Source organism: Verrucomicrobiota bacterium (assembly GCA_038744685.1).
Taxonomy (GTDB): Bacteria; Verrucomicrobiota; Verrucomicrobiia; order Opitutales; family Puniceicoccaceae; genus Puniceicoccus.
Genome location: JBCDMB010000002.1, coordinates 54,244 through 111,914, shown reverse-complemented (window position 1 = coordinate 111,914; position 57,671 = coordinate 54,244). Strand labels below are relative to the sequence as shown.

The following is a 57,671-nucleotide window of genomic DNA, read 5'->3' as shown; positions in this document are numbered from 1 at the left end:
AAAAAGGACGGTCTCAAACCTGATTGCGCACAGAGGGTAGCATCACCTGTAGGGAGCTACAAAAATCCTACCGAACACGACCTGAAGCTCCATGCGGGAAATCCCAGTAACTTCTTTTCCCGGACAAAGGCTATTCAAGTCTCGTTGGCACCACCAAAACCGGACGATTTGGGCGGCTGCTCTGTTTTGTCTGGGCAGCCCTCGCGTGGGAAAATGCTCTTATCTATCTGTTCTCCGCCCGACGGCGGCGAGAGAGAGCGAAAACCAACGCACACAACCCGCCGATGGCAGCATACGAAGATGGCTCTGGAACGAGGTTTAGCGAAAAGGAGTCCACTCGAAATCCTCCTGAGCCGGATGATGCCAGTCTGCCAATTGCGAAGCGGTCACCATCATTGATCACGACCGGAGTGGAAAGAATGCCGTCCACGTAGGTTGCTACCTGAGTTCCTGTTGTTCCGGTCCCATACGAGTAGAGAACGCCGGAGGAATCTCCATCAATGTCAATGCCTGTGAGGACAAAAGTGTTGCCGTTTGAATTCAAACTACCCGTGTCAAACTCAAAGAGAATCGCTTGGCCCGAATTGATTGCGTTGTTCGTCGAGCCGTTGACACCAGCACCATCGTTGTTCGCGACTATACGACGAATTCCTCCAGCGTCGGCGCTATTGTAATCCACAAAGTTGTAGAAGTTATCGGTGTCACCACGGCCCAAAAGGCTGAGGGTAAAGGTGCCGGTAGATCCTGAGTTAGTAAAATCCCCTACTACATCGGGAGTGCCACCACCGACTACAGTGATGCCTAGCGTGGCGACATCAATCGTCCAATCCCAAGGTGCCGTGGGGGCGGAGTCTTGGTCAATGCCGTCAAAATCGACCATGATCTGCGCACTCGAGATAGACGCCGCAGACAAAAAGCCAAGAGAACGGAGGGAGATGAGTTTACAAGAATTCATTGGAGGCTCCTTTTCATTTTGAAGTAAAAGTTGAACCAGACAAAACCGTGAACCATTTGGTAGTGAAGACAAGCAGAATCACACGTTTGAAGCAGGGAAGGTGAACGGCCAGTTTGCGGATGGAAGAAATAAAAAGACGGGTGAGTCTTTCTAGTAGTAGCCAACAAGTGACAAACGGAATTAATCGGCAGGAAGGGGACAGGCCAAAAAGCACTTTTCCTTTAATTTTCGAGACGTTGTAGTCGTTGGCCAGAGAGTTCTTTGAATGGAATCGATATTGGTTCGAAACCAGCTGCCCTTTGCTTCGAGAAGCGGTTTGGATGGTAGATCGGGCAGAGTCGGTTCTGCGATAGGAGGAAGCTCGTTCAGATCGTTTAAAATGTCTACCACTGTTGGAGTCCTATCCGCCGGCAATTGATCGGTTTCGTGAACACCAAGAGGAGTTGGGCAAGCCGAACAAAAGAAAGGACAGTCGATTGGTTCAGGAATATTCTTGGCTCGTATTTCTCGATTCTTACTTGGGAATTTGAATAAACGATTCACCCTTGCAGCTCACCCGGGACTAAACAACGATACGGACAGTGAAACCCCATCTATTTGTCTTCCTATTTGCGCTTCTGCTGCTTCGAAGCGTTGTCTCCTTGTCGGCGAGCGAAAAGCCGATGAACGTTCTTTTTCTGGCAGTTGATGACCTGAATACCTGGCTGCTTGGAGATGAGAATCGCTACACCGGTAAGGTTGTGGCGCCGAACATTCGTCAGTTGGCAGAGAGCGGGGTTCTCTTTGAACATGCCTACACTTCCAGCCCCTACTGTTCACCTTCCCGCACGGCTTTCCTGTCTGGGGTGAGCCCTTGGAATTCGGGAGTTTACGACAATGCGGTTTTGACGGATCAAAGTGTTCCGCTGCAGGAGGCGACCTCGCTTTCGATGCTCTTCAAGCAATCCGGCTACTACACTGCATCCTACGGAAAGATTGAGCACGGGTGGAAGATGCGGAGTTCGTGGGATGATGAGATGCCGCACCGGCGAAATCCGATTCCTCCCAACGCTCCTTACTCTCCGGCAGCTCAGGGAGAGCACGATTGGGGACCGACCCACCTCGATGAAAGCGAGATGCGGGATACGCAGTATGCGGATCGGACAATCGCCCAGCTTCAAAGAGAGCATGAGAAACCCTTCTTTATCGCATGTGGGCTCTTTCATCCGCACATGCCGTGGTATGTACCGCAGAAGTATTTCGACTTGTTTCCACTCGACGAGGTCGTCCTTCCCGAATTGAAAGACGGCGATCTTGACGATTTACCACCTTTGGCGACGCGGGTCCTTACAAAACAGAGGACCGTTGATCGAACGATCAAAACAGGGGAGCACGCGAAAGCGGTTCAGGGATATCTCGCAACGACTGCCTACGCAGATGCACAGATTGGACGCGTCCTTGATGCTCTCGATAACAGTGCTTATCGCGACAATACCATCGTGATTTTGATCAGTGATCATGGCTTTCACTTGGGGGAAAAGAATCACTGGCAAAAGGCAACTCTCTGGGAGGAGGCGACCCACTGCCTGATGATGATCCGCGTCCCCGGTCTGACGCGGCCTGGGCAGGTCAGCGCACGTTTTGTCTCGTTGCAGGATATTTATCCCACCCTGGCTGAGCTTTGTGGAATTCCCGTGCCGGAGTGTGTGGATGGACGCTCACTGGTGCCACTCCTGAAAAACCCTGACGCTCCCTGGGAGAGCACCGCAATCAGTGCGCTTTATGAACGATTCATTTCCATTCGGACGGATGGTTATCGCTACATCCGCTACGGCGAGAGGCAGGAAGAGTTTTACGATATGAAGAGAGATCCGCACCAATGGAACAATCTCGTCCAAAACCCGGAATACGCTGCAATCATCGAATCCCACCGGGACGCGGTTCCGGCATTTGATGAGATGGCGGTTCCTCTTCCGACGAAGAAAAGGAGTAAAAAGTAATGAGAAAACGATCGCTGTTCCTTCTCGGTATCATTTCCGCCTTTGCCTGCGCCCCCTTAGCCAAGGCCGTAGCGGATAAGCGACCCAATGTCTTATTTATCGCTATCGATGATCTCCGGTCGCAGCTCGGATGTTATGGATACGAGGATATGGTCACCCCTCACATTGACCAACTGGCTCGCGAGGGAATTCTTTTCGAACAGCACTATGTTTCGCAGCCGATTTGCATCCCGTCGCGGGCGGCACTGCTGACCAGTCTCCGATCCGAGCGTACGAAGAGTAACGGTGGTTGGGCCAGAGTTCCCGGTGTTCAGACGATCGGCAGGACGTTTGGAGATGCGGGGTATTTTACGGCATCGCTCGGGAAGATCTGGCATCTCTCGGGTGGGAGATTCAAGGAAAGCGTTCTGGATCGCTTCGATTACGAGTGGGGACGATCACTGGATTCGCGCTATGCGACTCCAGAGTTATCGGCAATTTGGGAGAGAGAAAACGAAAACTCGAAAAAGAAGAAAGGTCAGCTCCCCGCCGCTGAGAGCCCCATCGATGTTCCGGATGAAGCTTATGGGGATGGCTTGTTGGCCCAAGAGGCCATTCGGGTCTTGGATGAAGCGGCACAGTCGGGACAGCCATTCTTCATCATGGTTGGATTCTACAAACCGCATTTACCCTTCAATGCACCGAAAAAATACTGGGATCTCTACGACCCCGATAATCTGCCGGGAACCCCGGAACTGGAAAGCCTGCCTGAGGGCGCTTCGCAGTTCGAACTTCGAAAGAGACATGATCTGTGGGGATACCAGGAAGGATTTACCTTCAACAACCCTCCCGAGGGAGAAGAAGCCCGTCACCTGCGGCATGCCTATGCTGCCTGCGTCAGCTTTGTTGATGCTCAAGTCGGGAAAGTTCTCGCTGAATTGGACCGCTTGGGTCTGAGAGATGACACGATTGTCGTCTTGTGGTCAGACCATGGCTACCAGCTGGGGCATTTGGGAAGCTGGACGAAGCTGACCAACTTTGAAATGACGGCCGGTTCGCCACTGATCATCTCTGCGCCTGGGTATGAGCGCGGGCTAAAAACCAAGAAGATCGTCGAGTCCGTCGACCTTTTTCCAACCTTACTTGATCTCTGCGGAATAGCGGAGCTGCAGGTGACGGATGGTGTGACCCTGCGCCCGCTTCTTGAGGACCCCTCTTCGAGTGAATGGAATGAGCCGGCCTTTCACAGCGTGAATCGTGGTGGCAAAGTGGGCCGGGCAGTTCGTGATGCTCGCTTCCGGTATATCGAGTGGCGCGACGGCTGGGAGGACTCTGATCAAGTCCTTGATGTCGAACTGTACGACTACGCAAAACACCCCGAAGAGCGGATCAATGTGGCCGACAATCCCGAATACCGTGGAGAACGGGATCGGTTGGCAGAGCTTCTCTGGACTTGGCAGTAGGAAAAAGGAAATTCGAAAGGCTGTAGAAATGATGAAGAATTATTGGAAAATTGGAATCTTCCTCGGGCTGGTCAGTGGCTCCGGTCTGGCTTTGGCAGTTGATGAGAGTCGCCCGAACGTGCTCTTTATAGCGGTGGACGACCTCCGCTCCCAACTGGGGTGCTACGGTTACGAAGACATGGTTACGCCGAATATTGATTCGCTGGCAGCCGACGGTGTTCTATTTGAACACCACTACGTTTCACACCCAATCTGTATTCCGTCGAGGGCCGCTTTGCTGACCAGTTTACGGTCCGAACGCACTCAACAGGTCTACGGTCCTGCGAAGTGGGTGGATGTCGAGGGCGTGCAAACAGTTGGTCGGACCTTTGGAGATGCAGGTTATTCTACCGCGTCCTTCGGGAAAGTCTGGCACACTACGGGCCGGGTCGACCCTGAACTTGCGGATCGCTTCGATGTCGTTTGGAAACGTTCCGACGACAGCATCTACGCCGACCCTGAACTTTCGAAACTTCGTCAAGAGCTGGACTACAGCGACAGAGAAGGGGTGCGACGAATCAAGGCGCAACTGCCTGCAGCTGAAGGACCGTTTGACGTTCCCGATGAAGCATATGGTGACGGTCAGATGGTAGGAGAGGTCATGCAGTTCATTGAGAATTCAGTGGAGGCGGGAGAGCCATTTCTGGCTATTGTTGGATTTCAAAAGCCGCATCTCCCGTTCAATGCACCCAAGAAATACTGGGATTTGTACGATCCACAAAACCCTCCCGGAACACCCAGGCTTGAGGAACTCCCTGAAGGGGGATCTAAATATGAAATCCGCACAAACCATGAGCTGTGGCGCTACGCGGAGGGCTTCCGATTGAATAAACCGCCTTCCGGAGAAGCTGCCAACCGTCTTCGTCATGCGTATGCTGCGTGTATCAGTTTTGTGGATGCACAGATCGGCAAAATTTTGGCCGAGGTCGATCGGCTTGGTATCCGCGACAACACAATTATAGTATTTTGGAGCGACCATGGCTTTCAGCTTGGACACTTGGGAAGTTGGACAAAGGGCACGAACCTTGAGATGACCGCCGGTTCACCGCTCATCATTTCCGCGCCTAATTTTGCCGAAGGGGCGAAGACGACCCGGGTGGTCGAATCCGTGGATCTCTTTCCGACGCTGGTGGATCTGTGTGGCCTCGCACCTCTCGAAATCACTGACGGGAAGAGTCTTCGGCCACTGCTGGAAGAGCCGATGAGCGAAGAATGGACCTACCCCGGCTACCACCTCGTTCGAAGAGGGGGGCCTCCTCTCGGTCGGGCAGTCCGGGATGAGCGATTCCGCTACGTTGAATGGCGCAAGAGTTGGGAGCGTGATAGCAAGATCATGGATGTTGAACTCTACGATTATCTAAAGCATCCGGAGGAGCGCATCAACGTTGCAGACAATCCGGAGTATGCCAAAGAACGTGAAAGACTGGCCAAGTTGCTTTGGGAATGGGATGCCAAGGCAAAAGCCTCCTCTTCTCTTTGAAGCTTTCTTTTTTCTGCAGATTCAAATGATGCTAATTCGCTGCTGTTGTAGTTTTTTTGCCACACTGGTCCTGTTCTCGGCGACGGTTCTGGCTCAGACTTCGTCTTCGCCGCTTTCGGATCCGGAGGCTACTCCCGAGACCATTCGTCTCTACGAAAATCTTAAGTTAGCGGCAAAACATCGATTGCTTTATGGACAGATGCGGGCGTTTAGCCGGGGGAAGCACGCCCCGAATGCGAAGGAGAGGGAGGCGAATCCGTTGGATTTGAAGTCAGACACACTGGCTTTAGTTGGAAAGAACCCTGCGGTCGTCGAATTTGGCCTTCATCTCTACGATGATTACGAGTTCTGGCAGACCATCGCTCCGGAACTGCATCGTCGCGGCATTTTGATTAGCCTTAGTGCTCACTCGAAGAACCCGGATCTTGAGGTGCCCCATAACAATTCGCACAAAAGCAACGAAGGGGACCCAGTGACCAAAGTGCTCGATCGAGACAGTGCGGACCATCGGGAATACATGAAGGTCTTGCGTCGTTATGGTGAGTTTATTCGAGGTCTCAAGGATGATCAGGGTCGTCCGATCCCTGTGCTTTTCAGGCCGTATCACGAACACACCGGCGGATGGTTCTGGTGGGGCACAAGGACCTGCACCCCGGAGCAATATAATGAGCTCTGGAAGATGACGATCGACTTCCTGCGTGATGAGATGGATCTTCATAACCTCATCCTGGTGATTTCGCCGAGTAAGCCGACGACGCGGGAAAGATTCCTGAGCCGTTTCCCGGGTGAAGACTATGTCGATGTGTACGCTTTCGATAGCTACGCCTACGACGATGGGCCTGAGGTGCTTCTCGAGTGCTCCCGAGTAGTCGTTGAACTGGCGAGGGAGGACGGTAAAGTCGCGGCGATCACGGAGTTTGGATACAAGAACGGGCTCACGAACGAAACGGCTGCCGATCACTACAGCCGGATGTTCCTCGACAACATTAAGAACGATCCTGTAGCCCATGAGGTTGCCTACGCGCTAACGTGGTTTGGAAACGATAGCGATGACGGAGGAAGCAATTGGAGCCCCTACAAGGACGAGCCGATGACAAAGCATATCTATCCAGACTTTGTTGAGTTTTCTGAGGATCCTTGGACGGTTTTTGAGGGTGATCTGCCAAACCTGTACACGTTTGAAGCGAACCGCTAAAAGAAGCTATCCGCTGAACTTTCCGAAGGGAAGTTACCCGTGCTTAAACCATTTACCGGCTGCTGGTCCAACCCGGTGGATTGTTGGAAAAGTAGAGTCTTTCCCTTTGGATCTCAAAGGCTCTTTAAACCCGCTTCTTATTGCTGCGCAGCTGTCGAATAGACGGTTGAAGGGCTGAGATCTTCCGGGTACTTTGGTTTATGCTTAGAAAAATCCCAGTCTGTATTTCCCTAGCTGTCCTGTGCACCGTTGTTTCAGCAGAACGCCCAAACTTTCTCTTTATCTTAACCGATGATCACGGGTATGGGGATACCTCAGTCTACGGAGCTCCTGATTTGGAAACCCCTCACATCGATCGACTGGCGAGCGAAGGAATGCTCTTCAATTCGATGCGGGCGAACTGCACGGTTTGCTCGCCAACGCGCGCTGCGATCCTGACTGGTCGTTACGCGGATCAAGTTGGGGTTCCTGGGGTGATTCGCACCCGGGCCGAAAATTCATGGGGCTACTTCGATCCTTCGGTCCCGACGTTGGCCGACAAACTCAGTGACGCTGGCTACCACACGGCGATTATTGGCAAATGGCATCTCGGTTTGGAGTCTCCGAATACGCCGAACGAGAGGGGCTTCGACTTCTTCCACGGCTTTCTCGGGGATATGATGGACAGCTACACGACTCACCTTCGGCGTGGATTTAACTACATGCGATTGAACGATATTGTGATCGAACCGCGGGGTCATGCCACCGAACTGTTTTCAGACTGGGCAGTCGATTATATTGAAGAGCGGTCTGAGATTCAGGATGAGCCCTTCTTTCTCTATCTCGCCTACAACGCACCGCATTTCCCGATTGAGCCGCCCGATGAATGGCTGAAAAGGGTGCAAAATCGCTCGCCCGAGATGGAGGAAAAGCGTGCACTCAACGTGGCTTTCGTCGAGCACACGGACGATTGCATTGGGCGCGTCTTGAAAGCACTTGACGACACAGGCCTAGCCGAAAACACGGTAGTGGTGTTTACCTCGGATAATGGTGGTGCTCTTTGGTATGCCCAGCGAAACCTGCCGTGGCGGGACGGTAAGCAAAGTCATTTTGATGGAGGTTTGAAAGTGCCCTTTATCGTCAGGTGGCCCGGCGAGGTCCCAGCCGGATCCGAATCCGACTACGAGGGTCTGACTTTTGACGTGTTCCCGACTTTTCTTGAGCTCGCGGGCGCGCCGCGCGCAGGTGGTATTGATGCGGTTGATCTTTCTCCGCTGTTTCGGGGAGAAGACATGCCGGAGGGTCGCAGTCTCTACTTCGTCCGTCGGGAAGGCGGAGTAGCCTTCGGGGGAAACGCTTATCACGCGATTATCCAGGACGGTTGGAAATTGATGCGAAACAATCCTTACTCCGCCCTGGAGTTATACAATCTCGTAGAGGACCCTTTTGAGGAGAGAAACCTGGCATCTGAGGAGCCAGAGCGGCTCAGACAACTTCAAGGAGAAATGAGGCGGTATATTCAAAAAGCCGGATCGGTGCCTTGGCAGCCACCGGCCCAAAAGTGAACGGGGCTTCCTATGGTGGTAATACAGACGCGACGATGAACGCTTTCCTCAATTTTTTGAACAGTTTCGACTGTGGTCAAAAACACTCGTTTGGAGTGCGGGCGGTGCTAAACGATGGTAGGGAGTTTTCCGGTCAGGGACTTAGCAGCGACAATCAGGAATGGCTCTTACCTCTCTGGCACTTAGATAGGGTCTTTTCGGGTCGGTCTCCCGTACCATCGGTCGTGAGACCGATGACTAGGAAAGGCTTAAGGAACATTACCTCAGTTTTCATCCACCTCACGGACTTCGGCCCTGCTCAGTCGATTCGCTGGATGCTACGAAATGAGCCGCTCGGATCCCTCAATAGAGAACCAGTAGAGTCACACTCCTCCTGATGACTATTTCTGTTTCCCCTTTACCGCGGGTCAAAAGATCCAGCAACTTGGAGATTTATGCAGTAAAATCAAAGGACTAAAATAGGAATTGGAGACTCTAAAAGAAGAGGCAGAGCATCCATTTTGGGAAAACGAAAGATGAAAAGGAAAATAGCCCACGCTAGTCTTCGAAAGGCTTTACTCTGTGCCTTCTTTTTTTTGGGAGGCTCCCATTATGCGTTTGCAGGCGAAACGAACGGTCAAATAGATGACCATGAGACCGGGGCGCTGAGGCCTAATATCGTTTTCATTCTGACAGATGACCAAGGATACGGTGATCTCGGGTCGTATGGCTCGGTTGATATTGCCACTCCAGCGATTGATCGACTCAGAGAGGAGGGCATGAAATTTACAGACTTTTACGTCCACAATCGGTGCTCGCCTACTCGTTTGGCCTTTATGACCGGATCACATGCCGATCGGGCAGGGTATTCAAAAGTGATCTACCGTCGGAGTCTGGTCGGAATCCATCCGGACGAAATTGCTGTTGCCGAACAACTGAAGGAAGCAGGCTACGCCACTGGCATAATTGGAAAGTGGCATTTGGGTGAATGGCCTGAAAGTAATCCGGTTCACCATGGCTTTGATTTCTTTTACGGATTCATGGAAACCGAGTCGGGTACCGGCATCTTTCGAAATGAGACTTTTGAGGAGACTGCTGGAAGTAAAACAGACGGCATCCATTCGCCGAAGCTATTGGAGGAGGGAATCCGATTCATCAGAGAGAATAAGGATCATCCCTTTTTTCTCTACTACGCTTCACCACTACCTCACGTAAAATGGCTTCCGAGTGAGCGCTTCAAAGGCTCATCGAAACAGGGAACCTACGGAGATGTGGTGCAGGAGATCGATTGGCAGGTGGGTGAAATCTTGAAGATCCTCGACGAGCTGGATCTTACTGAAAATACCTTGGTAGTGTATGCCTCTGACAACGGTCCCCAGTTGAATATCGATGGGTATGGAAGTGCCGGTCCTTTGCGTGACGGCAAGTGGACGAATTTTGAGGGTGGCATTCGCGTTCCGTGCATCATGCGATGGCCTAGGGTGATACCGTCCGGTTCAGAGAATGGTGAAATTGTCGGAATCATCGATATGTTACCCACCTTTTCGGCACTGGCTGGGGTAGAGTTGCCGACTGATCGGGTGCTGGACGGACGCAACATTACGCCCTATCTGCAAGGGGGTGAGGTCTCTTCGCCAATCCATGAAACCTTTATTGTTCCGGGTTCAACGATCCGGCACAATGAGTGGAAGTTACTCGTCGCGCGACAAAAGCCTGGAGGCGGGGTGAGGCCAGGACGCGGAAAGCAGGATAGGGTCGCTGCTCCTGCGGGAAGTTTGTTCAACCTGGCTGATGATCCGGGAGAAACCACTGATCTGTCCAAAGAGTATCCTGAGAAGGTGCAGGAATTGTCGAAGATTATGGAGTCGTTTATGGCTGAGCTGGAGAGTAGCCAGCGGGAGATCGGATCTATAAAGCCTCCATTAGGTTCGGTAATTTCCACGCCTAGGGACAAGAGATAGACGGCTTAGGGCGAAGAATATTCGTTTCCTCTCAAGAGTCTCATTTGCGGGAAAATAAGGTTCTCCTCAAACCGTTTGGTTGCTTTCAAAAAAAGAGGTAAGCTGATTCGGTTTGCGCAATTTTGCACGGGGTAATTCAGAAGGTAACTTGATTTTCGGCTACGCTCCCTACCGAAATTCGCAGTGCGACCTTTGGAGTTCAGGGTTTTTTAGGGACAAATCCACGACTTGACAGTTTGTGATAAAACGTTTAGCCAATTCCTCGTTCGTCAATCATCAGAAATCTTTTTTGTGGAATTTAGTGTATGTGATTGGAGTGGAGTTAGGTGAGTGATCGATCATCTGCCCCCGAAATTCTCACTCGTCCTTGTACGCATTTACCACGCAATTTGATTTGTTCTCTTTCCAGTTGATTGGGAATACCTACCTCGCTCAGCTCCGGGACTATCCCTTGCACCCCAAAAAATCATGACACCCCTAAAGTTCTTCAAAAAGTATTGTCTTACATTCACTCAAATCGCCAGTTCAAGTCTCTCGTTAGTCTTCCTAGCGCATCAATCCTTCGGCCTACAATTCCCCGTCCGCGTGACCAGCTGGGATATTACACCCCAAATCGAAACGGTGACGGTAAATCTGACTTCGGCGGTAACAGCGGAAGACCTTTATTTGCGAGTCCATAATCTCCGTTTTGGAGGACAGGTCTCTGTGCAAGTCAACAGTGGCGATTGGATCACGATTTATAACAATTCTCCTGAGGTCTCGTTTCCTGATTTCGAACTGAAACAGGACGGGATTGGCGGTATCAACTCAACAATTCGCTTTTATGTGGATATTGATCCAGCTGATATTGTGCAGGGTGGTGAGAATTACGTGCGTATTCGAGTCAACGGCACGGATGGACGCAGTACAACGATTCGTGTCTTGGACCTTGATTTTGTTGATGCCAGCAACGTTTCGGCGGTTTCCACCAGCTTTTCGGATGAAGATCCTTCGACTTGGACTGCGCCGGTAGGATACCAAGATGCAGCTAGTATAGACGCAGGTAGGATACTCTGGGATTCGGATGGAATTCTTCTTGATAACATCGTCGCCCAGCGTTCGATCAAAGCTTCCTGTGCAGCCTGTCACTTTGACGACGGTAGCGATCTGAGGTATTTCAATTTTTCCAATGAATCGATAGTCAGCCGTTCACAATTTCACGGTTTGAGTGAACATCAGGGGAATCAGATAGCAGCGTATATTCGTTCGCTCAACTTGAACCTGCCTGGTGGGATGAATGCCCCTGGTCGTCCTTGGGATCCACCCTTTCAGCCTGGTCCGGACACCGACCCTCAGCAGGGCGATTCTCAACTCACAAAAGACCAAAAGGCGGCCTCATGGTTGGCTGGCCAGGGGCTTGATGCTGTCGCGGAAACGGACGGAGAGATCATTAGCGAACTTCTCCCCGAGGGCACTGACTTTGGTTCGGTAGCAGAGATCATGGACTACACAAAAAATCTCAGCATGCGCGACATCCGTATGACGATTCAGCTACCCGACTGGAATGCCTGGCTACCTGACCACGCGCCAGTGGATATATGGCCGGACGACCTTATGATCGATGCGATCCAGCCAGAACGTCCAGACTATCTTGCGGGAACGAAAGTCAATGAAGGGCCCCAAATCATCTATGAGCGGCTACTTACCGACCTGATTACCAATGGAGTCGCATCCTATGTTTCAGATGGCACACTCTGGTCGAGATTCAGTGCATACATGTCTGATATCGAAGACAAATGGTATGGCGACATGAGGATGAGCCAAGCTGAGTTCAATAATGGCGACGATGAACTCTATGGAACCACCTCGGCTCCGATTATTTTCCCACACATCAGTAGGGACGAGATGCGCAAATCAATCGTTAAGTGGCGTGCCGTAAAAGGCCTTTACCTGGTCCGCCGATTTGAGCTGGAGGATGTGCAACCCGATGCAGCCGGAGTTTTTGCGCCGGATTACACACCCGAATACGATCCGGATCCCTTGTCACTACCCGCACAGGGCACACGTCAGTGGGTCTGGGCTCATGCTGCCCACATCATTAGTAAAAACTGGAGTAATTTCGAGGAACAACTCTACCGGACGGGTAAACAGGAATCCAATCAATGGTATCTTCTCGAAGTACTCCTCAATTCGGGTCCCCGGCGACCAGCAGGAATGAATAGCTATGTGGATTGGGGCTACGTCAAGAACCACATGATTGATGCCTACAATGTGACTAAGCATGACTTCTTTATCACGCGAGCAGCCTACCAAATCAATATGATGCAATCGCGTTATACCGGGAAACCGGCCTTGCCCTGGGTTCCCGGAAATCCCTCAGGCACCGAAAGCCTTTTTAGTAAACTGGGCTTTTCTCAACGCACCCTCGCGCCGAATTTCTTTTACTCTGACGAAACCGCCAACCGCGGACTCTTTTTGTCTGCTGACAAATACGCCCCTGATTTGTGGCGTAGACTCTTCGAGGAATACTTGCACGAGTGGCTCTACATCTACGAGTCCGAGGATGTAAATACGATCCCCCGTGACCCACCTCCGAAAAACGGCGTCTATAAAAATGACCGTAACATCATTGAACACATGGACTACATCCCGGCACCCTGGGACAAGCCATCCGATGTGCAAAGCACCGCGAAGATCTTCCTGTTACCGGATGAGATTTTCTCTGAGGCGACCTATCGTCTTCTGCAGAAGAATCTTCTTCAAGATGCCGGAGTCAATGAAGCTCTGCTGCTAGATTTCGCTCGCTGGCTGGGTAGGGCTTTTCCGAAGGTTCAAGACAACCCGAATGGTGCAGACTGGGATGCTGCTGGTGTTCCACATTGGGATGACCTAATTGTGCCTCGAAATCTCTATCTGCAGAATTTCGAGACGAGCAGTGACTTTAGCGGACTCAGTCGGGAGATGATTAAGGATTCAAACTACGTTAACTTGGTCAGCAGCACGATTCCCCGTAACGGAGGAGGAGCATATGTCGCAAGCCGCAGATTGAACCCAGGGCAGAGTCGGGATACGCAGGCAGGTGTGACGATTCCTTTAAATGGAAAAACTCGTCTGAAAACATCCATTCGGACCGGCTTCAGCGATCAGGACAACACCGGGCACGGAACGATCTCCGGGCGAATCATCCTGACCTTTGATTCAACTACCCAAATCTGGGGACCTTTCATCACGATGAACCCGGATCTCTACAACTATAAGTTCCAAAGTCTAGAGACTGAGTTCAATGTTCCTGCTGGTTCAACCAATCTGACTCAGGTTCGAGTGAGATGGAGTCGCGGAGGAGGAAGCGGAAATGGGGATATCTATCTCGATAATGTATTGGTCGAAGATGCTAGCCCCGTTGTGGACAGTATTGCTCCTTTTGCTCCTACTAACATCAAGGCGACCATTGCGAATGGTGATTTCGGCATCAAGATCCGCTTTCAGCCAAACGCAGCGGACAATGAACCGTTTATTGGTTACAATATCTATCGATGGGCATCTGCAGTTGAAACAAGGTTGGATGCGGTGAAGTTGAATAAAGATCTTCATACGCGGCTCTATGGCCAGTATTTTGACGATACCGCGTGGCCTGGCGTTGAATACAGCTACGTCGTAACAGCCGTCGATGCCGCGGGCAATGAGTCAGTCGATTCTTCGACCAAGAATCAGACACTTCCGAGTGCGCTTGGAGCCGTGCTGCCTGACTGGACTTTCCTGACAAACTACTCGAGTGGCGTTGACTTGTTGCAATGGTTTGGAACACCCAACATTGATTTATTTGGGTTCAAAGTCTACCGTCGTGCCGCAAACGAGAGCGGCTTTACGGAGCTTACGAGTGGCGCAACCATGCTACCCCTCGGTTTTGATGACACTGGATTCATTGATGGGGCATTATACGAATACTATGTCAACCCAGTTACCTCGCTTGAAGAGGGAGACAACTCGGCTTCAGTTCTAAAGGTTGGTGCCCATTACAGCTACGACGCGAGTGTAGCGGTTAATGTACTGGTCGATTCAAACGATCGGGTCACTCAGTGGAACGATGTTTCTGGCTTTGGATTTGATGCGGTCCCGCAATCGTCTGAGACGCAAACCTATCCTTCGGTGATCCAATCTCCGACTAGCCTAGACATGATCGAATTCGATGGATCGAATCGCTTCCGTTTGATCAGTGTTTCCGAGGCAGGCAACATCCTAAATTTCTCAGCTGGTGGTGGAGCAGAGAACAATTCTGGGTTTACCACTTTATGTGCCATCCGCTTCGACAATATCACGAGTGCGAAAAATCCTGTAGTAGCCACGTCGGGTAGCACAAGCAGTGGCTTTGGGATTCGTATCAGTAGCGGCGGAAACCCGGAAGTCTACATCGGAGGAGCTCTCTATCAGAACACCGGAGTGACGATCACGGGGGGCGATACGATTATACTTGGCTTTAGTTACGACAAATCAACGGGCGATTGGACCCTTTTTGAAAGCAAAGCCGGGACAACGATATCTGGTAATACTCCGGCCGCAGATTTTACAGGGTCGAAAGAAATCTACGCGGGTGGAAGTGGAAACGGAGGTCAACGCATTGACGGACAGATTGGTGAAGTCCGTATCCTTAAGGAAGGAATGTCGATTGAGAGCCTGATTTCTGAATGCCTGTACTTAGAGAGTAAGTGGATTGGCGGAATTTAATGTTCTTGAGGATATGAGAAATCAGTGACTCTTGGTTTTCTTGTATTTTCGGGTTTGCTCATACTTCTTCCCTTAAAAAAACCCTGAGCTATTAAGCGTTGTTTGTTGATTAAACGTTTATACTCTTTCCTTTGATTCTCTCTGTTTTTCTCGATTGGTTATGAAAATGTTACCATTTCTGCTCTTTCTAGGGATATTCCTCACTTCAACGGCTTCCAGTGCGGATCGCCCGAATATTGTCCTGATCTATCTGGATGATTGGGCTTGGAACGGGACGCCTGTGAAAATGAATGATTCCATGGAAAACTCTGCCATGCCCATTTTGGAAATGCCGAACCTTGAAAGGCTTGCAGAGGACGGAATGAAATTTACCAACGCTTACGGTTCACACCAGTGTGCTCCGGCACGGGTGTCGGTGCAGACTGGGCAGTCTGTTCCACGGCATGGCTTAACGCTGGTTCTAGGAAGGACTAAGCATGATTATTACGATATGCGGCCACAATATCTTCGGATGCCAGTGATTCCTACAGTCGCAGAGCCATCGCTGAAGGCCGATGCAGTCACCATTCCGAAAGCACTCGCTCCCCTTGGGTATGTAAGTGCCCATGTGGGAAAGTGGCACATGTATAGCGATCCCGGTGATGCGGGTTATGTGTTGCATGACGGAGATACGACCAACACACCCGGAAATACTGTCGGCAAGGCCAGAACTATGCCTGACGATTTAACGGATCCAAAGTTAATGTTCAGTATGACTGATAAGGCTATCGGCTTCATGGAAGAGCAGGTAGAAGCTGGGAATCCGTTTTATTTGCAGATCTCTCACTACGCGATGCATGAGGGGAGGGAATCCACCCAGCAGGCCCGGGAGAAATACGTGAACCATCCGACCGTCTTAGAATTCTATGAGGAGAAGGGAACTTCGCCCGACGAACTGAGCCGAAAAAGTGATCCGGCCAATTGGTTTGCTATGGGAGATGATCTCGACCGTGCAATTGGCATGGTATTGGAGGCGATTTCCGACCTCGGGATCGAAGAGAATACCTATGTGATCCTCGTCTCTGATAATGGCTATCGCCACAAGGAGTTACTTTTGACTGAGGGGAAAGTTCAACCCCTGCACGGGAGTAAGTGGTGGCTCTGGGAAGGAGGTATTCGGGTGCCGATGATTGTCAAAGGACCTGGGATCGAGCCGGGTTCGGTCTTCTCTGCTAATGTGATCAACTACGATTTTCTTCCGACTTTTTTTGAATGGGCTGGTGGCGATCCTGATGAGCTTGAAGACATTGATGGAGTCAGCTTGGCTCGGTTTTTGGCTGGGGAGAAACCCGACGCTGCTTTTTATAACCGTCCACTTTTCTTCCATCTTCCTCACTATCGGTCGGAGATTCCTCATTCTGCAATCATCGCTGGGAACGCAAAGGTCATGCATTTCTACGAACGCCCCGATGTTCCAATGCTCTTCAATCTGAGAGAGGATCCAGGAGAATCCGTCAACGTCGCGAGGAAATATCCTGAAACACATCAAAGGCTTTTTGACCAGATGATGGTGTACCTTGAAGAGGTGGGCGCTCGGTTTCCGAAGGAGAATCCCAATTACGATCCGCAAGAGTACCAGCAGATGGACAAATACGATACGTTTATGGCGTGGGGGCCTTTTGTGGAGGAGCGCCCTCCGGCTTACGATGAGAAATAGGGGAATAGTAAGATTCTGCTACCTAGTGTGGTGTCTGCGAAGTTCGTTTCTAAAAAGATCTCTTGGTAGCCAATTCGCTGTTTCAGGCAAAGAGTCGCTGGAGGGTCCGCGTCTCGCGGACCGTTCGATTATCTGGATTGCCAAGCGTTGTGGACACCGACCGGTCACGAGCTCAGCCGAGTCGAGACGGCGTCCCTCCATGGTTGGGGGATGTTAGTCTGCAGGTTAATTCCCTGACACCACACTAGAGCCTTTTCATAGTCCTAAAACCAAGAGAAAGGAGATCTGTTCGCCCAGTAAACTACGCACCGACACCCAATCATTTACGAAAGAAGAGTTTTCCAATGGATCTGAATAGAAACGGACAAGACGTTGCTATGGAGATTTGTATAGGACCTCTATTCGAGTAGCACGTGCAGAGGGTCGTAAGCGAATTCAATGAACAGTAGTGCTCGTGAGTTTTCTTCGTTTTTGGAGCTGTTCCCAGTTTCTAACTTCGTCTTCAGAGCTCCGTTTTATCTGTGATGGTTAATACCAGATTAAAGACCTATCTCGGTCTAGCATTGGCTTTTGGCAGTCTCTTTGCTCCCACAACTGCGCAAGCAGAGGAATCCTATGCATGGATCGCCGATCTGACCTATCCGAGCGAAGATTTGGTGCCTGTAGTTTCCTTCGACGTAACAGCTGCTCCCTACCACGCGGATCGATTGGGCAAAAAGGACTCCACGGCTGCCTTTCAGGAGGCTTTGTCGGACGCGAATCAACGGGGTGGAACGGTTTTCGCACCGGCTGGCCGGTACCGAATTGATGGAAACCTTGAAATACCGGCTGGAGTCACTCTTCGGGGGGACTTTCGGAAGCCAACTTCGGACAACATTGCTGTTTTCGGAACGGTTCTGTTGGCTTTTGCCGGCCGGGGAGATGCCGATGGAAAGGCATTTATTAGCGTGAAGGAAGGTGGACTCCGTGATCTGAGTATTCTCTACCCGGAGCAGACGATCACCAACATTGTTCCGTATCCGACCACAGTTGACTTGGGCGGTAATTCCGCGATCAAGAATGTCAACCTTTTGAACGCTTACCGCGGTATTGTGACGGGTTCCTTTTCGACCGTAATCAATGTTTATGGTTCACCATTGGATGTCGGGATCGTTATGCTGCGGGCTGCCGCGGTTCCCCGGTGCAATGGTGTAAGGTTTGCACCCCATTACTGGGCTTCCTCGGGACTTCCAGGAGCGCCGGAATTGGAGGCACTGACAAGAGCTTTGGCAGACCGTGACGCGCATGCGATTCAGTTGAACCGACAGGATGCAGGAATCTTTATCGATATAAACATCGCCAACTACCCAACTGCAGTCAAAGTCATGCCCCCGCACGGATGGACCTACTGGCACGACGTCTATATTCTCAACGCAGACGTTGGCTTTCATTTCACTGGTGGCTCCAATCATCGAGTGAATATTACAGGGAGCCGGATTTTTGCCCGACGCGCCGGTATTTTGATGTCGATGGACAAGTCGGATTGGGATCCTCGATGGGCCCGATACAGCAAGAGCGGAAAAGAGTATGGACTGGCAAGAGACTCAGCCGAACTACGTCTTTTTGATTGTGAGTTTAGAGGCAGCGGGAACAGCATTCGCCTAGATGGAACCTTTCGACAAAAAGTCGACGTGCAGAATTGCCTCTTTGAATCGTGGGGGAGCGGGCAGTATGCGATCGATGCGATTGATGCAAATGTAGACGTTTTTGACTCGGTTTTCAGTCAAAGTAGACAGCAGGTCCGCGTAGACGGAAGGGCGAGTCAGCTGAATCTATTCGGCAATCAATTTGCCGGAAAGCCTGATCTAGACGTGAGCTCGGGTGTGACCGCACAGATCGATCATGAGAGCAAATCAGATCGCGGCCAGGAGTTGATTCCTCTGCAGCCGGTGCCAAACACGCTGCCCTCGCGAGTCGGAACCGATTCCCTTTACATCGTGACAGAGCAGCCGTTCAACGCTCCCAACGATGGGAAATCCGATGCTGCTGCCGCGATTCAGAAGGCACTTGATACAGCGGGCCGGGATGGCGGCGGAACGGTATATCTTCCGCAGGGTCATTACCTAATAACCAGCCATCTAAGAGTTCCTTCAGGTGTTGAATTGAGGGGTGTCAATGACTTCATGCCTCGCGGGAAACAGGTTCGGACTATGCTGGTTGCCGATATACCCGGTGATGTAGGTAAACCGGATAATCCTCCTTTGATAAGTCTTGAGTCATCGGAGATCCGCGGCGGATCGGGAGTCAGCGGGGTAACCTTCTGGTATCCGAACCAAGACTACAGGGAGATTAGACCTTATCCGTGGACCGTCCGGAGTTTAGGACCTCAATGCTGGGTTCGCCGGATTTACATGGGAAACTGCTACAACGGAATTGATTTTGCCTCCCACAACAGTGACCGACATGTGCTTTCGAGAGTGAATGGATCCGCTCTTAATATTGGGATAATGGTGGGGCAAACTCCAACGATCGGTTGGATCGACAACTGCCACATCCGCCCGCAGGACTGGGCTCTGAGCACGCAGAAAGGACTGACCTTGGAGTTCCCCGGGGAGAACAAACCGGACAAGAAAGCGATCTTTCGCGGGACGCCTTACAGTTTGATCCCGAACATGCGCGGAAACGGTGCAATCACGATAGGGAGTGGGGCCAACGAACAGATCACGGGTTATTTCACCAATGGAAGCACGCGCGCCTTCGATTTTGTCGACCACAAGGGAACCGGCGGTGGTAATGCCAACATTCTGATTGGCGGAAGTGAAGCTGGATGGGGTGCTTGGATTCAATCCTTGGGTGATCGAGGCGTGACTTTTGTGAACTTCAGCATCAATCCCATGACTCGGCTTCCCTACGTTTCTCCCGAAGACATACCTGAGGGCAATTTACCGAAGGGTATGGTGATGCGGATCGATCCATCGGTTCCTCAATCGACACCCATCAATATGACTATCTCAAAGTTTTACGGACGCGATGAGGTCGAACTGGGCTTTGATGTGAGCGGCGGCACCCTTGCCTTTAAGCAGATGGAGCAGGTGCATGATTACGGTCGGGCGGCGGTTGAGATCAATGGAGGGATTTTTACCAAACGCAACATCAGCATCGGCGAGGAGCTCAATGAATCTTCGGAATTCAATGACTAGCCCAGGCCGTCGGCTTGATCTTGAATAGATCTTTCGCATCAGCGGGGAGATAAGGCGGAGCCTCTAACTTTTCGTTCGGCTAGTTTGTCGTTTGTGAAGTTTGTTTCTAAAAAGATCTTTGAGTAGCGAATTCGCTTTTTCAGCCAAAGAGTCGCTGGAGGGTCCGCGTCTCGCGGACCGTTTGATTATCTGAATTGCCAAGCGTTGCGAACGCCGAGACGGCGTCCCTCCACAGTTCAGGGTTTCACTGACTTTTCTGACTCACGCAGCTGGAATTCGACTCCAACCGTTACGCGTTTTCCCAATCGCGATCTTCTCGCGTGTAAACTTTGCTCGCCTCGTTTGAGGTCCGGTCGGTCGTAAACGATTCTTCCCGAGGGTCCCATCCGACACGATGCCCTTCCCGCAGTGCAATGTGGCCCACATGCAAAGCGGTGCACAGGCGGTGGCCGGCTTCCGGGTCGTAAGCGGTTTCACGATGACCGGCTACAATCGCGTCGATAAAGTCTTCGTGTTCAACTTTCGGTTTGGGCCAATAATTTGCCTCTGGACCGAAGTTTCGTGTTCGAAGGATTGTTGGATCGCTGGCTTCAAGCTTTCCATCCCAACCGGTGCAGCGGACCCAGCCATTTGAGCCTTTGAATTCAAGAAGAAGAGTCTTGTAGGTAGCGTTGTCAGCAACGTGGAGCTCGGCACCGTTTTCATACTTGAGGGTGAGTTCAAAATCGATGGGAGTATCCGTGTTCCAAGCGGAAGAATCCAGTTCACGGCTGGTTCCGAAGGCTTCAACCGGTCCTGTTTCATCGACTCCAAGACCGACCTGAGCCGTGTCGCAAAGGTGAGTACCCCAATCCGAAAGCATCCCTCCACCGTAATCGCTGTTCAAACGCCAGTGAAACATGTCCAACGCGCTGGGCGTGTATTCGACAAATGGTGCCGGTCCAAGCCAGAGGTTCCAGTCAAGCTCCTTGGGCGGAGCTACAGGTTCTTCGCGGGAGAAAGGATCGTGCTTTGGCAGAGTGCAGTTGACTTCGTGTATGTCCCCGATGAGTCCACTTCGGGCCCAGCCGGCAAGAAGGTAGTATTTGGTCATCGTGCGGTCTTCTATTCCCCATTGGAAAACTCGGTCACTTGCAGCAAAGGCGCCAACAAGATCCCGACCCTCAACAATGGTAAGAGTTGGCTTTTCGCAAAATACATGCTTTCCGGCTTCAAGGGCCATCAGCGACATCGGGACATGCCACTGGTCAGGGGTCGAAATCACAACGGCATCGATATCCTCTCTGGCAAGCAAATCCCGAAAATCCTGATACAGGGCACACTCTTTGTTTTGATAAGTCTTATCGACCGCACGTTTTGCCTGTCTCGCGCGTTTCAGATGGCAGTCGCAGACCGCGATAACCCGGACGTTCTCGTTGCTGATAAATCCGCGGAGGTTTCGGCCCTGACCCTGACCTCCCATTCCGATAAACCCAAGATTGATCGTATTAGACGGAGAACTGGATCCAAAAAGGCTACGAGGTAAGAAAAGTGGAGCCGCCGCGAGAGTGGTGCCCTTGAGAAAATGTCTACGATTCATCATGATTAAGAGTTATTCTGCTAACATTGTATTCCACTCTGCCATACTCTTTGCGAGGTGGTCCTCTGGAGGTGACTGAATTCCGAAGCATTGGAGCGTAATTGGGCCATCATACCCGATAGATTCGAGCGTTTCGAGGACTCTCATGACGTCGAAATCGCCCTCGCCGAGTGGAAGGATCAATCGGGACCAATCGCCGGTTTCTTTGCCGTTTTCGTCGGCACCGTTGATTTGAACTGCCATGAGATGTTGCTTTGCCGCTTCGAGGGTAACTTCGAGCTCCGAGGGATCCTCCTGTTTCAGAAAGTGGCAAAGGCTGAAGGCGACTCCAAGATCTTCTCGGTCAATGGCTTGGGCAATTTGCAGCACTCTAGCATTTGTATCGGTAACAAAACTGTAGTGTGGATAGACTACGGTCCTAAGACCGTTTGCCCGGGCAATATCAGCCACTTCGCTAATGGCTTCCACAACCTGCTCTTCGCTCACGTCGAATTTCCGTGGCTTCCCCACCGTCACCCAGACGTCAGTCTCGGTGCCTTCGAATTCCGCAAGATGAGTCGCAACGTCTTTCGGAACGGGAATTCCCTTTTTCGTTGGCCTCAAGATAATGTAGGTCGCCTCGACCTCGAGTCCGGCATCGGCCAAAGCCTCACCCCATTCTTTCGTGTAGGTCTTTTGCTCGGTTACGGTCCCCGGATATCCCAGTTCCTTTAAGAGAGCAGCTCTCTCTGAAGCTGAGCTGTCGCGCCCGTTGAAGGCGTTATCCAGCGGATAGAGCGAATCGACTGCCGGCGAAAGGGTCGGGAGGACTAAAACAGAAAGTAAGTAGACGATCGGTTTCATCGGACTTTGTTTTGGGAAGGCTATCGCTTTTTCCGGTTTCCCTGGATCGGCTGGGTGTTTTCCTCGGTTACACCATACCTATCCCGAAGAGCAACCAGCTCAAGCTTGAGCTCTTCAACGACGCCAGCGTATTCCGGGTTTGCATAGACACTGTTCATCTCGTCGGGATCGTTCTTGAGATCGTAGAGTTCCCATTCCTCTCCGTTCGGGACGTCTTTCCCGTAAAAGCGCATCAATTTGTATCGTTTGTCGAAAACTCCCTCGTGGCGACGGACGCTATGGAAACCCGGATACTCGTAGTAGTGATAGTAGAGAGAGTCGCGCCACTCATCTGGTTTTTCGCCCTCCAATAGGGGCAGGGTGCTGACACCCTGAATATCAGGCGGGACCGGAGCCCCGGCCAACTCAAGGAAAGTGCTGGCCATGTCTATGTTCTGGACGAGGTCCGTATTCACAGAGTTCGGCTCGATTTTTCCCGGCCAGCGAGCAATGAGCGGTGTTCGAAACGACTCTTCATACATGAAACGTTTGTCGAACCAGCCATGCTCGCCCATGTAGAAGCCCTGATCAGAGCTGTAGAAGACGATCGTGTCGTCGGACAAACCGGCTTCTTCAAGCCAGTCCATGATCGCACCGACCGAGTCATCGACCGACTTTGTGCAGCGCAAATAGTCTTTCAGATAGCGCTGATACTTCCACCGAACCAACTCTTCCCCATCCAGGTTCGCTTCGAGAAACGCATCGTTCTTGGGCTGGTAGGCCGCATTCCAAGCGGCAAGCTGCTTAGGATTCATCCTTCGAAGAAGTCTTCGCTGTAAGAGGTCTCGTTCATCCTTTTCCTGGATCTTTAAATCCTTGCCGTAGGTCATGGTTTCAGCGATCGACATGTCCTGGTTCTTGGCTGCCGTTCCGCGACCGCTGTAATCGTCAAAAAGAGTATAAGGCTCGGGGATCATGACATCGTCATAGAGCGTCAGATACTTCGGTGCAGGCGACCACTCCCGGTGGGGGGCTTTGTGCTGCATCATCAGCATGAATGGTTTCGAGGAATCCCGATTTTCGAGCCATTCGAGCGTTTTATCGGTGATCACCTCGGTCACATAACCAGGCACTCGATACTTACCGTCGGAATTAATAAAGTCAGGATTGTAGTAGTGTCCCTGGTCGGGCAGGATGTCCCAATGGTCAAAGCCGACCGGATTGCTCTCGAGGTGCCACTTTCCAATGACTGCGGTTTCGTAGCCCGCATCCTGCAAGAGTTTTGGGAATGTCTGCTGGTTGCCATCGAAGCGTGAGTAGTTGTCCATGAATCCATTCATGTGACTGTGCTTCCCGGTCAGGATAGCCGCCCGCGCTGGCCCACAAATGGAGTTACAAACATAAGAGCGGTCAAAGCGCATTCCCTCGCTAGCGAGGCGATCGATATTTGGGGAAGGATCAAGCGGCGCAAATCGACCCCCATAGGCACCAATCGTCTGATAGGCATGATCATCTGAAAAAATCCAGATGATGTTTGGCTGGGACTCCGCATTCGCCCGGGGAGCAAAGCAAAACGCCACGAAAAGCAAGTAAGGTAAACGTTTAAGCGAATGTATCATAAAAAGATCTTCATTCGAAGTAGAACAACAAGGGATGCGATCAATCGAACTGCGCAAGATCGTTTTCCAAAACGATGAACGGATCGGCCGCGAACTGCTTGAAATCAGCTTCGTTTCGATGCCCTTCGTAAGGAACCCAGAAACGTTCCTTGCTGCCGTTTCGCCAGGTGAGCATGTATGCGATGCCACCGGATCCTTCCGTCTCTTTGAAATGATTCAACACGTTCATGAACCAGTTGGGATCGTCATGATTGTCCAAGCCTTTCGAGATTCCAAACTCGCAAATAGCGGCAAATTTACCGTGTTCCCGCGCGACCTCAGCGACAATTACCGATCGTTCGGCCAACCGTTCAGGTATTTTGCTGTAGGTATCGAAGCCAACCACATCCATGTATTCAATCCCGGGAAAACGGACCGTCATATAGTCTTCCACGGTTTCAAACTTAGCCTGAATAGGTGAATAGGCGTAGAGAAGATTGTGCACCCCCTTCTCATCGCGAAGATACTCGATTGTAAATCTCCAAAGCTCAGTAAACTCCTCGTCGGTTCCGCCGTTCGGTCCCCACCAAAACCATCCACCCGTGTGCTCATGCCACGGCCGGAAAATAACGGGAATCAGTTTCCCGTCACTATCCCTCAGGCTGTCTGCAAATTCAGCAAACCAGTCCAACTGCTCCTTCAATTTTTCATGAGCCTCGCCACCGGGCAGGTGAGCAGCAATGACACCCTCACCTCCGCTCCACGATTTCTCTCCGGTCAATAGGTTGTCCATATGCCAACTGATGGTATTGATGCCACCCCGTTCATGCGCTTCGATCAAGAGTTGTCTATCGTCATTGGTTCCAAAGTGCCCCATATCCCAGCCATAGACGGCCGGATGTGATCCGGTTAGAGTCTTCACGTCTGAACGGGTCCCATCTGTATTTTCCCAGCCGATACCGTAACAGGTCGCGTGTTGTTGGCCGAAAAGGATACGGTCCTCGGGTATCGCTTTCATCTTTTCGAAAAGTGCTACCGTTTCAGGGGTTGCGTTCGGGTCAACCAAACCGGCGGATACCGGGATGACCAGGGAGAGGCTGATTCCGACTATTTGCGGGATTTTTTTCACTACTTTCATTTTTCTGCAGAGGTTTCGGTGGGTTTAAAGAAGATTGCAAAGAGGACGATAACGACTGCTGCCATGGCAGCAGGAATCAGCCAGATGTCTGACCAATTGCGGAGGATTTCTCCAACTGGGTCTGTCGTTTCAAATGATTTCACGATCAGTCCCGACGCCCAGGCTCCGATCAGCATACCGAGACCGTAAGTGATCAGGGTGATGAACCCCTGGGCACTTGCTCGAATCTTTTCTCCGGCAGCTTTGTCGACATAAATCTGTCCTGTTACGAAGAAGAAATCGTAGCAAATACCATGGAGAAGAATGCCTAGGTAAAACATCCAGACAAGCCCTCCGGGGTCACCAAAAGCAAAGAGGACATAACGGAGAACCCATCCAATCATACCGGCCAAAAGCATCTTTTTCACGCCGAGCCGGACAAAGAAGAACGGCATAACCAGCATGAAAACAATTTCCGACATCTGGCCCATGGTCATTTTTCCGGCCGCGTTTTCGACACCCATGTCGTTCAGAAATAGATTGGTAAAATTGTAGTAGAAGGCCAACGGAATACAGAGAAGGAGCGAGCCCAGCGTAAAAACGGCAAAAGACTTATCCTTGAGCAGGGCCAAAGCATCCAGACCAAGGATGCCGGAAATACTGACTCCACTTTCCTTGGATTTGGGAGGCGTCTTCGGCAAAAAGAAGGACAAAATGCCGAGCAACAGGCTTGCACCTGCAGCAATCCGCATCGGATTCGCGGTCGCCTCGATCCCAAGCGAACCGACCAAAATGCCGGCAACAATCCAGCCGATCGTGCCAAACACGCGAATCATCGGGAATTGCTTCTCTACATTGTCAATTTGGTTGAAGGAAATCGCGTTTACGAGTGCAAGTGTCGGGTTGTAGGCCAAGGCATAAGCGAGCAGGACCCAGAAGAGAAGGCCCGGGTCAACCACGGTCGATGCGTAGTATAGGATTGCTGCGCCGAGGATGTGGCACACGGCAAGGACTCGCTCCGAGTTGAAGAAGCGGTCAGCAATCATACCGATAAAAAACGGGGCAATCAACGCACCCCAGGGCATCGTGCTATAAGCCGCGCCAATTGAAACGCCGTCGAGATTTAGTCCCCTTCCGAGGTAGGTGCCTAGCGTGACGAACCATGCGCCCCAGATGAAGAACTGGAGAAACATCATGGACGAGAGTTGGATGCGTGTTTTCGGGGTCATGGGGATAAATTGGTCAAGGCAGATTCTATTTTTGGTGGATCGACGATTCTAGGTATAACTAAGGGTGGATATAGAGCTGGGTGCTACTGGATTACCGCTATCTGCGCTGGCCACGGCTGCGAAACACAATTCGAGGCTCTTCAAGTTCTGGTCTGCAGAATTCGCGGGTTCGCGGTCTTCCTCGATCGCACAGAGAAGCTCTCCCATCGTCCCGGCAAACCCGTCGTTAAACCAATTCCCTTTCAACTCAACCTCAGCTTCGCCCGCTTCAGTAATCAGTTGAATCTGTTCGTTGGCACAAACCGGACCAGTGCTGCGAAAGGTTCCCTTTGTGCCCGTGATCACCGTGCTCTCGGAAGGCCCAAACTTGGTATTTGCATGAAAAACAAGTGAGGCCAAACCGCCGTCGAACTGAATTGCGCTTTGCGCGCTGAGCGGCGGTGCCAGTTCCTGTCCTCGTGCTTTTTCGACTTGAGCAAAGACCTGTTTGGCTTCCCGCTCGCCAAAGACACAGCGCACCAGATCAAACCAGTGAATGGCAAAATCGTAAAGAACGATGTGGTGGATCTCCTCGAATCGAGTGCCTTGGATCCAAGTATGATCCCAAGCGATGTGGATATCACAGCTCACAATCTCTCCGAGCAAATTGGCGCTCACCGCTTCACGCAGGTAAGCAAAATACGGCGCCCAGCGCCCGTTTTGATTCACTGCTAGTTTGAGGTCGTGACTCTGGGCGAGGGCCACCAGTTCGCGACCGGTTTCCAGGTCGAGGACAAACGGCTTTTGGCTGAGAACATGTTTTCCGTTTTCCAATGCCTTGCGTATATGGCCGACTCGGTGGTCCGGATGGGTGGCAAGGTCGAGCACCCCGATAGCATCTCTTCCAAAGACAGAGTCTACATCATCGGTGACTTCTGCATCGGGGAAAAACTCGTCGCGTAGTTTTTTTGCAGCCTCAAGGTTGATATCGCAAAGCACCGCCACCGGAAAGCCCTTCTGACGGTAGGCGTCGAGATGATTCCGCGCGATACCTCCGCATCCGATTAACCCGATCTTTGGCGGAAGTCCTTTCGGCAGCGGAGGTTGATAGGATAAAACGGGCGCTTCCGTCTTTGCCACTTCGACTGCCTTGAGTTCTCTCGCGTCGTCCTTGCTCATGACGGTTCTCCTTCTAAGGGCACGGAGCGGCCTTCTTCGCTGCTGCGGATCGCACTATCGACAATCTGTTGCCCGATGCGCGCGAGCGGCGGGCTCAACGGGCCTTCGATCGGTAGTCCTGCCTCGATACGACTCAGACTATACTCGATACCATTCCTTTCCCCGTCTGGAAGTGCATCGACCGTCTGGTCATAGCCCTCGGGTTTCTCGCGGGTCTGAATCCGAATGGTCGGCTCATAATCGTAGCTGCTGATCGTCCCCTCGGTTCCACGGATCACAAAACCGCACTTCGGTTGCGGCTGATGCGTCCAGGGATCCGAAAAGGTGCCCCAGCGGGTTTCAAATTTGGAAAGATGATCGCCGTAGCGGGCGACCGTCACGCTATGCTCATCGACCTCGAGGCCAGAGGTGCCGGTCGCGATCGCAGTGACTTCGTCGGGTTTTTGGCCCCGGTTGAACCAGGTGCCGAGGGTCACCCCATAACCAAGATAGTCGCGGAGGGAACCTCCGTCTGATTTCTTTTTATACCACCAGCTCTCGCTTTTCTTCTCCGCGGTTGGCTCAAGCTCGATCTTATCCGCACCGTGATAGAGAGGGCCGCGATTACCATCGTAGTAGTGCACCTCGATTACAGTGCCGATCAATCCTTCGCTGATGAGTCGGTGTGTCGTGAAATGACTCTCCACCCAGCGAAGCGGCCAATTGATAACAAGCTCTTTACCAGTCGCTCCGACTGCACGAATCATGCGATCTGCATCAGCCAATGAACCGGCGAAAGGCTTCTCGACCAAAACATGGGTGCAATAGGGCGCGATTCGCTCGACCCAATCCCCATGCTCTGCGGTCGTCGGGCAGAGAACAACCAGATCAGGTTCAGTCTCTTCCATGCACCGCTGGTAGTCCGTGAAGACTTGAGAATCCCTCAGCTGAAAACTCCTCTGGGCATCCTGCATGCGCTCCGGTCTCGGGTCGCAAATGCCTACGATTTCTGCGTTGGGGTGTTGTTCAACGCATCGAAGCAAGTCCCCCATGTGCATGTGAGAGAACTCGATGCCTGCGATTTTCCATTTTTTAGCCATCAGTTAACCTGGGGTTTGAAGCTGTAGGTTTGAGCAGGAGTAGAGACAAAAATCCGTTGCCATTGCTCTTCGGTCAGACCGCGATCACGCATTTGCTCGGTGAATTCGTTGAGTAAAAAACTCAGCCCCGGACTGCCGCCATAGGATTTCCAATACGCCGGCCGGGCAGCGTCCATGCCGAGCATGATTTGATCCGGAAATTCGCTCATCAGCTCGATGACAAGATCGAGGGTCGGGTTGTTTTCCGTTCTCCAGCGAAAGGCGCTGTCGTACTCCACTTTCACACCCGTTTGCAGGAGTTCGCGATGGTAGGCAGGGTCCGGCGAACGATCGGTGTGAGAAAGCACCACTTTCGCAAGGTCGACTCCGTGTGAAGCAAAGTTTTCTACTTGCTGAATGGCGCCGATACCCTCTTCCACGTGAGTCAAAATCGGGCAGCCGGTTGCCTGATGAGTTTGAGCTGCTGCTTCGAAGATCTTTTCTTCTCTCGGGCTAAATAATTCGCCAGCTGTCGCCACTTTGATCAATCCGGCCCGATGGTTTGTGCGCTCTACGAAAGGACCCGAGTAATCATTCCGGTCTATACCTTGCTCAATATCGGCCCGGAAAAGTTGGGCAATCTGATCGGAGGTATAACGATGACTCCAGTGTCCATCGTCGTAGTATTTCGCCAGGTGCAGACCGGTGGGGCAGAGAATATGGACCCCAGAGCCTTTAGAGATTTCCGCAAGCTTTGTTACGTTTCGACCCGCATCGCAGGGCATCGAGTCAACCATTGCCCGCCCGCCATCCGCATAAAAACGAGTCAACTCAGAAACGCCGTTTTCGACCGAAGAGAGTGCAAACTCAGGATATCGAATCGTCGCAACACTTCCGTCAATAATCAGGTGCTCGTGTGCGTAGCACACGCCAAGCTCATCCGGGGGAACATCTTTCAGAACAGTGCGTATCATCGAACCATTTCTGGATTCATCAAAGAGAGCCGTTCCCCCGCCTCCATTACGCAAAAATTCTGGTCCAGCTCCCGGCAGGATTTTTCGAAGAGTTCGGGCGTCGCAGTATTGAACTCGAACATATCGAAGTGGCAGGGGATGACCGTCTGTGCCCCAATCCGCTTCGCTAGTAGAGCCGCCTCTTTCCCATCTAGATTTCCGGCAACCCGTCGCTCGGGCTTGTTCCCATTGATCGGAAGAATCGCGACATCGACCGGTCCATCGATCCATTGCTCGATACCGTCGTAGAGCAGGGTGTCGCCGCTGTGGTAGATGCGCCATGGGCCGATTTCGGCCACGAATCCGATGAAGTAATGATTTCCAGCTTCGTCCTCTTTCAGGGCATTGTGTGCTGCCGGGATAACCCGAACCCGGGTGCCCGAATCTTCGACAGTGTCGCCCGCGTTGACCCAATGAAAATCCTTTCCCCAGTCACCCAATCGTCCAATCGCCGATTCTTTGATCGCTCGTGGAAGGATGAGCCTGATCGAAGGGTTCGTCTCGCGCAGCGGAAGCAACGTTCCGTGATCGAGATGATCCGTGTGGACATGGCTGGAGGTCACAATCGAGGCGAATCCAAGCCTTTCGGGAGCAATGACCCGCTCGGTCATTCTGACGTGAGGTTTGTCCGTGCCAGCGTATTTCTCGGTAAGGCTATCCGAAAGGTAAGGATCAAAGAGAAGGGTGGTTTCGGCGTACTTGACCAAAAAACCACTTTGCCCCAGCCACCAGATGTGCAGGTACGCGTTGTTTGCACTCGCGATATCGGCAAGGAGCTCCTCGTCCTTCTGCTTTGGAATGATCATTCGCAGCCGATGGATTTGCGCACCTTGTGTACTCCGGCGACCATATTAACGAGCTTCTTCTTCGCGGCCCAGCGAGCGGTTTGGCTGAGACCGCAGTCCGGTGCGAAGACAAGCTTTTCGGCTGGAGCGTGTTCGAGACAGAGATTTACCCGCTCGACGATATCGGCCTCACTTTCGATGTAGTAGCTTTTTACGTCGACGATTCCCACAGCCACATCCATGCACTCGGCGATTTGGCTGATCGCCTCGATTTCCGAAAACTCCCGGCTCGCCATCTCGACATGCATTTCGTCGACATGAAAATCAAGAAACGCAGGAAACATGGGCGCAATTTTCCTTAAGCCGACTGCGTGCCCCTTGAAATTACCGAAACAAAGGTGCGTGCAGATGCGCACTTTTCCACGAATTCCCTCGACCGTCCGGTTGAAGATGTCGACGAAGCGAGAAGTGTTCTCTTTGAACGCATAGCAGCTCATGGACGGTTCATCCACGCAGATCTCGGTGCACCCGGCTTCTGCCAGTTTGATCAGCTCTTCTCTGATCAAAGGTAGCAAGGCTTCAGTGATCGCCCATCGATCCGGATACTCTTCATTCGGAAGAAGACGACCACTCATTGTGTAAGGCCCGGGGACCGAGGCTTTCAAAGTAGCCTCGCTATCGGGCGCCAATCGTTTCAATCGCTCAAATTCCTCCACTGCACCCAGACCTGCAGGTGCCGTTAACGTTCCCGTCAAGCGGTGCTTTCCTCGTTGGTCGTGGGCAGGGGGGCCATGCAGGCGTGGACTTTTCGACTCGAGTTCAATTCCGCTCAGGTAGCCATAAAAGGAGAGATTGAAATCGAGCCGCGTCTGCTCTCCATCCGTGATCGCATCGAGGCCTGCGGACTCCTGATCGTGAATGGCTGCGATTACAGCATCGTCCTGGATCTCGGCTATGTCAGACACACCGAATTCATCGAGATGCTGGCTCGCAAAGTTCAGCCACGAAGGGAAAGGATAGCTACCGATTACGGAGGTTCGAAGGGGTCGTTCTTTCATGAATAAACTCTCTGGGTTTTCTTAGGTTCGGGGAGTCGAGGCTTTCCGATTGTTGGACCAGCCGTTTTCCGATGTATCGGCGAGTGCATCGGGAATCTCGAGAACAGCACCCTGGGATCGCAGGGTGTCTTGAAGGGTTAGGGTAGGGACATCCATTGGAGCGATTCCTGAGTCTACCGCAAAGGCTGCAGCAACTCCAGCTGCGTGACCCATGGCCATGGTTTGAGCCATCGAGCGACAGGAGGCATGTGCATCATGGGTCGCACTAAAACAGCGTCCGCAAACAAGAGCCTGATCGGTGTTTTTTGGAACGAGGCAGCGGAACGGCACCTCATAAACCCCGCTCTCTGGAACGTATGCCCAGTGGGTTTCTTCTTCCCCATCTGCCGACTGCCGGTGGTCCTCAATCGGTGCTCCGCAGATCAGGACCTTGTCGTCGAATGTAGCCCTTTCCAGACAATCCTCGCGAGTCAAACGGTAGTGCCCGTAGACCCGGCGGCTTTCGCGAACACCGATTCCCGTCGAAAGACCGATGATGTTTGACCGCTCGAAGCCGGGGACGCAATCGCGCAGAAAATCCTCATAGATAAAAGCTTGGCGGCGACCTTCGCGTTCGGCCAAGCTCAGCTCCCGGGCATCGAGTCCGGAGAATCCGGCTACCCGCACCGCTACTGTCGATATGCACCCTTCCGCATTCATTTTGTGAACACTGCCTGCTTTTCGTGGAAGGGCGTGGGTACCGCTCTCGACCGCTTCCTCCATCTTTTCCATGAGCATCTTCTTTCCTCCCGCCCGCTGGTATGCATCGAGATCTACATTGGACATTCGAAAAGTCGTTGTCATCGTCTGCACCGGCTCATGCTCGCCGGCGATCTCGTAGGGAATTTCCGCAAGATGGCAAAAATCCGCATCGCCTGACGCATCGATGTATTGCTTTGCCTTGACTCGTCCAAAGCCCTGTTTGCCGTGCACGACAACAGATTCGATCCGCCCGGATTCTTTTTCGACCTCGACCAATGTCGTATGGAGAAGTACGGAGACGCCGGCCTCGGCGAGTAATTGGTCCCAAACCAGTTTAAGGCGCTCGGGGTTATAGTTGACGCCTGCTCCGGCGCCGTAGGTATTGGGCCGCAAAAACACCGCTCCAACAGCATCGAGGGAGTCGACCACTTGATCACCAATACCACCGGCGACCTTTTTTGCGGTCTCACCGGGAGTGAAGAATCCATAGAATGTGTCAAGCGCTTGAGTTGAGATCCCTCCCGGGAAGCCACCGCGATCGACCAATGCCACCTGAATCTCTCCCGTCTGCCCCGCGGCGATGGCCGCACTGCATCCAGCCGAGCCGGCCCCGATCACAAGCACGTCGGTTTCGAGGATGATGGGGATCCTTTTCGTATCGAGAATATTCATACACTACGGTTTGCCGACATTCTCATAGTAGCGGGCGATCCGGTGGGCATGCTCATCGTAGGCGCTCTCGAAGAGCTCGACGGCTCTTTCGGCCCCAACCACCGCTCCGGCACTCAAGACCTTTGGCGGATGACCCGCTGCGGTAAGCCGATGAGCAACTTCGGCTTTGATTGAGTTGATGATCAAGCAGCCTCCCACTGTCGAACCCGGTGCAACCGGCGTATCCAACCCGTCTATCCTTACCATCGCGTCACCGAGAGGTGCGCCTGTATCCAGAACGATGTCGGCGAAGTCCTGGAGTTTTTTACCATCGCCCCGCTTGCTGGCACTCGGCTCAGAATGAAGTTTGCTGATCAGAGCAACGACTTTGACACTGCGTCGTTGAAAAATTTCCGCCATCTCAATCGGCACAATGTTGCAACCACTTGATGAGATGACCAAGGCCGAGTCTTCTGCAGTCAGATCGTAGTTGCGGAGGATCCGGTCGGCGAGGCCGCTTACATTCTCCAGAAACATGGCTTGTCGCTGGCCGTTTGCTCCCACAACGAGGTTGTGGAAGGAAAGCGATAGCTCGACGATCGGGTTAAAGCCGGGGAAGGATCCGTAACGGGGCCACATTTCCTCTGTCATCATCCGACTGTGCCCGGAGCCGAAGAGGTGGACCATCTGCCCTGCCAGAATTGTTTTGGAGAAGAGGTCGGCGACTTGGTTAATCGTGGATTCCTGGGCGGCAACCGCTTCAAGAATGCCTCGGGATTTTTCGAGATACTGTTCAGTAGGAGTCATTCCGGATTTGTTCTAAGCTGATCGATAAATTCTGGGATGTCTTGAAGGCGGGGTGAGGTCGCGGTGCGGACGTAGAAGCCCGAGAAGAGAACCCCAAGTTGAAGAGCATGTAAGGGCTGGAAGCCAAGCATCAGCCCTAGGCAAAAACCGGCGTTCAAATGATCGCCTGCACCGGTCGTGATCCTTGGCTTGGTGGTGTGTGGGCCGGCGACGGCCCATTGCCCTTCTGCGGTCGCGCAGGCTGCGAAATCGACCGGGTGAGCCATTGCGCAGTAGATCCCAAGCTTGGAGCGAATCGCCTCGAGGGCCTGACTCAGCGAACCTGCTTCGGAAATGGGTTCATCAATCGAAAACGCACGAGCAACCTGTTGGGCCTCGTTTAGATTCATCCCGAGGACAACTTTGCTGAACGCACTGAATTTTCCGATCAGCCAAAGGACGCGGCGCAAATCTTCGTCGGAGCGCATGGACGGATCGGCGAGATCGAAAAAGAAAATGCGTTCCCTTTCCTCGCCGACCAGTGGCAGAACATCTGCAAGGAACCAAGCCATGATCGACTCCAATTCGGGTAAGCAGGTCCAGTTCAGGAAGCAACAGAGTCGGGTGTGCCGGACCGTTTCGATCAGGGCGTTCTTTTCAAGGACTTCTTCGATCGAGGAGGCGGTCACCCCTTCGTAGTTTGAGATTGTCGAAAGCATGAGCTTGCCGTTCGAAAACTCCAAAGCGTGGGTTACGGCAGGCTCGGCCACAGAGTGGACTTTGATCCTTTCGGCGAAATCCGCGTAGGCAGGATGGAGTTCCGGAGTGCCGAGAGGACCGATGTAGTCGATGTCCACTCCCGACCGGGAAAGCGCATGGGCCATGATCGGTCCGTTTCCACCGATTTTTTCCCGCTCCTTGACAATCTCTATCAAGGCGCTCTTCCCGTCCGCATCGACCACCCGCTGCCCGAAATCACCTAGAGTTGCGAAGGGTGTGAACGCGTTGCCACTGCCCTGACGGGATTCCACAGGTCTGCAAATGACATCGACTGTTCCGTCAAAGCCCAGCATCGCCCGTAGCTCGGAAGGCTGTTTCAGGGCTTCGCGAAGTAAAGGAAGCAAGTCTGTGTAATCCTTTGTCATGCAAGACCTCCCTAAAACTGCCCCTCCGATACGGTCCAACCGCCGTCGACGGCAATGACTTGTCCGGTGACGAAACGACTTTCCTCGGACAAAAGATAAGTCGCGAGACCATCGAGGTCTTCCGGGCGGCCAATCCGGCCGCCATCCAGAGGCTGTTTGGTTTTGATGAAACCCTGAATGACGTCATCCTCTGCAGCTCGCTGAGCCATCGGTGTTTCAACCAGCGCAGGAGCGATCACGTTGCAGCGGATGTTTTCCCGAGAATAGAAAGCGGCGATCGACTTGGTAAACCCGATAATAGCTGACTTGGCGGCAGCATAAATGTGGGTAGAGAAATAACGCGGGGAAGGGGAGTAACCGAGGACAGATCCCATATTCAGAACTCGACCCGCAGTCTTTCGCTCGAGAAAGACCCGGATCGCAGCACGGTTGCTCAGGATCAGTGACTTCAAATTGAGGTTTAGGGTGAAGTCGATCCCCTCGTCCGCGACTTCATGTAACGGTCCATCTCCGAAACGACGCCCACTCCCACCGGCTACATGATACAGGCCTTCGAAGCTTCCGAACTTTTCCAGACAGGCATCGATTGCTTTCGGTGTTGTCGCAGGATCAATTGCGTCACCGCAAATGGCCAGACAACGATTCGGATCAACCTCTTCCAGCTTGGTCAGTGCTCTTGCCGCGCTTTCGGGATTGCGACCGATCACCGCAACACTCGCACCTGCACCGATAAACGCGAGCGCCGAGGAAAGGCCTAAGCCCGTAGTGCCGCCTACTACGACAATAGACGTCTTCTCGAGTCGGGGTTTTGACATCGTCCTGCGACCTTACAGACGACCTGCAATCTTGTCTTGTAACTCTGACGCTTCTTCGTGTAAAAATTACGCATGAAAACGGAGTTTGATGCCGAGAGCTTTTTGCAACAGGTGAATTGGCGTTCGTTGACCCGAGAATTGAGTGATGCACTGGTCGAGCAGGCTTTTTTTATGAAGGATCGCGAGGGTAGGTTCGTGATGCAGAATCGCCGCGGGTGTGAGTATTGTAACGCTGCTGATGAGGGCGAAACACTGGGTAGAAGGGACGCTGATTACTGGCCGGATTCGCGGGCGGATAACTATGTGGAAGGGGATCGGATGGTCATGAGATCAGGTAGGCCTATACTCAATCAGTTGGCACCGGCGCCCGAGGAAGCTGGATCAGAAAACATAGTGATTTACAGCAAGTTTCCAGTGCGAAACAGCGAAGGAGAAGTGATTGGGGTTGCAGGAATTCATCAGCTATTTGCCGAAGATCGTGTGATCGAAAATCGTTTCGGGCGTTTGTTTAAAGCCGTGCGAATTATGCAGGAAAACTATGGAAGTGATCTAAGGATTTCGGAGCTTGCCAGAAGTTGCGGCTTATCCCACAGCCAGTTCGTCCGTCGTTTCCATTCGGTTTTTGGCATGAGTCCAAAGGAGTATCTCCAACGGGTGCGCGTAAGGAAGGCGTGTCGACTACTGGAAACAACCGATTCAACCGTCGCATCAGTGGGCTTGCGCTGTGGATTTTATGATCATAGCCATTTCTCCCGTGCTTTCCGAACTCAGACGGGAATGAGCCCAAGTGTTTACCGGAAAGAGCATATGCATTAGCCTTTTGGCGGTGCATTTTTTCCCGGAACGAAGAGAATGCAGATCGGGTTCGGGACGTTGATCACGCTCCGCCGCTGGTACGTGAGCTTCCCAGACTCGCTATCAATCCGATGGGCGGATACAGTGTTTGAGTCTGCTCCGGCTGCCAATAGCCATGATCCACTGGGATCGAGATTGATATTACGGGGAAAAGCACCTCGAACGGGCTGGACCTGGACAACTTCCAGATCTTCTGGATTTGACCCTATTTGAAAGACTGAAACTGAATCATGGCCGCGGTTAGAGGTGTAGAGAGTCGGCAGATCAGGGTGCACGAGAATCTCTGCGGCTGAATTAAACGATTCTGCAGATTTGGCCGCCTCAGTGAGTGTAGGCGTAGTTGTAAGGAGAGTTGCTGTTCCCGTGTCACCATTCCATTTGAAAGTGCTTACATCGAGCGTTAGCTCGTTCAGCAGATAGATATACTCTCCGTTTGGGGAGAAGCGCATGTGGCGCGCTCCGCCTCCGGGAACGGAGGCTGCGAAACCGTGTGGCACGAGAGACGGTGTCTCTGCATCAACCCGGTAGATGACGATGCCATCTTTCCCGAGATCAGGCACGAGAGCAAAACGGCCGTCTGGTGAGAACCCTGTCCAATGGGGATGCGGGGCCTTCTGACGTCTTTCTACTACTCCCGAAGACCCTTCGTGTTCGTAGAGTTTAGGGATTCCCAACTGGCCCTCTGTATTGATCGGAAAGAGTGCAACTGATCCTCCTCCATACTGCGCAGTGATCAGGAACTTGCCTGTTGGGTGGACGGCAAGATGGGCCCCCGGGCCATCGCCACTGGAGACGCGATTTACGAGCGTGAGACTGCCATCTTCCTCAATCCGATAGCCAGCCGCACCCGCATCGTTGTCCCACCGTTCAACGGCATAAAGTTTGTCGCCGTCGGGATGGAGGGCCAGAAAACCGGGTGATTGTGACTCAGCGGCTAAATCGATGGTTCCAAACTTTCCGGTACTCGTATTGAAGGTGGTTTTGTAGATGCCCTCTGATCCTCGCCCACCAGTGCCAAAGAAGACCGTCAAATCTTCAGCGACGCCGGAAAGGCCAAATAGCGTAAAGAGAGCGACTGAACGGATTTTAGGAAATTTCATACGGACTGTGGTTTGGGATGGGTGTGGGTGAGTTTACAGACTGGGTAGGTCGAGTGGTTTCGCACGAATTGCAGACTCAACGATTCTTTAGCGACCGTAGAGGACAGGCAACCCGTCAGCAAGCCACCTAGTCCAATTGATTTTTAGGGTTTTTCGGAATGGTTGTCGGATTGACCTGCTCCGCGTTGCTCGAGTTGGTTTCATATTCCCAAATCTCACGAGATTCGCTTACGGTCGGACTCCAAAAGCTAGATCTCGCCTTCCTGTCAACGTAATGGATTGGGTAAAAAACTCTCCGTGAAACTCTATTGTTCCACTTGTATTGAGCAGGATGTGGCAATTGTTCTTCTAGAGATTCCATTGTCCGTGAACCGGGCCATCCCCGTTCTACATTCAAGAGGTAAGCTAGAAAGTAAAAGCCGAGCGCTAATGAAACTCCGATTACGTAAGTTCTTTTCATTAAATCTCTCTTTTCTTGAACATTACGGTGTATCGACGGAGTAAGCGGAGCGAACGAAATTGATACCACAGCTTGGTTCTACCTCGGTCTTTTCTGGCCATTCAGCCCAGAATCCGATTTCGAAATCACTAAAATTTAAACAAAAGAATTCCTTTCCATTCTCTCGGTCTCGATTTGAATCGCCACCAATGAATGGCAGATATGGCTCCAGTTCTTCGTCTGGGGCGAGAAGCAGTTCCAGATACTTTCTTTCGTATTTTCGGAAGAGAAAACCTTTTCCTTCTTCTTTTGAATCAAGTTCTCCACATGGGGTGATCCAGATTCGGAGCTCATCTTTTCCTTCGTCTAGACTTTCGAGGTCATGGGCTTGATTGCCGCAAAGAAGGTATGTCTCGATATGATTCATTTCTCTGTAGACCAGGCTAGTCGAACTTTCGTGCCGTCGGAAGGATTTTGCCCTATTGTCGACTGAAGGGAGGGGCGGCGAGTAGCTAATTTCCGTTACCGGAATTTACAGTTTTGAAAAACCCTGTCGGAAGCTTTTCCGGAACGCGTTCGCGGATCTCTAAAGCCATCTGAGTAACCGTTTCGGGTGCTATTTGCGCGAGGTTCTTGGTTTCTTTATCGGTCGAATGATGATCATACAATTCGGTGTATCCATCCTTATGAATGATAAGGCGATATTGGTCTGACCGAAGAGTTACCTGCGATCCTGAATACGAGACTGCACTTTGGCCTGGAACCTCTGGATCCTCAATCTGCGGGACCAGAGAATGTCCGTCGAGAGAGTCCGGTATAGGTAGGCCGGCAAGCTCGCAGAGGGTCGGGTAGAGGTCGATCGATTCGACAATTGCTTCTGTCATTACGCCGGGTGATTGAGAATCAATGGGACGAATAATCAAAGGAGAGCGCAACGACTCCTCGAAGAGTGAGTGTTTTCCCCAGATCGCGTGTTCTCCCAGATGCCAGCCATGGTCACCCCAGAGGACTACAATCATATCTTCTTCAAGCCCAAGTGTCTCAATTCGATTGAGGAGTCGACCGACCTGAGCATCAACGTAAGTGACGCAGGCGGCATAATGTCTACGGACTTCCTCGCCAAAGCCTTCATCGCTGTTGGGGTCTCTTCCCCATCGATTGTACTTCATGAATTCGCCGGATCGATGCCAGGTTGTTCGATGATTGGGTTTGTCGGGATAGAGGATTTCTGGAAGCTCGACCTTTTCATAAGGCTGCATGTATCGGGCTGGAGCTCCAAAGGGGAGGTGTGGACGAATCAGTCCAACGGCGAGGAAGAATGGCTTGTCGGACTGAGCAAGACGATCCAGCTCCTCCAGCGCACCATTGGTAATTAAGCCATCCGGGTAAGCGGTGTCAGGTCCATCAAAGACCTGATAAACATCCATCTCACTCGCTTTCCCTCGTTTCTCTCCGTTTGCTAGTCCATGCATCGCACCTCTGGGATGATCCCACATGCCTGAAGGCATCAGGTTCTGATCCCATGAGAGTGGCATCTCGAGGAGGTTTTCTTCATCCCAGTCGTTTCCACCCAGACCTCCAGGATGGTGTGACACCTTTCCGATCGAGATCGTCTCATAGCCGTTTTGTCGGAACCATGCTGGCATGCTTGGGACTACCGCCCCCGGATTTTTGTTAATTTTTCTAGCCCTTTCAAAGAGAGCATGGTTTCCAGCAGGTCCATAGGTGCCAGTCAGCATTGCGTAACGCGATGCTCCGCAGGTTGGTGCCTGCACGTAGTGGTTGGCGAATGTTCGTCCTTCTGACGAAAGCAGATCGATGTTTGGACTGTGGATATAGTCTACGCCGTAACATCCGAGCTCTGGCCTTAGATCGTCGACACAGATCAAGAGGATATTCGGAGGAGAGGACAGCAGTGATACATGGCACAGCAGCAGAAGAGCCGGAATGCTTCCACGATGAATCATAGTCTTGGTGCCAGCTGGGATGATGGTTGAGAAGAGCTAAAGGATAGGCTGGAGTATTGGCATCAGTGAAGAGATACCAAGGTTTTCTCAGCGCTCTCTCCCTTGTTTCTTTTCGTACTCAGATGGAAGGGTTCCCCGCCAATCCTCGGCAAGGTCCGCCAACCGGCTGGTAATCTCCGGATACGCGTCGGCGAGGTTGTTCGACTCACTTGCATCGTCCGAAAGGTCGAATAGTTGCGGTCCATTCCTCGTTTGATGAAACTTCCAATCTTCTTTTCGGAGAGATACTCCAGATCTTGCGGAGGAAGTCTTCCAGAAAAGGGTGGTTTTGCGAGGACGGGATTCCCCGAGCCAGATGTCCGAAATATCCTCTCCGTCCAAATTCTCAGGTAAATTCTCTATGCCTGTTATGGAGCCTAGCGTTGGCAACCAATCCATGAACGACGTCACGCTCTCCTCATCCACCCGACCGGCTTCAATTTTTCCTGGCCAGCGAATTACGAAGGGTACTCTAACTCCACCCTCAGTCTGATCATGTTTTCCGCCCCGGAATTCACCTGCGTAGCCCAGCATGTTCTTGGAGTAGGGTTTAACTCCCTTTCCGGGTGTCACGGGCGCCGGGCCATGATCACTGGAATAAACAAAGATCGTATTTTCTGCAATTCCAAGCTCATCAAGCGTATCCAAAATTCTTCCCACATTCACATCCATACCGTAAACGTCCGCCAGATACTGAGTCATGGACTCCCTCAGATCGGGATCAATCGAAGCACTTTCATCAAACTTCTTCTGCATAGTCGCTGAAAAATCACGACGATCAAAATCAAGGTCTTCAAATTGGCCGACATACTCTGGGTATGTCTTCACAGGGTAGTGGGTGCTGTGTCCGGAGATGTTGATGTAAAATGGCTGTTCTCCGTTAGCGTGTTTCTTGATGAAATTGATCGCATGATCTACGGCAGGGTCATCACGAGCTGGGGTCTCAGCTCCATTATTATTGTTCGTTTCCGAAAATATTTCATCGTATCCGTGCGTTCCCACCGACTCGTCTGGCCCAAGATGCCATTTACCGAAATGGCCCGTAGTGTATCCACTGTTTTTTAAAAGTTCGACGACGGTTATTTGATCACCGTAACCAAAATCCTTTGGATACTTGGGAAAGCGGGCAGTGTGGACGCCTGTCATGATTCCGGTGCGGCTTGGCGCACAGGTAATGGCCGTTACGTAATGTTGAGTGAAAACCGTTCCCTGTTCGGCAAGTTTGTCTAGATTTGGGGTGATTGCGTAGGGATGCCCCATAAACCCTACATCCGCGTAGCCTAAGTCATCAGATAAATAGAGAATGATGTTGGGTCTTGTATCTGCAGGTAAAAGACAAATTGAGCAGACGATTCCAATCAGAACTGAAGATAGGGTTTTTGACTTTTCCATAGGACTCAACGGGTAGGATCTACTAGTATGGAGGAAGCTGTTGGCGCCAGCGGTCTACAATGCTCTCGAGCTCAAAAACCACCCGGTCATGAAACCCGTTCGGCTCGGTATGCAGGTGACTCCCGTGACATACTGTTGCTCAAAACGGATTCCTTCCGCTGCGGGTTCATCCAAGGTTGGAGTCTCGGCATAAGGGTGTCCGTAACAGGCGAGGTCTCCGTACCCCAGGTCGTCAGCAAAGAACAGAACGATGTTGGGCAGCTCGACGTCTTCGGAATCTGCGGACACATAGGTTTCCTTGCAGATGATTAGGAATAAGAAAACCACCAAAAACCTGATGTTTCTTGACGCTCTCATTTCCGAAAATCGAATTCCGTCGAGGATTAGAACAGAGGGCTCGGAATCACCACCGAATGAATATCGTCAGTCCGTCGCTTTCCGAAACGCTTGTCCTTGTTGTAACTCTCGGGGAGCGAGTTGCGCCACTCATCGGCTTTCCCTTGAAATCTTGAAACCAGTTCCGGGTTCTGTGGTGCCAGATTTATTTCTTCTCCACGATCATTGGATAGATCATAGAGCAGAGGGCCGTTTCTCGATTCATGAAATTTCCAATCGCCTGCTCGCATTGAGATCCCCGCATTGGTGCCGGATACACGCCAATATAGATCAGTGGATCGCTCTCTTGGGCCCTCTATCCAGATATCAGAGATATCCTCACCATCGAGCTGATCGGGGATATCGTTGTTTCCCGTGATACTTGAGATCGTGGGCAACCAATCAATAAACGAAGTGATACTTTCTGAGTCGACACGCCCAGCCTCTACTTTGGACGGCCACCTCACGATGAACGGAACCCGGACGCCTCCTTCAAACTGGGTGCCTTTGTACCCTCTGAGGTCGCCAGCGTAACCCAGCATGTGCTCGGCATAATCCCGCTCCCGGTTTTCGTTCTGTGGACCATGGTCACTGGAGAAAACAAAGATCGTGTTGTCCTCAATGTCGAGGCGTTCGAGCGTTTCCATGATACGCCCTACGTTCTTGTCGATGCCGTAGACGTCGGCAACGTACTGAGTCATTGAGTCTTTCAAGTCTGGTTTCCAAGAGGCACTCCTATCGAAACGTTCCTGAATGGTCTTCGAGAAGTCGTTTCGGTCGAAAGGGACTTCGCCAAAATCTTCAATGAGCTCTGGGTAGCTTGTGACGGGGTAGTGTGTGCTATGTCCCCAAAGACTGACGTAAAATGGGCGGCCTTCTTCGGCCATTTGTTCGATAAACTCGATAGCCCGATCTGTCGCTGGGTCGTCCCGAGCCGGAGTGTTGAATGCGTTCTTGTTGTTACTTTCAGTGAAAACGACCTCATAGCCGTAGGTGCCCACCGATTCGTCTGGACCCATATGCCACTTTCCAAAGTGACCGGTCGCGTAGCCGTTTCCGTCAAGTATGCTGGTTATGGTTGGTTGGTCCCCCGTTCCATAGTGGCCCGGATAGTAGGGATAGCGGGCTGGATGAACACCAGTCATCAGACCTGCGCGACTTGGAGCGCATGTGACGCCTGTGACATAGTGCTGGAGGAAAACGGTTCCTTGTTCTGCCAATTCGTCGAGGTTAGGGGTGATCGCGTAAGGGTGACCCATGAAGGCTAGGTCCGCGTAACCAAGGTCGTCAGATAGGTAAAGAACCACATTTGGACGCTCTTCACTTGCGGAAAGACTTACAGCGAGAAGTGCAAGGAGTAGTAGGGTTGCGGATATGAACTTTGAGGGATGGGGTTTCATGAGTTAACCAATTAGCTGAGGTTCAAAAGACTCGGATTTAGAACGATACGAGATTCATAGTTGCTGCTCGACTAATGGGTTCGGGTGTGGGTCGAGCTTACTACAAGGCTCTATTTATTTCGGACAAGGTTGCATACAGACAGAGTATTCAAGAGGGAGACTTTACCTATCAAGCGTGTAAGAATCGCAGCATTTCATAGACTGACCAGTAAATAAAAAACGTTTAATCAAACAGAAGAGCCGTAGGGGAGTTTTTTTGGTGGGTATGGGTTTTCGAGTGGAAGTTTCTACTTAACCGGGGATCTTGATACTGTTACCAGCCTTGGCTAATTCTGCGGATCGTCCCAGTGAAACCGTATGTGTTCAAAGCCTGATTCGATAGGTCTGTTTTTTGCGGAAAAAAAAGATGGAATCAGCCAACCTAACTAAGCTATTCGGCCACGAGCTACGGAAGGGGAGTCGTGCTTAAGATTCACGGTCGAAACGCGTACGACCCCTGCGGTCGATAGCAAGAGAGGCGGTGTTTCGGGAGTCCTACGCTTTTGGCACTCCGAAGACCTCCACCTCAATGTAGTGATTCATGTCGTTGGAAGTGTTTCCGTTACTCCATAGTCGAACGTATTGGGCATTGGTTCCTTTTCCATCGATCAGTTTCCCAAAGCGGCTTTCTACATACGGTTTGTCTTTGCCTTTACCCAGTTCAGACGAGTTGTCGTAGTCATTGTTGAACAGGGTCGTGACTTCGGATTCGAAGCTTGGGTCGTTAGACACTTGAACAACGACGTCATTATACGCGCGTTTCTGAGAGTGGAAATGCCACACCCAAATCGCGCTAATGTCCACTGGCTCACCAAGATCAATCTGGACCCATTGGGGGTCATTCAGCAGTTCTACAAAATATCCTTCACCAGCTTCCTTATCACCGTCGGTGATGTAGCTCAGTTCGCCGATCAAAGGAAAGTCGTCGCTACCGGTCACTTCCTTACCCTGAGAAACGAGAACAGTCCCTTCTGGAACCAACATCGAGGGTGCTCTGGTGGGAGCCTGCTCAAGATTCGGCGCTTGAACGGGCATTGGGGTCCCCTCGATCAATTCCGGAGGGATTTCAGTGACCAAAGGCATACTGCCAGCAGCATCGGGCTGTGCAGCTGCTGGTGCGTTAGAAGCAGCTGACGGATCATCAGGACTCTCTGCCGCTTTTTCGCAGCCGGTGAATACAAGTGCGCCGGACAGCGCGGATAGCAAAACGAGGTTTTTCATAATTAGGTGTGTAGATGTTCGTCAGTGAATTGAATGATTTCCCTACTTTCGGCAGCTGGATTCACCCAGTAAATCGGTGCCTCGGACTCCAGGGCATGGCGAGCATCACAAGTCAGTTCTTCCTTTCCGCGGATCGCGTTGAAGAAGTTTTCGATGTGCGGCTGGTGGGGGGGCTTGTCCAAACCTCCGGGCATAGCGTACTTGTCGGGTGGTGCCGATTCGTAGGAGGCGATAGCGTCACTACCACCTGCAGCAACTCCTGCAGCCTCTTTTTTCAAGACACCGCGCCTAACAAGATCGTCCCACTTCGCGTTTTCCGCTCCAGACTCCTTGTAGATATTGGTGAAGGCTTCGCGTTCGGATATTTCGATAGTGCCGTCGGTGCCCATGAATGACTCGTAGTAGCCGCCTCCCGCACTGGTAGTGGTGAGCACCTGATAGAATGCCCGCGCAGAGCCGCTGGGCGTATCATAATCGAAGACGCACATGACGTTGTCGAAGTGTTCACGATCCTTAAAATAACTACGACCACCGGATGCCATGACGGAAGTAGGCTGGGTGTCGAGGAACCAGTTGAAAATGTCGATCTGGTGGGCTCCGAGGTCTGAGATAGGACCACCGGACAACGCGGTGTAAAAGCGCCAGTTGAGAAAGCGATGCCGGAGCTGCTCTTCCGTCAAATTACCTTCTGCCCCTCCATCAAAACCAGCTTTTAGCAGTGCATCCTTCTCCGGGAGAGTAGATGCTTTTACTTGGATGTCTTGGGATGAACCTAGAGCCCGATTCCACTGGCCATTTATGTTGAGAATTTCACCACATATATTGTGCTTTTTGATGAGCTCATTGAGGGTAAACCGATAGCGGGGGTTGCTACGCCTTTGGTGGCCAATTTGGCAAAGGTTACCCGTCCGGTCCATGGCCTCTACCATGCTCCTAGCTCCTTCGAGGGTATTCGACATCATCTTCTCACAGTAAACATGGCAGCCTGCCTCGAGAGCCATGACGGTATGCGGGGCGTGCCAGAAATCCGGAGTCGAAACGAAGACTGCGTCGAGATCTTCCGTATTCAACATTTCCTCAACGTCGAAGTATCTCTTCATCTTGGTGTCAAATCGGCTTTGGACCCAACCGTATCGTTGCCCAAGGCGATCCTTCATGAGGTCAGCAGCGGCTACGTAGTGGATGCCGGGAATATTTACCATGGCATTAAACAGGACCTCCTGTTGCTTTCCACAGCCGATAAAGCCGACTCGGATGTCATCTGATGGGCTGCCAGCAGCCTTGCCTCTAAGGATGGTCGGTGCGCCCAGGACAAGCCCTGCGCCTAAGGAGGCTTTGGTGAGGAAGTCTCGACGGGAGAGAGAGGGTGGGTTATCTTTCATTTTAACTGTAATTTACCACTTTTTCAGTATAGCAAATCGATTCCACTTGGCAAGCGAGAGAGCTGCTACAATCAGCAGAATGTGGGTGGCAAGCCAAGCGATTCCAGCGTCTTGTTTGATGAGGATTAGCCCGAAAGTCAGGCTGGTGTAGAGTAGCCCCATAGCAAAGAGTGTGTAGCGTGTGGCCAGACCCAATAGCAACGTGACGCCGAGAACAATCAGGGCGGGTCCCAGGATAAGGTTGTAGAGGTCCAGACCCCAAACTGGAATCAACGGCTCCGTGGTGAATTTTTCATAGAGCGGTGCCGGCACTCCTTGATAACTCTCGATCGAGTAAGTCTTGATCGTAGTAGCCTCGGTTAGGTCATATTCATTCGCGACCCCATCGATCTCAACAACTTTTGAAGAAGGAGCAGTTCCGGCATATTTTTCCAATCCACTTTGGATAGCTCTCATCGAAAGCCAAATGCGTAGCAATAGCATGGCCAGGATCATGCCGAGTTTTTCGGAGGTAGTTTCGTCTGAATTCATAGGTTTTATCTAGCTTGAGCCGACGCGGAGTCTTTCTCCAGTGCCTTGGGGAACTTGTTGGTTCGGACTCAGTAAATCAAGCATACAAAGGTGAAAAAACGTTTTACGTAATTTGGAATAAGTGGAGTTCATCGCGATCAGAAGAAAGGCTTTTCTTTAGAAATCACGATGGGTTTGAGCGGATGTGCCTAGAGGATTTGACGTATTTCGACAAACGTAAAAAACACTCTTGCTCGATATGGATAAAGATGACTTTCTTGCAAAACGGTTCAAATAGGAGACGTAGAATACCCCAAAATAAAGGCAGATGATCTGTTCTTTCTATGAGCCCTAAGTGAGCGAAAAATTCCCTAAAAAAACCATCCAGATACCCACAACTGACCGTGAAGCATAGCAAAAACGACCAAATCATATTCTGGGGCTGCTTTATCGCCCTCGTTACTACCTCGATGGCTTTCGTCATTCGGGTCATCCTAATCAACAGCGGGGTATGGCCAGAGCAATTCGGTCTCGACAATACCCAAAGCGGTGCACTTCTCGGGGCCGGTATCTGGCCGTTTGCGATCAGCATTATCGTTTTCAGTCTAGTGATTGATCGGGTTGGCTACAAGTTTGCGATGTTTTTCAGCTTTGGCTGTTACGCGGTCTTCGGAGTCATGGCTGTGATGGCCTATAGCACAATCACTGGAGAGGTAACTGATCTTGCCGCAGCCCAAGCCAAGGCGTGGTCTTTGCTCTACTGGGGCTCCGTGATTCTCGGGCTTGGAAACGGAACGGTGGAAGCTTTCATCAACCCAGTCGTTGCCACTCTCTTTAAGGACGAGAAATCAAAATGGTTGAATATCCTCCACGCTGGCTGGCCAGGAGGATTAGTCCTTGGGGGTATTTTGACGATTGCGCTCACTGGAGTCATCGGAAGCGACTGGCGGATCTTTATCGGTCTCATTTTCCTTCCTGCAATCGTCTATGTGATCACGCTCGCAAAACCAAAGTTCCCTGTGAACGAGCGGGTGGCTGCGGGTGCCACTTACCGCGAAATGCTTGCGGAATTTGGAGTAGCCAGTGCAACCATCGCATTTGGCTTGGTATACTGGCAGCTCGGTCTGGTTTTCGGTTGGTCGACAGGTTTAGTTGTTGGGCTGCTGATCGTGACTCTCATCGCCTACGGACTGTATTGCCGTTCCTTCGGCAGCCTCATTTTGTTTGTACTGGTGATTATCATGATGCCCTTGGCAACAACTGAGATCGGGACCGATGGCTGGATTTCCGGGTTAATGGAAAAGCCAATGGGTGAAGCTGGATTCAACGCAGCCTGGGTTTTGGTTTATACATCGGCGATCATGATGGTGCTTCGCTTTTTTGCTGGCCCGGTCATTGCCTTCTTCAAGCCACTGGGCCTCCTGGCCATCTGCTCGGTTCTTGCCATAATCGGGCTATGGCTTCTGTCTTTTTCGACTGGCCTGGCGATGATTTTTGCGGCGGCTACCCTCTACGGAGTTGGGAAGACTTACTTCTGGCCCACGATGCTAGGGGTTGTCGCTGAGCAGACCCCCAGGGGAGGTGCGCTGACTTTGAATGCGATCGCAGGGGTTGGTATGCTGGCGGTTGGTATCCTCGGGTTTCCGTTTATTGGTTTCCTTCAGGACAGTTCAGTCACTAGCTCGGTCTTGGCTGATATGCCTGGGATCTACGAACAAGTAACCGTTGAAAAAGCGTACGCTTTAGGTGATTACAGTTCGTTGAATGCCGAGGCAGTTGCCGCATTGCCGGAGAGCACACAGGCGGATATTGAAGCGATCGCTGACCGGGAATCTCAGGGTGCACTGGCGAAGATGACCGTGTTTCCTGCCTTTATGCTGGTTTGTTACCTCGGCCTTATCCTCTACTTCAAGTCAAGAGGAGGCTATAAGCCAAAAGTGCTCGCTCAACATTGATGGAAGGATCTTTCCGATGGGCCATCTAGGATTCGCTTTATCTCTCCTTTTCGTCGTTTCGGCAAGTGCCGCGACGACAAAGTACGTTACTATCGACGAGTCGATTGCCCGTGGCGACATCGCCGATGTAAAGCTACACTTAGAGACGGATCCCGATCGGGCCAACATAGGTGCTCATCCGAAGCTCACCCCCCTTCATCAGGCGATTTTGCGGAAAAAGCCGAAAATAGCTTTAGTGCTCATCGAAGCGGGTGCTGACGTAGATGCCACGGATCCGAGTAAGCGCACGCCCCTGCATTTGTCTGTGGAACGTAATCTTCCGAAAGTCGCATTCGCGCTTCTCGAAGCGGAGGCCAAGCCTGACACGTGGGACAAAAGAGGTTGGACACCGCTTCATCATGCGGCTGCTAAAGATTACTTTGAAGTTGCGGAGGTATTGATCGAGGGTGGAGCGGACCCTACCTTTCTTTCGGAATTGGGCGGAACACCTCTTCACGAAGCAGCTGCAAGTGGAGGTCGCGAAATCATTCTGCTTTTGATAGACCAAGGCATTGACCAATCAATTGTAGCGTCCTACGGAGGGACAGCTTTGGATGTTGCCCGCAAATACAAGAATCAGGTTGCGGTGGAACTCTTGAGCCAGTGAACCGTGTTGACCCTCCAAGTACAGAAGGGGGACTCTTTCTACTCAGATACCTCAGAGTGGAGAGATTGCTGAACCATTTGCATCCATACCTCCCATTCCTCATCAACAACTTTCATAGGTGCCTTTGGTTCCCAGTTCTCATCGTAGACTGCAAAGTGCTGCGGTTTGAAATCTCCCGGTAAAACGTCATTGGGCTTTGTGCTGGGGCTGTCACGATCCGCAGCAATGTCGACAAACTCCCACCCGAAATGGCTTCCATTTTCAATGGTGTTCATCAACAGACCTTTCATATCGCTCTCATGGTAATCTGCTCCATTGATCGTCATGTGTTCGGTTACGGCCCAATCTCTGCCCGTTTCCTCCATAACCTGTCTTACCCTTCTGTAAGCTCGTAGATTTGGCTTTCGGTCGATGTTGCACCAAGACCAGTTGATTTGGACGATCTGGATTTCGCTCATCCCCCTCAAAAGGGCAACGGCATCTCCGCATCGCTGAGATTCCGTGAATGATTCTGCGTCGAGGTAGTCGGAGGCGATCCAAAGGGGCGCGTTTCCTGCACCTGCACGCAAGGCGCGCGCATCCTCATTTATCCAATCAGCAAGAGTTTGAGCGCGGAATAGATTCCACTTCTCAGAAAGTCGAAAGGTCTCATCCGCTGGAAACTCCGCAGGAAACGGAATCGCATCGGTTACCCGTCCACGATCAATCCATTCTTCATAAGCGGACTTTGCAGAACTGCTATAATCCAGCCACTGCGCGCCCATGAACTGAGGCTCTACGGTAGTCTCAAAATAGAGAAAGTTCTCCGCACCGAGACCTCTCACGAGATTTCTCATGTAGGATCTTGAGGATGCGAGGTATCGGGAGGAAAAAAGTGAAGGAACCTTTGCGCCATAGCCATATTCGGTGTCCGCAACAGTCTTGCCCTCATGGTTTACGGCAATCTCATCAGGATTATCAGACCAAAAGCCGTCCGGAATCTGTCCACCTCCGACTCCGTAGGTTTCGACTGAAAGGGTTGCAAACATCCCATGGGCGCGTATCTCGGCGACGAGTTCACGCAAAGGTTCGAGAGATACCTCAATGGTTCCGTTGCCAGAGGGATTAAAGTGATGCCAGTAGCAGTTGAGGGAGATGTTGTTGAAACCCTTCCTAGCGATCAAACCTAGATCACGGATCAACTGTTCGACCTCGAACGCATCGGCAAAGTTACGGAGCGGCTTTCCCGTTTTTAGGAATCTGTGTTCTCCATCTACCCAAAGTTTCCCATCGTTGAGGTAATGGTTCTTAAAATACGGGTGCTCAATCATCGTAATTTGGTTAAACGTAAAATCACAGTGGGTAAACGGAATTCTCCGCCGATTTGAATTTAGTTTTTCTTTCTTTCACCGCTATTTTTCCGCCCTTTGGCATGAGCAGGATGAACCAACTTCGTCTATGGCTTGGGAGAGAATCCGAGGTTTGTTTCATGCTGTCGGTCCTAGGATCAGCGGCGCTATTGTAGCGGCGATTGTTGTAGCGGGGATCGGAGACTGATTTCTTCCCAAGCTTCTGTGTAGATCTCTGCAGCGGTTTTCCATGATTCATCCCCAACAAAACCGACCGCTTCGGAGAGTGCCTTCATCCAAAGCTTTTCGCGAAAGAGTTGAAGGTCTTGGGGGTTGAAGGCACCCCTCAATAAGACGAACTCCGGAGAACCCATCAAAACCCTGCGAAGAGAGTCGGCATTGGTTCTTGTAGTCGACAACCAATCGCTGAAAAACAGCAATTCCTCAATGGAAGGTTCACGAGCCAACATCTCCAAAAAAGCAGTCTCGACAACAGCCTGCACCTCAGAAGAACCGTAGGAGTAGTCTCTGAACCCCATGGGATTCCGAGGCAAATGGTTGCATCGTAAGAGGTGTTTGAGGTGCCGTTCGGCCGGCTTGAAATCAGATTGGAGGACGGTGTTCTCTACAAACTCTGGTTCGAAGAGAAAGGGTCCGGGTTCGTCCGGTGGATTGCGGTGCAAACCTTCGGCAATACCCGAATATTGGGCTTTCGATTGGTTTCCGTTGATGGTCCAATCCCTCACTCCACTCACCACGATTCCATAAGCTGCCGCACCTCCGGTGATTAAGTTGTCCTGAACCGCTCCCCCAAGGAGAGTAAATCCCTTTTTGGATGGGACCCAAGGAGTTGCTCCAATCGGGATGGCCATGTGAATGCGAGCACCCCGCGCATCAATCCAATTGTCCCGGAGGGTCGTTCCGCGGTAGTCGATTAGACTTGGCTCTTCCTCGAAAGCGTAGAACTCCAAGGGGTCGACCAGATTGATCCCTCCGAGCGATTCACGGGATATCGAGGCAATGACATTCCCTTCGGCGACGCTCCCAGGGGCACCGAAGAATACGATACCCACATCCGTTGGATCGATGATTAGGTTATTGCGTACGGTGGTGTTCCGGGCTGCACATGAGATTCCGTCCCCCCAGTTGTAGTGGGTCTGATGTTCCTGAATGATCGGCTTTTCGCGGCCCTCTCGACCGTTGCCCCTCACATCGTGTCCCGCCCCGAAAAAGACATTGTCTTCAACCACTATTTCATTCCCGCCCTCATGAACTTTGAGGGCAGACCAAGTTCTTGGGTTCAAGAAGACGCATTGGCGCACAATCTGACGGGACGCACCTTGTCCACCAAAGAATACCAACTCTGGTTTCCCATGAATACGATCCATGTAGGATAGACCATAACGGTTTCCATCCAGTATAACCTTCTCCAGCACGACACCATCGAGGCGCATACCATTGACCAGTTGTCCAATGTCGGGCGCGGCAAGGACTAATCTGGCGTAGTCATTCAGGCGAGTTGGATGGAGGGTCGAAATCCGCTGCCCTGGTTGGACGAATCTCAGGGTCTGATGGATCGGGTACACTTTCCCGGGTTCAAGATACAAATCGGACCCGCGATCCAGTATCGCCTGCAAATCGTCTCCGGGTTTCGCAATGCTTATTTCAACTGGTTGGTCAATCCCGAATAGATTTGCCGTCAAAGCAACAAAGAGCAGTTGAGTTTTGGATATCATGGGGTTTTTCGAAAGGTGAGTCGGTCCAAGGTATTGATTCCTTAGAACACCAAGAAAACGTTTAATCATCGTTTTTCGCAACTAATATCAATCTATTGTTGAGTCCAAAAGCAGGTTTTTGGAAACGGGCCCTAGAGTTGGTTGGAGATGGTGTCTGGATTTGGGGTGTCTGGAGACTTTCTGTCTTTGGCCGGTTCGATCCAAAGGCTGGATAGAGCCTCATTTCTGGAGGTGGAGTTACGGGTTAGCATCGGTCTCAAGTGAAAAGTGGTCTCTGCTCAGACTGGTTTCGTTTCTCTCAAGACAGACGACTAGGGTCGTCGATAAAGCTTGCCTGCTGAGTGACCAAAAAGCTTTGTAGATTGATGGTTTTCCAACCCCGATTTCGTCTGCCATGGTTCCTTTTAGGCTTGGTTTCTTCAGGTCTTTCCTCTGCCTATGCCGAGAACGATTCGACCGAATGGATCGAATTGTTTGATGGGAAAACGTTAGAAGGGTGGACTCAGCTAAATGGAACCGGAACCTATCGTGTCGAGGACGGCGCGATCATTGGGAGGACTACTCCAAAGAGTCCGAATTCTTTTCTTTGCACGGATGAGGTCTACGGAGATTTTGAGCTCGAGTTTGAAACCAAGGTAGATGATGAACTGAATTCTGGCGTTCAAATCCGCTCGAATACGACAGGCGCAAAAAAGGTTGGGCGCGTGAACGGTCCTCAGGTTGAGATTGAGGCAGGGCCGGGCGAAGCTGGCGGTGTGTACGGGGAGGCTCACAAGCAATGGGTGTTCAAGCCTGAGAAGCATGATCATTTTAGAAATGGTGAATGGAATCACTTTAGAGTGGTAGCAAAGGGTCCCTCGATCAGAACGTTCTTAAATGGAGTAGAGATTTCCGATGGAACGGCACCAGAGTTCGAACGGTTTTACGGTGCTCATCCGGAAGGGTTTATCGGTCTCCAGATTCACAGCGTTCGGAGTAATAAGGGTCCGTTTGAGGTCCAGTGGCGGAACATTCGGATTCGGGAGCTGTAGAGGAGACGCCTCACTCCAAGGCTGGACGCCCTCCTGACGTTTCAACCTAATCGCAAAGTGCTTTAGTCTGTCTCGAGTACCCAAAAGTTTCGAAACTGGACGGCGTGCCCGTGGTCTTGGAGACGAATCGGACCAGCATCCTGACTATGGGGATTCATTCGGCGTTTTTCGAGCCATTGGGTGACTTCGAACAGAGGTTGGTCCTGGTGGATGACTGTTCCGTTTTGCTTGACCGTAATGACGGGTGGTGAAGTGAGTTCGCCCTCTTCGTCGAAACGGGCTGCGCGGAAATCGATGTCGTAGGTCTGCCAAAGTCCGGGTGGCAGACTTTTATTCACTTTGGGAGGAGAGACCTTGTAAAGGGCTCCACAGTCGCTCCATCCCGGTGAGGTTCCATAGCTGTCCAAAATCTGAACTTCGTAGGCTCCTTGAAGGAAAAGACCACTATTTGCTCTGCCTTGTCCTCTTCTTGCAGGTTCATATGGAAGACGGAATTCGAGGTGAAGTTGGAGATCTTTAAATGTTTGCTTGGTTTGCAGGTCACCGCCTTCTTCGTTTCCCTCTTTTCTTGGAAAACACTCCAGAACGCTCCCGTCTAGGACTTTCCATGTTGCGGAATTTCCATTCGGGTGCTGCCATAAATCCAAGTCGGGGGTGATCAGTGAGATTGCACCGGGTGGTGGAGGAAGCCCGAGAGTTGGAGAAAGTCTTTCCACTTTCAGGAGTCGAAAGTCAGCCCAAATGGTCTCATTATTCCGACCAGTGAATTTCCGTCTGCCAACCAGCTCTTTTCCATCTGCGGTGAATTCGAGATTAGTGCCTGAGAAACTAAGTGATCCGTTGTCCGACTTTACGGTGGCCGATACTTCAATATCCGCTCGTCGGTCAAAGACGTTCATGAATTCCACTTCGAAGAGATTGTCCCCTTTCCCAATGATCCGGGCGACAAGGCTTGGATTGTTTGCTGGCCAGGTTTTTTCAGGAGGATCGACGTAGGAGCCACTCCAATCACCCATAAAGGAAGGCGGATCAAAATCCCAAGCACTGCTAAAGTGACGCTCTTTTGTTTCCGAGAAGGTTACGGCTTGAATGGAAAGTGAAACCAGAAATAAGATAGCGGCTTTCATTTTTCAGGAGTTCTTTTAACGGCTACTGGCACAGTAGCGACCAGTATTGCATTGAAGGAGAGAAAATAAAGCGAGAGTAAATGGGAACCTGTCTCTGTGATACAAAACTGAAATGAAGGACCTTGGAGAGATTGTACCTTCTGGCTATTTGTTCTTCCGACGGAGAACCTCGAGGGTTACGTGGGAGGCGTTTGATCAACCAAGGGTTAAGGTAGCTGGTCGAGCTGACTTCGGGAAAACTGATCTCCAAAGGTGATTTTTCCGGCTGTATCTACGCTTCCTGCCATCCAAGCGGTTCCTCCTCTTAGGACGATTCCCAGAAAGTCTCCAGAGCGGGTTAGTGCGAGGTCTCCGGCGGCAGGAGAGAATTCACCGAAAAGCGCAGAGAAGACTTTGTTATCGACTTCAATCAAATCGGACTGAGCGGATTCAATTCGGAATCCGGATTCTCCAAAACGTGCATCATCCAGATCGAGAACAATCAATTCATCGAAGCGAAAAGGGGTTTCCGTTGTGGAGTAGACTTCGACCCCCAAACGAGAAACAATTGCCTCGGAAAGAGGGAGAAACAAAAGCGACGGGTTGGATTTCAGAAGACCCATCTGCGGAATCCTAAAACGGGTGCCGTTCGATTCCAAAAAGGCCTCAAGCTGACTGAAAAACCTCCTACGGTCCTTTTGTGCGAACGGAGTCTGGGACAAATGAATCCAGAGGAAGTGTTGCCCTCCGATCTGGGTGACAAGGGTCTTTGTGGTCGATTCAATGGTGCTGTCCCCGAAGAGGCCGGAAGTCTTTCCAGAAAATTGGATCGTTACATGATTGGCTTCGGCGGTGCTGAAAATTTCGTTGGCGGTCAAAGGGCGTAAACCCTTCACCTCTTCCGTGATCTCATCGGAGGCCTCGGCGAGTCTCGAAACGCCTTCGCTCAAGGTCTCTGTTTGCGTCTGGAGGCGCTGGCGCTCCTGCCGTTCGAGATCGATGGTCTCCTTTGCTGAGGCAAGCGTCGAGGCGAGTAACTCCTTTTCCCGCTCAGCGACATTCACTTCTCCCTCGAGGCGAATTCTCTCCGCGTCAAGCCGTGATCGTTCCGCTTCCGCACGGTTCAAGGCGGTCAGCTTACTTTGTAGCTCTGATTCCAGTTGGGCGACACGCTCTGATCGGCGGATTAACTCTTCGTCACTTCTTTCTGCTGTTGCCGACAATGCCTCTACGTTTTGGGCGAGAGCAGCTGCCTCTTCGTCGAGTTTTTCTTTCTCTTCAGTAAGCCTTTGGAGTTCAAGATTGGCGGCATCCTCACGCTTTTCGGCAGCCGACTTACTCTCAAGAAGTTCAGCCGCCTTTTCTTCCGCCTCAGCGAGAAGGCGTTCCCGTTCGACGATTTCTTCCTCTTTCTCTAACAAATCGAGGGAAAGGTCTCTCTTGGCCTCCTCCAGCGCTTCGAGACTCTGGAGTGCTTCTCCCAAGGCGTCCTCGGTTTCTGATTGTTCGTTCTGCTCGGCGGCAAGTGCCGAGGCGAGAAGGTCCATCATCGCGTCATCCTCGAAGGATTCATCGATACTCTCCTGGAGAATATCCTCGCGACCAGCAGTGACGGGTTGTCCTGATTTTTCAAACTCCGCGAGTGCGAGAAGACTCAGCAACAGGAAGTCGCAAACGATGAGGAGCAGGCTGCGGTTCATACGTTATTTCCTTCCAATGAATCGTATATCAGACTGCCGCTAAACGGATACTCTCGCACTCAAAATGAGCTTCCTCTTCAAGGGGCGAAGGTGGAAGATCTTGAAGAGTGAAACGAATATGATTCCAAAAAGAGTGGAGGCGTAGGCGGCCATCAAACTGGCTTCGACGACTCCCACGGCGAGAAAAATGAGGGAGGCGACTGTTCCTCCAAGTCCGAGATAGAGGCCGCCGTCAAACAGGTTCTCCTCATTATCGAGAAGCTTAAGTTTAGTCTCTTCGGAAACATTTTGACGGCGAATTTCCGAAAGCTTTACCAAGCAAAAAACGTAAAGACCGAGCTGAAGCGCGAGGAAAATGAGCAGGATGAGAAGCGTAACGTCGTCGATCGAGATTGTATTCATGAGATTTGCGGAAGTGGCTACCAAAGATGCGGATTGAAGTTGGAAACGGACTGTGGTGTCGGCGGAGTCTGGCTGTTGAAAGAGGGTGGGTTCGAAAAGGAGTAGGATAGCCCCTGCAAAAATCGACGCTAGAACGAATTTTCGAATAGCTCCTTCGAAGAGATTTGGCCTGGCTAGACCACGGTCTCCTGGATTGGGCAGCAGAGGAGTAATCGAAATGATCAGAAAAAAGAACGCGAAGACCCAAAACGCCATGCGTAGAATGAGCGCCACTTCCGGATAGAGCAGCACAAGCCGCGCGGGAGCTTCGAATCCTGGAACTTCGAAAGATGAGGGAATAAATGTGTCCTCCTGAATCACTTTCTGCTGGTCTAGCTGATAAAGAGAGCCGCCAGGACCCATGGCGAAGGATTGATTTAGGTCGGAAAGGCCCCGTTGCGGAAATTTCTTGAGAAAGCGCACGAGCTCTTCGGGATTTGCATCGCTGAGAAGTAATCGTGAAACGAGTGCTTGGTGGGATCTCCTTTCTCCACGAAGTTGGTTGGATATTTCGAGAAAAGTCATTGGTGAGTCGAATGAACGAAACATCTGGGACAGCACCTCAAAGGGAAGTGAGTTTCCCCAGACCGCGAGCTCCTCACAGAATTGGAACCACAACAGATTGTCTGCAGGACTATCTGATGTGGCCGATTGGACCAGATCTCCAAGAAATTGCGGCTGAAAGCTTCGCTCAGCGGCTAGGTAAACTGCGAGAATGCCTCCTACTCTCTCCGGGAGAATTTGGACGCGTTCCTCTGCAGCTGAAGCCGACGACGGTTCTGCGGGTATGGCGGGCAAGAGAATACGGACGGCTGGAAGCGTCGAGCGGTCTAAATTCCGAATCGCTTGGGCTCGAGACGTTTTGGTCAAAAATGGTTCCACTGCCACGGCAGGCGTAGGGTTCGCCTCTTCTATGAGATCGGCCCAAAAAGGGAAGGCTGAGGCATCGCTTCCAGGTGCGACATCGGAATCGGACAGAAATTGCGCTGCGGTGGAATTCCCCGCCAGCTCAAAGCGCTCAGCCACTTCCCATAGAGGCGTGCCTTGTTTGGCTGCTTTTTGAATCACTACTGGATCTACTGCTTTAAAGTAAGCAGGCAGCAGGAATGCCGCTGCTCCAAAAAGAAGGCTAAGCGCGAGCAAACCGATGTTTTTCCAGCCAGGCATTTCCTAGGGGAAGAGTAGCAGCCATCTTGGGGCAATCATCAATCGTGAACGCTTAGGCGCCAATCCTCCAACTCCGCCCGAATTGATTCCCTACCTTTCCACCAGTTTCGCTTCAATCGTACTGCGAGGTCGATTGG

Annotated in this window: 44 protein-coding genes (2 of these 44 only partly in view); 14 read left to right on the top strand and 30 right to left on the bottom strand. The window is 51.6% G+C overall.

The features are described 5' to 3' along the window. Positions 1–23, top strand: the final stretch of a protein-coding gene (locus tag AAGJ81_01915) for a sulfatase (protein MEM0964893.1). The gene continues 1,468 nt to the left of window position 1, outside the view; the window shows 23 of its 1,491 coding nt (coding positions 1,469–1,491); the start codon falls outside the window, past its left edge; the stop codon is at positions 21–23. 200 nt (positions 24–223) lie between these two features. Here AAGJ81_01915 and AAGJ81_01910 read toward each other — a convergent pair whose 3' ends face one another. Then, positions 224–955 carry a PEP-CTERM sorting domain-containing protein gene (locus AAGJ81_01910; GenBank protein MEM0964892.1) on the bottom strand — a complete coding sequence of 244 codons (732 nt, stop codon included), beginning with the start codon at positions 953–955 and terminating at the stop codon, positions 224–226. A gap of 581 nt (positions 956–1,536) precedes the next feature. On the opposite strand from AAGJ81_01910, the gene AAGJ81_01905 reads away from it, so the two are divergent. From AAGJ81_01905 to AAGJ81_01865, 9 genes are all read left to right on the top strand, one after another. Then, positions 1,537–2,934, top strand: a complete 1,398-nt coding sequence (locus AAGJ81_01905; GenBank protein ID MEM0964891.1) for a sulfatase — start codon at positions 1,537–1,539, stop codon at positions 2,932–2,934. Further along, positions 2,934–4,376: a sulfatase gene (locus AAGJ81_01900; GenBank protein MEM0964890.1), complete on the top strand. Its 1,443-nt coding sequence runs from the start codon at positions 2,934–2,936 to the stop codon at positions 4,374–4,376. Before AAGJ81_01905 ends, AAGJ81_01900 begins: the two co-directional genes overlap by 1 nt. Positions 4,377–4,404: 28 nt before the next feature. Next, positions 4,405–5,895, top strand: coding sequence for a sulfatase (locus AAGJ81_01895; GenBank protein ID MEM0964889.1), 1,491 nt, complete (start codon positions 4,405–4,407; stop codon positions 5,893–5,895). Further along, positions 5,864–7,090 carry a glycosyl hydrolase gene (locus AAGJ81_01890; GenBank protein MEM0964888.1) on the top strand — a complete coding sequence of 409 codons (1,227 nt, stop codon included), beginning with the start codon at positions 5,864–5,866 and terminating at the stop codon, positions 7,088–7,090. Before AAGJ81_01895 ends, AAGJ81_01890 begins: the two co-directional genes overlap by 32 nt. A 200-nt stretch (positions 7,091–7,290) precedes the next feature. Continuing rightward, a complete protein-coding gene (locus tag AAGJ81_01885) occupies positions 7,291–8,634 on the top strand; it encodes a sulfatase-like hydrolase/transferase (GenBank protein ID MEM0964887.1) in 1,344 nt (447 codons plus the stop codon). Positions 8,635–9,149: 515 nt separating this feature from the next. Beyond that, positions 9,150–10,574 (top strand): sulfatase-like hydrolase/transferase, encoded by a 1,425-nt coding sequence (locus tag AAGJ81_01880; protein ID MEM0964886.1) that lies wholly within the window; start codon positions 9,150–9,152, stop codon positions 10,572–10,574. Between the two features lie 468 nt (positions 10,575–11,042). Beyond that, a complete protein-coding gene (locus AAGJ81_01875) occupies positions 11,043–15,275 on the top strand; it encodes a hypothetical protein (protein MEM0964885.1) in 4,233 nt (1,410 codons plus the stop codon). Between the two features lie 166 nt (positions 15,276–15,441). Beyond that, positions 15,442–16,971, top strand: a complete 1,530-nt coding sequence (locus tag AAGJ81_01870) for a sulfatase-like hydrolase/transferase (GenBank protein ID MEM0964884.1) — start codon at positions 15,442–15,444, stop codon at positions 16,969–16,971. Positions 16,972–17,495: 524 nt separating this feature from the next. Then, positions 17,496–20,150, top strand: coding sequence for a glycosyl hydrolase family 28-related protein (locus AAGJ81_01865; GenBank protein MEM0964883.1), 2,655 nt, complete (start codon positions 17,496–17,498; stop codon positions 20,148–20,150). 289 nt (positions 20,151–20,439) lie between these two features. Here the strand turns inward: AAGJ81_01865 and AAGJ81_01860 are convergent, their stop codons facing one another. Genes AAGJ81_01860 through AAGJ81_01795 form a run of 14 tightly spaced genes read right to left on the bottom strand, consistent with a single transcriptional unit; the run spans position 20,440 to position 35,705 of the window. Then, entirely contained in the window at positions 20,440–21,732 is a 1,293-nt protein-coding gene (locus AAGJ81_01860; GenBank protein ID MEM0964882.1) for a Gfo/Idh/MocA family oxidoreductase, read from the bottom strand. A gap of 9 nt (positions 21,733–21,741) precedes the next feature. Beyond that, positions 21,742–22,572: a TIM barrel protein gene (locus AAGJ81_01855; GenBank protein ID MEM0964881.1), complete on the bottom strand. Its 831-nt coding sequence runs from the start codon at positions 22,570–22,572 to the stop codon at positions 21,742–21,744. A gap of 20 nt (positions 22,573–22,592) precedes the next feature. After that, the gene (locus AAGJ81_01850) at positions 22,593–24,170 is read right to left on the bottom strand and encodes a sulfatase (GenBank protein ID MEM0964880.1); all 1,578 of its coding nucleotides are present in this window, start codon (positions 24,168–24,170) and stop codon (positions 22,593–22,595) included. A gap of 40 nt (positions 24,171–24,210) precedes the next feature. Then, complete coding sequence (locus tag AAGJ81_01845) at positions 24,211–25,287, bottom strand: glycosyl hydrolase (GenBank protein MEM0964879.1); 1,077 nt, start codon at positions 25,285–25,287, stop codon at positions 24,211–24,213. Continuing rightward, positions 25,284–26,495, bottom strand: coding sequence for a nucleoside permease (locus tag AAGJ81_01840; GenBank protein MEM0964878.1), 1,212 nt, complete (start codon positions 26,493–26,495; stop codon positions 25,284–25,286). Before AAGJ81_01840 ends, AAGJ81_01845 begins: the two co-directional genes overlap by 4 nt. Positions 26,496–26,543: 48 nt before the next feature. Further along, complete coding sequence (locus tag AAGJ81_01835) at positions 26,544–27,653, bottom strand: Gfo/Idh/MocA family oxidoreductase (protein MEM0964877.1); 1,110 nt, start codon at positions 27,651–27,653, stop codon at positions 26,544–26,546. After that, positions 27,650–28,732, bottom strand: a complete 1,083-nt coding sequence (locus AAGJ81_01830) for a Gfo/Idh/MocA family oxidoreductase (GenBank protein MEM0964876.1) — start codon at positions 28,730–28,732, stop codon at positions 27,650–27,652. The genes AAGJ81_01835 and AAGJ81_01830 overlap by 4 nt, the downstream gene beginning before the upstream one ends. Further along, on the bottom strand, positions 28,732–29,685 hold the full coding sequence (locus AAGJ81_01825) for an aryldialkylphosphatase (protein ID MEM0964875.1): 954 nt from the start codon (positions 29,683–29,685) through the stop codon (positions 28,732–28,734). Before AAGJ81_01825 ends, AAGJ81_01830 begins: the two co-directional genes overlap by 1 nt. Continuing rightward, complete coding sequence (locus tag AAGJ81_01820; protein MEM0964874.1) at positions 29,682–30,530, bottom strand: MBL fold metallo-hydrolase; 849 nt, start codon at positions 30,528–30,530, stop codon at positions 29,682–29,684. Before AAGJ81_01820 ends, AAGJ81_01825 begins: the two co-directional genes overlap by 4 nt. Then, positions 30,527–31,567: a methionine synthase gene (locus tag AAGJ81_01815; protein ID MEM0964873.1), complete on the bottom strand. Its 1,041-nt coding sequence runs from the start codon at positions 31,565–31,567 to the stop codon at positions 30,527–30,529. The genes AAGJ81_01820 and AAGJ81_01815 overlap by 4 nt, the downstream gene beginning before the upstream one ends. A gap of 21 nt (positions 31,568–31,588) precedes the next feature. Continuing rightward, the gene (locus AAGJ81_01810) at positions 31,589–32,980 is read right to left on the bottom strand and encodes an FAD-dependent oxidoreductase (protein ID MEM0964872.1); all 1,392 of its coding nucleotides are present in this window, start codon (positions 32,978–32,980) and stop codon (positions 31,589–31,591) included. Positions 32,981–32,983: 3 nt separating this feature from the next. Continuing rightward, a complete protein-coding gene (locus AAGJ81_01805) occupies positions 32,984–33,766 on the bottom strand; it encodes an SIS domain-containing protein (protein ID MEM0964871.1) in 783 nt (260 codons plus the stop codon). Beyond that, positions 33,763–34,890 carry a carbohydrate kinase family protein gene (locus AAGJ81_01800; GenBank protein ID MEM0964870.1) on the bottom strand — a complete coding sequence of 376 codons (1,128 nt, stop codon included), beginning with the start codon at positions 34,888–34,890 and terminating at the stop codon, positions 33,763–33,765. The genes AAGJ81_01805 and AAGJ81_01800 overlap by 4 nt, the downstream gene beginning before the upstream one ends. 11 nt (positions 34,891–34,901) lie before the next feature. After that, positions 34,902–35,705 carry an SDR family oxidoreductase gene (locus AAGJ81_01795; protein MEM0964869.1) on the bottom strand — a complete coding sequence of 268 codons (804 nt, stop codon included), beginning with the start codon at positions 35,703–35,705 and terminating at the stop codon, positions 34,902–34,904. A gap of 72 nt (positions 35,706–35,777) precedes the next feature. On the opposite strand from AAGJ81_01795, the gene AAGJ81_01790 reads away from it, so the two are divergent. Then, positions 35,778–36,521 (top strand): AraC family transcriptional regulator, encoded by a 744-nt coding sequence (locus AAGJ81_01790; protein ID MEM0964868.1) that lies wholly within the window; start codon positions 35,778–35,780, stop codon positions 36,519–36,521. Here AAGJ81_01790 and AAGJ81_01785 read toward each other — a convergent pair. The 9 genes from AAGJ81_01785 to AAGJ81_01745 all read right to left on the bottom strand — a co-directional run bounded on the left by AAGJ81_01785 (position 36,518) and on the right by AAGJ81_01745 (position 46,445). Beyond that, complete coding sequence (locus AAGJ81_01785) at positions 36,518–37,660, bottom strand: lactonase family protein (GenBank protein MEM0964867.1); 1,143 nt, start codon at positions 37,658–37,660, stop codon at positions 36,518–36,520. The genes AAGJ81_01790 and AAGJ81_01785 overlap by 4 nt on opposite strands. Positions 37,661–38,142: 482 nt before the next feature. Next, the gene (locus AAGJ81_01780) at positions 38,143–38,526 is read right to left on the bottom strand and encodes a hypothetical protein (GenBank protein MEM0964866.1); all 384 of its coding nucleotides are present in this window, start codon (positions 38,524–38,526) and stop codon (positions 38,143–38,145) included. 85 nt (positions 38,527–38,611) lie between these two features. After that, a complete protein-coding gene (locus AAGJ81_01775; GenBank protein ID MEM0964865.1) occupies positions 38,612–40,066 on the bottom strand; it encodes a sulfatase in 1,455 nt (484 codons plus the stop codon). A gap of 87 nt (positions 40,067–40,153) precedes the next feature. Further along, complete coding sequence (locus tag AAGJ81_01770) at positions 40,154–41,497, bottom strand: sulfatase-like hydrolase/transferase (protein MEM0964864.1); 1,344 nt, start codon at positions 41,495–41,497, stop codon at positions 40,154–40,156. Between the two features lie 54 nt (positions 41,498–41,551). Continuing rightward, positions 41,552–41,854, bottom strand: coding sequence for a sulfatase-like hydrolase/transferase (locus tag AAGJ81_01765; GenBank protein ID MEM0964863.1), 303 nt, complete (start codon positions 41,852–41,854; stop codon positions 41,552–41,554). Between the two features lie 26 nt (positions 41,855–41,880). After that, on the bottom strand, positions 41,881–43,272 hold the full coding sequence (locus AAGJ81_01760) for a sulfatase-like hydrolase/transferase (protein ID MEM0964862.1): 1,392 nt from the start codon (positions 43,270–43,272) through the stop codon (positions 41,881–41,883). A 534-nt stretch (positions 43,273–43,806) separates the two neighbouring features. Next, positions 43,807–44,532, bottom strand: coding sequence for a discoidin domain-containing protein (locus tag AAGJ81_01755; protein ID MEM0964861.1), 726 nt, complete (start codon positions 44,530–44,532; stop codon positions 43,807–43,809). Between the two features lie 2 nt (positions 44,533–44,534). Then, positions 44,535–45,914: a Gfo/Idh/MocA family oxidoreductase gene (locus tag AAGJ81_01750; GenBank protein MEM0964860.1), complete on the bottom strand. Its 1,380-nt coding sequence runs from the start codon at positions 45,912–45,914 to the stop codon at positions 44,535–44,537. A gap of 12 nt (positions 45,915–45,926) precedes the next feature. Beyond that, on the bottom strand, positions 45,927–46,445 hold the full coding sequence (locus tag AAGJ81_01745; protein ID MEM0964859.1) for a hypothetical protein: 519 nt from the start codon (positions 46,443–46,445) through the stop codon (positions 45,927–45,929). Positions 46,446–46,828: 383 nt separating this feature from the next. Here AAGJ81_01745 and AAGJ81_01740 point away from each other — a divergent pair, with 383 nt between their 5' ends. Both AAGJ81_01740 and AAGJ81_01735 read left to right on the top strand, forming a co-directional pair. Further along, a complete protein-coding gene (locus AAGJ81_01740; GenBank protein MEM0964858.1) occupies positions 46,829–48,379 on the top strand; it encodes an MFS transporter in 1,551 nt (516 codons plus the stop codon). Between the two features lie 16 nt (positions 48,380–48,395). Continuing rightward, positions 48,396–49,025, top strand: a complete 630-nt coding sequence (locus AAGJ81_01735; GenBank protein MEM0964857.1) for an ankyrin repeat domain-containing protein — start codon at positions 48,396–48,398, stop codon at positions 49,023–49,025. Between the two features lie 38 nt (positions 49,026–49,063). Here AAGJ81_01735 and AAGJ81_01730 read toward each other — a convergent pair whose 3' ends face one another. Next, positions 49,064–50,335 (bottom strand): hypothetical protein, encoded by a 1,272-nt coding sequence (locus tag AAGJ81_01730; GenBank protein MEM0964856.1) that lies wholly within the window; start codon positions 50,333–50,335, stop codon positions 49,064–49,066. Positions 50,336–50,520: 185 nt separating this feature from the next. Beyond that, positions 50,521–52,089: a right-handed parallel beta-helix repeat-containing protein gene (locus AAGJ81_01725; protein MEM0964855.1), complete on the bottom strand. Its 1,569-nt coding sequence runs from the start codon at positions 52,087–52,089 to the stop codon at positions 50,521–50,523. A 365-nt stretch (positions 52,090–52,454) separates the two neighbouring features. Between AAGJ81_01725 and AAGJ81_01720 the strand changes: the two genes are divergently transcribed. Further along, a complete protein-coding gene (locus AAGJ81_01720; GenBank protein MEM0964854.1) occupies positions 52,455–53,120 on the top strand; it encodes a DUF1080 domain-containing protein in 666 nt (221 codons plus the stop codon). A 62-nt stretch (positions 53,121–53,182) separates the two neighbouring features. Here the strand turns inward: AAGJ81_01720 and AAGJ81_01715 are convergent, their stop codons facing one another. The 4 genes from AAGJ81_01715 to recJ all read right to left on the bottom strand — a co-directional run. Further along, positions 53,183–54,247 carry a DUF1080 domain-containing protein gene (locus tag AAGJ81_01715; GenBank protein ID MEM0964853.1) on the bottom strand — a complete coding sequence of 355 codons (1,065 nt, stop codon included), beginning with the start codon at positions 54,245–54,247 and terminating at the stop codon, positions 53,183–53,185. Positions 54,248–54,453: 206 nt separating this feature from the next. Beyond that, the gene (locus AAGJ81_01710) at positions 54,454–55,926 is read right to left on the bottom strand and encodes a hypothetical protein (GenBank protein ID MEM0964852.1); all 1,473 of its coding nucleotides are present in this window, start codon (positions 55,924–55,926) and stop codon (positions 54,454–54,456) included. Between the two features lie 39 nt (positions 55,927–55,965). Then, positions 55,966–57,534, bottom strand: coding sequence for a hypothetical protein (locus AAGJ81_01705; GenBank protein MEM0964851.1), 1,569 nt, complete (start codon positions 57,532–57,534; stop codon positions 55,966–55,968). Between the two features lie 38 nt (positions 57,535–57,572). Continuing rightward, positions 57,573–57,671 carry the 3' portion of a single-stranded-DNA-specific exonuclease RecJ gene (gene recJ / locus AAGJ81_01700; GenBank protein MEM0964850.1) on the bottom strand. 1,662 nt of this gene lie beyond the right edge of the window, so only the last 99 of its 1,761 coding nucleotides appear in the window; its start codon lies beyond the right edge, outside the window — the gene reads right to left on this strand; the stop codon is at positions 57,573–57,575.

Bases quoted from the DNA above. Each gene is read 5' to 3' on its own strand.
- AAGJ81_01770 (MEM0964864.1), bottom strand. From the start codon at position 41,497: ATGGAAAAGTCAAAAACCCTATCTTCAGTTCTGATTGGAATCGTCTGC.
- AAGJ81_01725 (MEM0964855.1), bottom strand. From the start codon at position 52,089: ATGATATCCAAAACTCAACTGCTCTTTGTTGCTTTGACGGCAAATCTA.
- AAGJ81_01815 (MEM0964873.1), bottom strand. From the start codon at position 31,567: ATGAAAGAACGACCCCTTCGAACCTCCGTAATCGGTAGCTATCCTTTC.
- AAGJ81_01840 (MEM0964878.1), bottom strand. From the start codon at position 26,495: ATGACCCCGAAAACACGCATCCAACTCTCGTCCATGATGTTTCTCCAG.
- AAGJ81_01735 (MEM0964857.1), top strand. From the start codon at position 48,396: ATGGGCCATCTAGGATTCGCTTTATCTCTCCTTTTCGTCGTTTCGGCA.
- AAGJ81_01850 (MEM0964880.1), bottom strand. From the start codon at position 24,170: ATGATACATTCGCTTAAACGTTTACCTTACTTGCTTTTCGTGGCGTTT.
- AAGJ81_01910 (MEM0964892.1), bottom strand. From the start codon at position 955: ATGAATTCTTGTAAACTCATCTCCCTCCGTTCTCTTGGCTTTTTGTCT.
- AAGJ81_01855 (MEM0964881.1), bottom strand. From the start codon at position 22,572: ATGAAACCGATCGTCTACTTACTTTCTGTTTTAGTCCTCCCGACCCTT.
- AAGJ81_01885 (MEM0964887.1), top strand. From the start codon at position 7,291: ATGCTTAGAAAAATCCCAGTCTGTATTTCCCTAGCTGTCCTGTGCACC.
- AAGJ81_01800 (MEM0964870.1), bottom strand. From the start codon at position 34,890: ATGACAAAGGATTACACAGACTTGCTTCCTTTACTTCGCGAAGCCCTG.
- AAGJ81_01745 (MEM0964859.1), bottom strand. From the start codon at position 46,445: ATGAATTCAGACGAAACTACCTCCGAAAAACTCGGCATGATCCTGGCC.
- AAGJ81_01750 (MEM0964860.1), bottom strand. From the start codon at position 45,914: ATGAAAGATAACCCACCCTCTCTCTCCCGTCGAGACTTCCTCACCAAA.
- AAGJ81_01810 (MEM0964872.1), bottom strand. From the start codon at position 32,980: ATGAATATTCTCGATACGAAAAGGATCCCCATCATCCTCGAAACCGAC.
- AAGJ81_01875 (MEM0964885.1), top strand. From the start codon at position 11,043: ATGACACCCCTAAAGTTCTTCAAAAAGTATTGTCTTACATTCACTCAA.
- AAGJ81_01795 (MEM0964869.1), bottom strand. From the start codon at position 35,705: ATGTCAAAACCCCGACTCGAGAAGACGTCTATTGTCGTAGTAGGCGGC.
- AAGJ81_01900 (MEM0964890.1), top strand. From the start codon at position 2,934: ATGAGAAAACGATCGCTGTTCCTTCTCGGTATCATTTCCGCCTTTGCC.
- AAGJ81_01730 (MEM0964856.1), bottom strand. From the start codon at position 50,335: ATGATTGAGCACCCGTATTTTAAGAACCATTACCTCAACGATGGGAAA.
- AAGJ81_01710 (MEM0964852.1), bottom strand. From the start codon at position 55,926: ATGAACCGCAGCCTGCTCCTCATCGTTTGCGACTTCCTGTTGCTGAGT.
- AAGJ81_01860 (MEM0964882.1), bottom strand. From the start codon at position 21,732: ATGATGAATCGTAGACATTTTCTCAAGGGCACCACTCTCGCGGCGGCT.
- AAGJ81_01845 (MEM0964879.1), bottom strand. From the start codon at position 25,287: ATGAAAGTAGTGAAAAAAATCCCGCAAATAGTCGGAATCAGCCTCTCC.
- AAGJ81_01705 (MEM0964851.1), bottom strand. From the start codon at position 57,534: ATGCCTGGCTGGAAAAACATCGGTTTGCTCGCGCTTAGCCTTCTTTTT.
- AAGJ81_01775 (MEM0964865.1), bottom strand. From the start codon at position 40,066: ATGATTCATCGTGGAAGCATTCCGGCTCTTCTGCTGCTGTGCCATGTA.
- AAGJ81_01715 (MEM0964853.1), bottom strand. From the start codon at position 54,247: ATGAAAGCCGCTATCTTATTTCTGGTTTCACTTTCCATTCAAGCCGTA.
- AAGJ81_01760 (MEM0964862.1), bottom strand. From the start codon at position 43,272: ATGAAACCCCATCCCTCAAAGTTCATATCCGCAACCCTACTACTCCTT.
- AAGJ81_01785 (MEM0964867.1), bottom strand. From the start codon at position 37,660: ATGAAATTTCCTAAAATCCGTTCAGTCGCTCTCTTTACGCTATTTGGC.
- AAGJ81_01890 (MEM0964888.1), top strand. From the start codon at position 5,864: ATGCCAAGGCAAAAGCCTCCTCTTCTCTTTGAAGCTTTCTTTTTTCTG.
- AAGJ81_01865 (MEM0964883.1), top strand. From the start codon at position 17,496: ATGGTTAATACCAGATTAAAGACCTATCTCGGTCTAGCATTGGCTTTT.
- AAGJ81_01765 (MEM0964863.1), bottom strand. From the start codon at position 41,854: ATGAGAGCGTCAAGAAACATCAGGTTTTTGGTGGTTTTCTTATTCCTA.
- AAGJ81_01755 (MEM0964861.1), bottom strand. From the start codon at position 44,532: ATGAAAAACCTCGTTTTGCTATCCGCGCTGTCCGGCGCACTTGTATTC.
- AAGJ81_01820 (MEM0964874.1), bottom strand. From the start codon at position 30,530: ATGATCATTCCAAAGCAGAAGGACGAGGAGCTCCTTGCCGATATCGCG.
- AAGJ81_01790 (MEM0964868.1), top strand. From the start codon at position 35,778: ATGAAAACGGAGTTTGATGCCGAGAGCTTTTTGCAACAGGTGAATTGG.
- AAGJ81_01720 (MEM0964854.1), top strand. From the start codon at position 52,455: ATGGTTTTCCAACCCCGATTTCGTCTGCCATGGTTCCTTTTAGGCTTG.
- AAGJ81_01830 (MEM0964876.1), bottom strand. From the start codon at position 28,732: ATGGCTAAAAAATGGAAAATCGCAGGCATCGAGTTCTCTCACATGCAC.
- AAGJ81_01805 (MEM0964871.1), bottom strand. From the start codon at position 33,766: ATGACTCCTACTGAACAGTATCTCGAAAAATCCCGAGGCATTCTTGAA.
- AAGJ81_01870 (MEM0964884.1), top strand. From the start codon at position 15,442: ATGTTACCATTTCTGCTCTTTCTAGGGATATTCCTCACTTCAACGGCT.
- AAGJ81_01825 (MEM0964875.1), bottom strand. From the start codon at position 29,685: ATGATACGCACTGTTCTGAAAGATGTTCCCCCGGATGAGCTTGGCGTG.
- AAGJ81_01895 (MEM0964889.1), top strand. From the start codon at position 4,405: ATGATGAAGAATTATTGGAAAATTGGAATCTTCCTCGGGCTGGTCAGT.
- AAGJ81_01780 (MEM0964866.1), bottom strand. From the start codon at position 38,526: ATGAATCATATCGAGACATACCTTCTTTGCGGCAATCAAGCCCATGAC.
- AAGJ81_01880 (MEM0964886.1), top strand. From the start codon at position 9,150: ATGAAAAGGAAAATAGCCCACGCTAGTCTTCGAAAGGCTTTACTCTGT.
- AAGJ81_01835 (MEM0964877.1), bottom strand. From the start codon at position 27,653: ATGAGCAAGGACGACGCGAGAGAACTCAAGGCAGTCGAAGTGGCAAAG.